Origin of the sequence: Leucothrix arctica, assembly GCF_003172895.1 — a bacterium.
In the GTDB taxonomy this organism is placed as follows: domain Bacteria; phylum Pseudomonadota; class Gammaproteobacteria; order Thiotrichales; family Thiotrichaceae; genus Leucothrix; species Leucothrix arctica.
Map to the genome: position 1 here is coordinate 230,686 of NZ_QGKL01000029.1, position 57,671 is coordinate 288,356.

A 57,671-nucleotide genomic window follows, 5' to 3' on the forward strand; every position below is an offset into this window, starting at 1 on the left:
CTCTTTACTTCGTGATATGGAACGTACCGAACGAAGTGGTCAGTGCAATCATGGCAGACCGACATGGACCCAACTCAGTGTTGATCAGTTAGACAAACTCTTTATGCGTGGGCAATAAAATGACACAACTAGATACTCGATTGCCTCCCGCTATTTTTATTATGGGCCCAACAGCCTCGGGCAAAACCGACCTTGCTGTTGAGTTAATGGATAAATACCCTTGTGAGTTAATCAGTGTCGACTCTGCTCTAATCTATAAAGGGATGGACATAGGTACAGCAAAGCCAGATGAAAAAACGCTTAAAAAAGCACCTCACCGCCTAATTAGCTTTTTAGATCCCTCTGAAAGCTACTCTGCGGCTGACTTTAGACGCGATGCCCTAAAGGAAATAAAAGAAGTCACTGACGCTGGCAAAATCCCGATTTTAGTGGGAGGTACTATGCTGTACTACCGCGCATTAGAATTCGGCCTTGCAGATATGCCTCCAGCCGACCCAGAGATAAGAGCAGCGTTAACCAAAGAAGCGGAAGAACATGGCTGGCAAATGCTACACGACCGACTTGCAAGCATTGACCCTGCTTCAGCTGTGCGTATACATCCCAATGACCCGCAACGATTACAACGCGCATTAGAGGTTTACCAACTCACTGGTATCTCTATGACGGAGCACCACAAAAAAGCGGCACAAGACGCTTTACCTTATCGTTTACTAAAAATAGCGTTAGTTCCATCTGACCGAGAATGGCTCCGTCAAAGGGCAGCTTTGCGCTTTGATTTGATGATAAAAGCTGGATTTATGGACGAGGTAGAGAAACTTTATCAACGCGATGATTTACATAATAAATTACCATCCATCCGCTGCGTAGGCTACCGACAAGCGTGGGAGTTTTTAGACGGTCAGACTGACTTCAATGAGATGAAAAACCGTGCTATTGTAGCGACTAGACAGCTAGCAAAAAGACAACTGACTTGGCTACGTTCCGAGGATAACTTATCTGTCTTTGACACGCTCAAGTATGACATTTCTCTCATTGAAGCCGAAATTGATGCTTTTTTAGCACGAAAGGTCTCTTAGTGTGATGAAATGTACTTTTAGTTCAACCGCATATACTGGTATTATTCACCGTGTATGCAAGGAAGGACTTATGCATACAGCTTCTTACGAGATTGGGAAGCTCACAGGTAATACCTGTTTGCGAGAAACACAATAAAATATAGCAATAACCACAACTGAAAAGAATTAAGGAGAACGACATGTCGTCTAAAGGACACATGCTACAAGAGCCTTTTCTGAACGCTCTGCGTAAAGAAAGAATCCCAGTAGCTATCTACTTGGTAAATGGAATTAAGCTTCAAGGTCATGTTGAGTCTTTCGACCAATTTGTTGTTTTATTAGGCAATGCAGTAAGCCAGTTGGTTTACAAGCACGCTATTTCAACAATTGTACCTTCACGCCCTATCAAGCTAAACATCGAAGAATCAGAGTAATCTGTTGGATTTAACCCCTAGACCCAACAGAATGGGGTGGTGCCTCACCCTATCGGTTGCTCTCTAAATAATAAACGGATAGCAATTGGAATTATTTGACATACCGAAGCACGGCGAATCTAGAATAGACAGTGCCGTGCTGGTTCAAATGAAGTTACACTCCCTTGGCGAGCAGAGAAATGAGCAAGAGTTTAAAGAACTTGTTCGGTCTGCTGGTGCTCGAGAAGTTGCCTTTATTCAAGGTAGCCGGAGCAGACCTGACTCCCGCTTTTTTGTAGGTAAAGGTAAAGCCGAAGAGCTTCACCTAATCGTGGAAAATACCAACCCAGATGTTGTTATCTTTGACCACGACCTCAGCCCTGCTCAAGAACGAAACTTAGAAAAAGAATTACAGTGTCGAGTGATGGACCGCACAGGCCTCATCTTAGACATCTTCGCTCAACGCGCACGCTCGCATGAAGGTAAACTTCAAGTAGAGCTAGCCCAACTCCGCCACATGTCTACCCGCCTTATCAGAGGTTGGACTCACCTTGAAAGACAAAAAGGTGGTATCGGTATGCGCGGACCTGGGGAGACACAGTTAGAAACCGATCGTCGCTTGATATCAATTCGTATCAAACAGATCGACAAACGCCTAAATAAAGTAAACAAGCAACGCGAACAAGGCCGTCAGTCACGGAAGAAAGCAGAGATACCAACAGTTTCTCTTGTTGGTTACACCAATGCTGGTAAATCAACGCTATTCAACCAAATGACACAATCAGAGGTTTATGCCGCTGACTTACTATTTGCGACGCTTGACCCGACACTTAGACGTATTGACTTAGAAAACCAACAAACGATTATCCTAGCCGATACGGTTGGTTTTATTCGTGACTTACCTCACGAGTTAGTGGCGGCCTTTAGAGCAACACTACAAGAAACAACAGAAGCAGACCTTATCCTTCACGTTATGGATAGTCATGACGAAGATCGTGACGAGTACAAAGTTCAGGTTAATGAGGTCATTCACTCACTAGGCGCTGAAGCTACACCTCAGATCGAAGTGATGAATAAAATAGACTTACTCAATCAAGAACCTCGCATCGAATATGGCCACGATGGCGTACCGACACGCGTCTGGTTATCTGCAATGACTAATTCAGGTATTGAAAAACTACTTGAAGTACTTAGCCAAACGTTTGCTGATCGCGTATTTATTGGTGACCTTATATTGCCGCCTGCCTTAGGCCGTCTTCGCGCCCTACTTTATGAAGAAGATGCGGTCACAGAAGAGTCTATTAGTGAGAAAGGTGAATACTTACTCAATGTTTCAATTAAAAAGCGCCGTTTAAATAGTATTTTAAGTAAAGAGTCGCTTGATCTGAAACAGTTAACTAAACAATAAACTGATTGTAATTAGGTATTTAAGCGTAACTATTAAAGTATCGCTTATTGTTTAGCCGTTTGGTTTATGTAAGAATGCCCTAAAGCACACATATGGGGAAAAAAATGTCTAAAAAATTATACCAATGGCTAGGTGCACTAGTGATAACAGCATCGCTAACGGCTTGTAGCGATGAAATCACATCAGTCTCAACAACTGAAGAAGCTGCAGCAACCACACAAACAACCACTGGCTTTTCCGTTTCAGACCTAGGTTTAGGAACAATCACAACCGCCACACCTTTTAACATACATGACGTAACACTCGCGTTTCCGAACTATAGTGTTGTTGAAGAGCTAAACTTTCAAGAGGGTAAGCAGTACCCTATTATTAGCGTCTCTAAAGGTGCTAAAACACTCTTCACGATCAACCCAACGCTAGACTTAAAGTCTATCTACTCGGTCGTCGTGGAAGATAACCTGATTAATAACAGCCTTAACCATCGCTTAGGCACTCTATTCAGCGACATTTATGCTGATGAGAACAAGGTATTTAAATGCCAAGCCGGTGTTGAAGAGATGTCAGGAAAAGTACTATGCCTAGCACCTAAAGCAAGTAAGTTACTGTACCAGTTTGCTGGAACGTGGAGCGGCCCGGATGCTCAACTACCACCAACAGAAGTCTTATCTCGTTGGGCACTTGAAACGATTATCTGGAAGCCATAGATAAACATCATAAAAAAGGGGCTTAGTCATCACTCTGACTAAGCCCCTTTTTTTGCTTTATTGTTTTGACGTTACACCTTACGATGTCGCACCACTTAAGTCACCGGCACGGTCATTAATACGACACAGTGTAGAGTACAAATCATCATGCTGCTTAGTCTGCTGCTCTAAAGTGAAGTTATCCAAACAACGCTGACGGGCCTTCTGCCCTAGCGCTAGTCGCTCCTCTTCACTCATGACAACTATTTTTTCCCAGCTATCTGCCATTGCTTGATCATCTGCAACAGGTACGACATAGCCAGTATCATCAATAATATACGCGTTATCACCAACATCTGTCGCGACACACGGAGTCCCTGAAACCATCGCTTCACCTAGCGTCAATGGAAAAGCCTCACCCAAAGATGTTAATGTGGCGATGTCATAAGCATTCACAATATCAGGGATATCTTCACGATTACCTAACATGTATACCTTACCTTCCAAGCCCAACGATTTAACTAAAGCAGTCAGTGTTTCATTACTGTCATCAACATTAGTACCCACCATCATGAAGCGTACATTGTCATGCTTTTTAGATAACAACGCTGCTGAACGCAAGAAGCCTTCATGATTTTTCTGACGATGGTAACGGGCGGTTTTCCCGATAACGATACAGTCATCAGGAATGTTTAATTCTTTTCGTATTGCTAAGCCTTTATCACGCGCTGGCATAAAGCGTGTCGTATCAACACCGTTTGGGATTACAATCGCTTTACTGTTGTTAAAGCCATAAGGTACATGCTGCTCTTTATTCAAGTGCGAAACGTACATCAAGCACTCTGGCATTCCTGACATCAAACCCCAAAGACGTAACTGCAAACGCTTACGCAGAGGCTCTTGATCATAATGCTCTAGTGGCTCATGCACCGTCCAAATAACATGTGGACGTTTTTTTAGGAAAGGACTACACAGTGTCCCGAACACCCCACCTTGATACATTGTTCCGTGAATAACGTCAGGATTAAATGCTTTCAGCATTCTGTAACCTTGCCACAAAGCAAAGGGATGCTTTCTCAAGGTTAACGAGTGAACAGTCACTCCAAGCTCACGAATACGATCTGCTAGATAAGTCTCCCTATCCATCGAAATAACCATCATTTCAAACTTGTCTTTATCCAATGCGGCAATTAAGCGCATTAACTGTACTTCCGCACCGCCAGTTTCTAGGCCAGTAGTTATGTGAGCAACCTTGATCATGCTTGATACCAAAATATTTTTATCATTGGTTTTCAGTATAGACATTCATGCAGAACAGAATCGATAAACCACTGACAGATGGTGAGTTTATCTAGGTTAACTGTAAGGTTTGCCACACTTGTCCAGAACAAATTAATGACGAAACGTTACATCCCTAATGGAAAAGTTAACGTATAGTAACCATTAAGAAATAAAAGTGAACATTTTAATGTCTATTTAAATAGCACTCTTCTGTTCTCTTCAAGTTACCGATAAACTAAGCGACACAGAACATAACAGGTTAATCTTCATGACATCTCATTACGATCTAATTGCCATTGGCGCTGGTAGTGGCGGCCTTTCAGTCGTTGAACGCGCATCAGAATACGGCGCTAAAACTGCAGTTATTGAATCAGGTGAGCTAGGCGGCACCTGTGTAAACGTAGGTTGCGTACCAAAAAAGATCATGTGGTACGGCGCAGGCCTTGCACATTCCTTGCAAGATGCTGAAGACTACGGTTATGAAGTAACCCGTGGCAAATTAGATTGGAAGAAGCTCATTGAAAAGCGTAATAACTACATCGGTAACATAAACGATTGGTATAAAGACAGCTTTTTAAGCGAGCGTAACATTGACCTTATTCAGGGTTTTGCACGCTTTGTTGATGAAAAAACAATTTCGGTTGATGGCAAAACTTACACTGCAGATAAGATTGTTATCTCAACAGGTGGCTACCCATTCATACCATCTGACATTCCAGGTGCAGAATACGGCATTACCTCAGATGAGTTCTTCAATGACTTAGATGAGAAGCAACCACAAAAAGTTGTCGTCGTAGGTGGTGGTTATATTGCCTTAGAGCTTGCCATGTTGATGAGCGGACTTGAGTCAGAAGTTCACTTGCTGCACCAAGGTCGTCCAATGCTGCGTAAGTTTGACGGAACGCTGAGACGCGCTTTACGCCAACAACTTGAAGATGATGCGATCAACATCAATGACAATGCTATCGTCGCGTCAGTTGAAAGGCTCAATAACGGCAAACTAACTATTGCGTACACAGATGGCACTAGCCTAAGCAATGTAGACAGTCTAATTTGGGCGATAGGCCGCCGTCCTAACACAGCAAATCTAGACCTTGAAAACACTTCTATCGCTGTTAATGATAACGGTACAATTATTGTCAATGATGTTGAGCAGACTAACGTTGAGCACATTTATGCACTAGGCGATATCATCGGTAAAGCTGAGCTTACACCTGTCGCTATCGCCGCTGGACGTCGCCTAGGCGATCGTTTATACGGCAAAAAGCCAAATAGAAAAATGTCTTACGACGACATAGCAACAGTCATGTTCACTCACCCACCGATTGCTACAATGGGCCTCAGTGAAGAAGATGCCGTTAAACTTCATGGTGGTGACCACGTAAAGGTCTACAAAACTGATTTTGTACCGATGTATCACTCACTGACGCGTCATAAAGTGAAAACACATATGAAGCTAATAGTGCTAGGTGAAGAAGAAAAGATCGTCGGCTGCCACATGATTGGTACCGGCGTTGATGAAATGATGCAGGGCTTTGCAGTTGCGATTCGTATGGGAGCAACTAAACAGGACTTCGACGATACTATCGCTATCCATCCTGTTAGTGCTGAAGAACTTGTAACAATGCGTTAAGGCTTTTTCTCTAGCGACGTATATTCTCTAAGTACACTGCTAATTTCGTCCCCTTTCTCCTTGTGAAGCATTTTCACAGGGAGAAAGTCTAGCTGCTTTGCCATCCAATACGTGGTTTCACGTGAACCATCTCCACGCTTAACAGATATTTTAACTGTGTCGAAAGTACCTGCATTAGTTGTCAGCTTTTCACTCCCTTCACGAACGAAACTGTAGTCTTTTAGCTCACCTCGATCCAGCACGGTATAATTTAACGTCGGTAGCTTTCGGTTTAAATCATTCGCTACGACCATCTCTAAAATACCGCGATCCAATACATTAGCGGGCACCGCTAAATTATAAGATTTACCTTTGTAAGCACCCACTGCACGGCCTTTGGCAAAGCTTGCCTTATCAAGGCGTTGATCTTTTCTCACGACTTCATCATAAAGGTATGAAGTAGGGATAACCCGATCACCCGAAAACAACCCTTCTGACTTTTCTGTTATTTTAGCGCCTGTTAGTAACTTAGCGAAGCCTGTTGCCCGAGTCGACTTGTGGTATTGGTATTTATTGCCCTTAAAAGTCAGCGTACTTTTCAAATACCCCAGTGATAAGCCGTTTCGCGATACATCAAATACTGACGACATTGCATTAGGCAACGCCATTGCGGTGGAGCTAGCCACTAGCAATGATAAGCCCGCACCCATGGTTAACAATCTCGACAACATAACAAACCTCTTTCTTAATAATTAGTAATATGGACTAAAAGCAACCAATCAAAGTTCCTAACCGTATGTAATATAAATCAGGCACTAACACTTAGATATGAAACTTTATACTTGAAATATCGCCCACAAGCCTGATAATCACTTGTGACATAAAGAATCAGTTCCATTTCGCATCCCTAAAATTAACCATAGAGGCTTCCTAGTGAGCATAGTAAAACTGACCGACGACAACTTTGAAGAAGAAGTTCTAAAATGCGGCCAACCCGTTTTAGTGGACTACTGGGCTGAATGGTGTGGCCCTTGTAAAGCAATTGCACCGCTTTTAGAAGAGCTTGCTACTGAATACGGCGACCGCATTAAAGTTGCAAAGCTGAACATTGATGACAACCAAAGTACACCACCAAAATACGGTATCCGTGGCATCCCAACACTGATGTTATTCAAAGGCGGTGAAGTGGAATCAACTAAAGTTGGCGCACTGACTAAGTCACAACTCACTGCATTTTTAGACCAAAATATCTAAAAAGTTAGAATAAAGGCCTCTATTTGGTGAAATACCGAGTTGAGGTCTGAATTATCGTTGCACCAGTTTCAAATTTCATGCTAGGCTTCACCCATCGAGAGAATATTCATTATTCCTGTTACTCAGTTCGCCTCTCCCGCGACCTATTTTCTGAGTCGATTATCTAATATAAATCACCCTTGGCATGACGATTATTTCGTTTGTTCCCACACCACAATTAATAAAACTTATCATTCATGAATCTTACAGAACTAAAACATAAATCCCCTTCCGAAATCATAGCTATTGCAAAAGAACTAGGCGTTGACGGTATGTCACGTGCTAGAAAGCAGGACGTTGTATTTGCAATCCTTAAAGCACTAGCCGCGAAAGGCGAAGATATTCATGGTGACGGAGTTTTAGAAATTCTGCAGGATGGCTTCGGCTTCCTACGTTCTCCAGACAGTAACTATGTTGCTGGTTCGGATGACATCTACGTTTCACCAAGCCAAATCAGACGTTTTGGTCTTCGTACGGGTGACACGATAGCAGGTAAGATTCGTAATCCTCGTGATAATGAGCGTTACTTTGCACTGCTAAAAGTTGACACGATCAACTTCGAAGCGCCAGAAAACGCACGTAACAAAATATTATTTGAAAACCTTACGCCACTACACCCGAACGAGCGCATGCGCATCGAACGTGGTAACGGTAGTACGGAAGATATTACAGCACGCGTTATTGATATCGTTGCACCGATTGGTAAAGGTCAACGTGGCTTGATCATCGCTCCGCCGAAAGCGGGTAAAACGATGATGATGCAGAATATTGCTCAAAGTATCGCGACTAACTACCCTGATTCTCACCTAATCGTATTATTGATCGATGAGCGTCCTGAGGAAGTAACAGAGATGTCTCGCATGGTTAAAGGTGAAGTTATTTCTTCTACCTTTGATGAGCCAGCTAGCCGTCACGTACAGGTTGCTGAAATGGTTATCGAGAAAGCTAAGCGCATGGTTGAGCACAAACAGGATGTTATCATCTTGCTTGATTCGATCACTCGTCTAGCACGTGCTTACAACACGGTTATCCCATCGTCAGGTAAAGTACTGACCGGTGGTGTTGATGCTAACGCACTACAACGCCCTAAGCGTTTCTTTGGTGCTGCACGTAACATCGAAGAAGGTGGAAGTCTGACAATCTTGGCAACAGCATTGATCGATACTGGTTCTAAGATGGATGAAGTTATCTACGAAGAATTTAAAGGTACAGGTAACTCAGAAATTCACCTAGACCGTAAAGTTGCTGAGAAGCGTGTCTTCCCTGCAATCAATATTAATCGTTCTGGTACACGTCGTGAAGAGTTACTAGTTAGCGAAGAAGAGCTTCAAGCACTTTGGGTATTGCGTAAGTTCTTACACCCAATGGAAGAAGTTGAAGCGATGGAATTCCTATTCGATAAGCTGCAATCAACGCAGACTAACGAAGAATTCTTTGCATCAATGAAGCGCTAAGTAGACTTAGCACTCCATCGAATAAAGCGATAAAGCTTAATCTATTTTAAGCTTTATCGTTGTTTGACTCATCTCAGGCTTAGCTGCTCCAGCGGTCTTATTTGGTAAAAGCTCAATCAGCTTAATATCCTTACCAAACACTTTCTCAGTATTATTAAACGCTTCAAAGTTAACCGTACTCAGTTTTATCTTTTGACTCTTATCGCCTTGTTTAACGGTTGCATCAACCACTGCTACGCCAGACCATGTACAACGTGCGTTGATTGGGCAACGTGAATCCTGACCAATCTTATCGAATGTTACACTCAAACCAGAATTTTGCGCCTGTACTGTTTTACCTAATGGCACAGTGATCGTGTCTGAAATAGGTGTCTTGCGGTAATCATAAGCTGATGATCCACAGCCACTTAAAGTCGCCGCTACAGCACCAGTTGCTATAATTTTAGTAAGTAGTTTTATCATACCTATCTGCCTTTTATGTTATCGTTTATTTTAAGTTATTAATGGCAGTATAAGCCAAAAACACAGGAAGTGCGCAATGCCTGCGAATACAGATTTACGCTGGTTAAAACCAGCCGAACTTAAAGGAGCTGCTCGACGCTTCTCTGAGTTTTGCAAAACCGATATAAAACAACAAGCAAGTGCTGACGAACAGTTTGATGTTGAAACATACAATAAGTCGGTAAAACTTATTGTAGACAAGCTTAAAGCGTCTCGTGAGACGATCAAAAAGGTCTCTGAATAATGCTGATTCAATCATTAAGTGCAAAGAATTTTCGTAAGTATGAGCAGCTTAATATTAATGACTTACCTGAGAAAGGCGTCATTACTGTTAGTGGCTTAAATGAATCAGGTAAGTCGAGTATTGGTGAGGCAATTTGTTTTGCACTCTTCGGCCGGACATTTAACTTAACTGGCGAAAGCGCGACAAAATTGATTCGTTGGGATACAGAAGCGACATCAGTGTCATTGGCAATCAGTGACTCAGGGCAAGATTACATCATTGAACGTAGTATCGATAGAAATGGGATTAGTGACGCTAAGCTTATTAAAGCTGATACTAAAGTTGCCATTGCAGAAGGTACTGAAGCGACTGACACTGCAATTATTGAACTACTTGGTTTTGGATTTAATACGTTTGCAGATTCATTTTACCTAACTGCAAGAGATCTGAGTAACCCAGACCCTGATAGCAGTAGTATTAAGGAAATGGCAGGTATTGGTGATTACGCACGCATTAGTGACGAACTAACGACGGCGACTATCAAAAACCAACAAAAAATTGATGAGCTCTCCCCTCTTATTAAAGACAAAGAACAAGAGCTAGCAGCCATTGATCTTGATGAGACTTGGTTACCCGAGCTTGTCGATACACGCGAAATTGTTGATATTGAAAGTAAGTATAAACAGAACTTCAATGGCAACTTAGCTGAACTTCCTAGCCTTTATAATGAAAAGCAAAAGAAGCACAAAAGTACTCGCCGTCTATGGAGCTTCCTAAGCATCTGTACGTGGTTACTATTCCCACTGCTATTGATTGCGGCACTGGCATGGGTTGGTTTTCAGTTCTTCCCTGAATACGTCAGCATGTTATCTGAGCATCCTAAGGTTAGCCCTTACATGCCAGAAGTTCAAAGCTGGGTTTCTCAGTGGGGCTTTAAGAGCACCATGGGCTTAGTCATCATCACGAGCCTTGTACTATGCTTCAAATGGTTTACTGAGCATAAAAAAGAAGCGCAACTGACTGAGGCTAAAGTATTTTCTGACACTATTAGTAAGTCACACGCTCACTCACAGCGCTCTTTAGAAAGCCTGACAACATCGCGTCTACGACAGACACTACAAGGTAAGATCCAAGCGCAGTCTGCTTTATTAGCGCCACCACAAGACGATACGCCTCATATTTCGCAACTTGCTGAAAAGTGCCAGACATTTACTGCTGATACGGGTGACATCGAAAATACGGTTGTACGTCTACGCGACACGCTAGATAAGCAAATACAAGAGTTAAGCACTTTGTGTGAGCCGCTAGATGAGCAAATAGGCAGCGAGAAGGTTCGTTCTGACCAAGCCGGCGCTATTCGCTCTAGGCTTCAAATACTCCAAGCTGAAGCAACAGATAACCAGTCTCAAATCAAAACACAGAAAACAGGTGTGCAGTTATTACAACGTGCATCTGATGCTCTGATTAGCGACTTCAATGCGTCTATTACTAGCCGTACAGACGAAACAATGCCGCTGTTTACTGAGAATCGTTACAAGCAAATTAAGATTGATAAGCGCTTATCAGTTCAGGTTTATTCAGACGAAAAAATGGACTGGATTGACTTTGATGAGTTATCGTCAGGAACACAGCGTCAGATCTTATTGGCCGTGCGTATTGCGATGTCTGAGCAGCTAGCGAAGAACACTGACAATAATCATCAGTTTATATTCTTAGATGAGCCGTTTACTTACTTTGATCAAGATCGAACGAAGGCTGCGTTAGAAGCACTGCCTCACCTAAATGAAACGACCTGCCAAGTTTGGATTGTCGCACAAGAGTTCCCTGAGGAATCTTATACCGACAAATCCATTCCATGCCCTGAAACAGGTCAACGCGTTCTGGATGTATAACTAGAGCGTTGTAACGGCTGGGGTTTTAAGAAACCTCAGCCACTCTTAACGTCGCTTTCAATCGTTCTGCATCAAGATGCCTACCAATGATCTGTAAACGAGTGCTACGCACTTCACCTTCAGCCCAGCGGCGATCATAGCTACGGTCAATTCTTGACCCGACACCTTGCACCACTTGGCGCATCATCTTATTCGGCAATTCAGCAAAGCCTTTCGTTCTATATACATCCTGCTCGCGAATCAACATCTGTAAGCGACTCACTAACAAATCACTATCCACACATCCCATTTCTATCATCACAGAATCAAAGCCATTACTTACCTGGTCTTCATCAATCTGAATTTTATCGATACCTACTTTCTTGTTAGAACTGCAGTCCCGATTAAACAATAAGTCTGGGTTTACCAAGCCGTGCTGCATTGTAATGATTTCAGGATCATGACTTAGCAAGGCTCTTAGCTTCTCTGGCAGCTTCTTACGAATTACTGAAAATACTAAATCGGTTTTACTAATCAATACCACATCAGCAATGTCGAGCTGAGCTTGATATAAAAACTGTAAGTCTGGATCAATCACCTTGCCAATTCGACCAGAAGTACTACTGTAACGCCCTTCTGACAATGCTGGACCATCTGCAACGGTTATTACCGAATCAATCGTAAAGTGATCAACTAAGTCATCCGAGTTTAAGCGACGGATAAACGAGATCGGCAATACCGTGCCTGGCGTCTCAATCATCACGTGATCAATATCGTCACTGCGCTGTGCCAGCTCTTTCATCATATGGGTAAAGTCATGCTGTACAGCACAACATAAGTTGCCATTACTCAACTTATAAATACGATTACCTAGAGGGAGTCTTTGAACGTCCTCCACAGCGTCGAAGTCCGTACCACGAAGAATTTCAGAATCAATACTACTTTCAAGCGGAACACTAACGACCACTGCTACGCGTCGTCCTGTCGCTTGCTTTAGTACACTAGACAACAAAGTTGTCTTTCCACTACCCAAGAACCCTGTCACGAGGGTTGTGGGGATTTTTTGCTTATTCATTATATTTATTAGCCCCTTTTTTGGAATCTTTGCTACCTTATTGTCCCCATAAGCGCAAAGTATTCATGCATTTATCGTACCATAGCTCTATCACCCTGCACAGGTAAGACAACAACAAGTTACTGCCAGTTCAAAGCCTCTCAAAATATAAATGCGCCTATGCTAAGCTCGCTGTCTAACTTTCAAGATGAGACACACCATGAGCACAGAGCAGTTTTTAGACAAGCTTCGCAATGAACCTAACTCAATCGACTTTGAAGATACGATGGCCGCTATCGAAGCGGGCTATGAATTCTCACCAACCGCATTCAAAAATGGTGATGTTGAGAATGAAGCGAACCAAAATAATGGCTCATGCAAGATTTTTTCATACGCTCAATTACAGGCGCTGAACGCTGATGAGACTTTGGCATGTTTTGGTCGTTATTATCGCGATGATGTATTAAAGCACCCTGACGGTGCTGATCACGGCAACATTCGTAACTTCATGCAATATGGATGGATTGGCGTAGAGTTTAGTGACTCAGCACTAACGCCTAAGAAAGCTTAAAAACAAGTCCATGCGGGGGATCAAAAGCGGTCTCCCGCCGGACTTTTAGTGTAGCTACACAATGATGGATCTGCGGATACCCAAATCATAAGCTAACTAGTCGCACAAGCAATAACAGCTCGCTCAAATGCTTAACTAATACATACCAAAATTCTGTCAATAACTCAAATAAATCAGATGATTGGCAGTTTTTGAAGCTACTTTTCACCAATTAACTAATACCTCACGACGTCTACCAATTATCCGCTTCAAAACCGACCATCATTCACTTGGTCATCATTTTCATCTCGTTAAGCCAGCATTAAAGTGCAGTGCTAATTTAAAGGCGGATACTTAGCGCTGTACTCGTACATTCTAATTAAAATAATTTCACACAACTTTGGAGTCATCCCCCGTGACTATATCCCTGAACAAAGCCCTCTGGGCTGTCTTTTTATTGCTAACGTTTACTGCTGCAAATGCTGCACGTGTAGATTCGCGAAAAAGTACTGCCGTATTTTATGGCCCCAACTTGCCTACTGACGTTCTATCGCAGTTCAGCCGCATTATTGTGGAAGCTGACAACGTAAAAAGACATGAGCTTGATGAGTTACGCGCAAACGGTGGTGATGTCTTTGCTTATTTAAGTGTTGGTGAAGTGTCCCCTACTCGTAAATGGTTCGACAAGATTCAACCTTCATGGGTATTAGGTGATAACCGAGTGTGGGACAGCAAAGTCATGGACCTTCATTCTCCTGGCTGGCAGAAATTTATGATGGAAAGCATTGTTGACCCGCTTTGGGAAGCTGGTTACCGAGGTCTTTTTCTCGACACTATGGATAGCTTCAAGCTATTTGCAAAGAACGAGCGCCAAGAGCGCGAACAAGTTCAGGCACTTGTGTCATTGCTTCAGGCAATTCATAAGCGCTACCCAGAAATGCGCTTTATCGCTAACCGTGGTTTTGAAGTATTGCCTTCTATTGGCTACTTACTCGAAGCGGTTGCTGCAGAGTCTTTATTTGAAAGCTGGGATAACGGCCTAAAAGTGTACCGTGAAACCAAAAGTGAAGACCAAGATTGGCTATTAGATCAACTTCACCAAGTCAAAGCTAAGCTACCTGTCGATATCATCATCATTGACTATGTTGAACCGCAAAAGCGCGATAAAGCTGAGAAAGTTGCTAGCCGAATCACTAAGGAAGGTTTTATTCCTTGGATCTCAATCCCTGCCCTCGACATGGTCGGCGTTGGTGACTTTCAACCACAGCTCAAAACTTACCTACTACTGACTGATAGCAAAACAGAAAGCCATCACCCGCTTGAGCTAAATAAGTACAGCAGACTTCAGCGTGACTTAGCCGCTGATGGTTTGAAACTTGAAGTTCACGACATTCAGTCTGGCATGCCAACTGGCCACTTAATTGGTCGCTACCTTGGCATCATAACTGCTCAGCCTTTTAATGAGCAATTCAGTATTTATCAGAACTGGTTACGTCGCCAACAGCATGAAGGAATCAACATCCAAGTGCTTAACGCTGACGCAGCAATACCTTCAGGGTCTTAAACATGAAACAAGTCGACTCTCAAACTAAACTATTTAACCTGCCTATTCTGCTACTTATTACTGTAGTGCTTATTGGTTTTTTCGTTTTACTATTTCCTTGGAAAAGTGCCTCTTTTCTTGGGGATCAAGACTCGGCTGCGCTAAAAGAACAGTTTTCTAGCCGACTTCAAGCTGAGTACCATCAGCTACTACGTAACCCTGATGCCGACAATCAAGATGTGCTGACACTTGCACAATCTATGACGAAAAAAGGTTTATGGGAGAAGTCACGTAGCCTGATAAGTGAACGACTTAATGTTTCAATACTCTCAAGCAGCCAAAAGAAACAGCTGGCTACAATTGAACTACGTAACTATTTAGACGCCTACTATACTGCTTCAGCGTCAGGTGATAACCCAGACGAGCAGCGAATAGATGTACGTCAGCACCTACAGTTGCTTGAAGACTACCAAAACCTAAAACCTAAAGAGCTAAAAGCACTTGCTGAGGCAAGCACAAACTTTGGTCTCCTACCTCAAGCCGTTAAAATCTATCAGCGCTTAGCTGAAATCGATACAGAAAACCGTGCGGAATGGCTAGCAGAAGCGGGACGCTGGGCTGGACATGCAGGTGATCCTATTAGCTCTGCGGCAGCCTTTAAAGAGGCCAGTGAAATCAGTCAAGGTACAGGCCGTTTTAATGTTTATACCTATGCTTGGTTGAAAGCTGCAAGTAAAGCTGGGCAAAAGCAGGAAATTAAAGACTTTTTAACCGAGACTCGTTATCAGTTACCACAAGCACCAGAGGCATTGGAAGCACTTGCAACTGCAAGTCTAGAAGCTGGTATTCCTGAAAGCGCGAGTGATTTATTTGCTCACTTAGCAAAACGAGATACACCAGACAAAGCTCAGCGCTGGTTAGAAAAAGCGGCACATTGGGCAGCGGAAACTGAGTCATATGACAACGCTAGTCACTACTTGAAGCAAGCGGTAGCACTCGCGTCTACACCATCAAGTAAGTGGGCGATCAACCAGCGACTTATCGAAGTCTATATAAAGGACAAGCGACAAGATCTAGCACTAGACATCATCAAGCCATTAATTGAGTCAAACCCAAGCAATACTGGTCTTGTTAGAAAAGGTGTTGAGATTGCAGTACTAGAAAAAGAACTAGGACTTGCACGTGCCTGGAACAAAGTTCACTTAGAGCGCGAGCCAAACTCCACTAAGGCGCTATTGAGCCAGACAGACATTGAAACGCTTGATGAGAACTTTGTTGAAGCGAGTAGCTTTATCAAACGCGTCATTAAACTAAACCCAAAGAACTTAGAGTTCCGTGAGCGCTGGGCCTACCTTGAAGAAGTGCAAGGTAACGACGCACTGGCTTTACAGCTTTGGCAGTGGATGAATCAACAGAAAAGTAGTGACAAATATCAGAAGCAAGTCATTCGCTTGGCGCAAGCAAACATGGACGGCGAGGGTTTAAAGATATTGATGGACCTTGCTCGTCAGCAACCGCTACCGACTCAAACCGTGAATGATATTTTCTTTTACTTAACAAAGAATGGCCAAAAAACTCAAGGCGTTAATTTTATTAGCGACTACTCAGCTCAACACGGCCCTATACGTGAGCTATTAGAAACTCTTGCTAATTGGCTTGGCTCTGAAAAGAAGTACGCTCAAGCAATCACTATATGGAAGCAGTTAGAGCAGAGCTTTGGCAATAGCACGAAATATAGCCTACACAGATTTGAACTTCATTGGGCGCTAGGCCAAAAGGAACAAGCACTCACGCTTTGGAAAAACCACCAGACCGACTGGTTAGCAATTGCAAAACCTTCACAAGTTGCAATCATGGCTGACCTTGCTTGGAGCTATGAGCAAAATACTGCTGCGCTTTCATATTATCAGCGACTAATTAAAGCATCAGACAAGAGCAAGATTAAAGAACGTGTGCTTTATCACACACGTATTTCTTTGCTGTATGGCAAGCTAAACCAATCACAAGCAGCGATTAAAGCCGTACGACTTGGCTTTATGGAAACATCTGATGTTGACTTGATGCTTAGTGGCTTGCAGCTTACCTTTGATGCAAAAGACTTCCGAGGTTTCACTCAGCTATTAACGCTATCTAAAGAACAGTCTTCACGCTTTGCAAAGAAGCCTCGCTACTGGTTATTACAAGCGGCATTCGCGAATCAACAAAAGCGCTATGCGGATGCGGGTGCTTTATACCAAAAAGTCTTAGCACTTAATCCTAACTCTAAAGATGCGCTAGATGGTATTCGTGGCATCAATGTTGTTATGGCGGATGCGAAGAAACAAGCCGTGCTAAAGAAAGTATTGGCGATGCAGCAAGCTTTTGATAAGAAAGACTACTTATTATTAGGCAAGCTTCTTAACACTGCTGACAGTAATCCTGCTGAGTTTCACACGATCCCTCAATACTGGTCTATCAAGAGCCAATTTAGTTATCAGCAGAAGCAATACCAACAGGCGCTTAACCACTACAAACAGTTACTGTCGTTACAACCTGACTCTATCTCAGCGAAGCAAGGCATCATCTTGAGCCTGACTCAGATGAAAAACTTTACTGCGCTTAAGCAAGTGTTGGCTCATTGGCAATCGCTTGCCGAGAGTAACTATGACCTTTGGCCTAACTATGCCATTGCTTATCAAGCGATGGGCGATTACCAAGCGAGTCTTAAATGGTTTGAGATGGCTAGCATCAAGCACCCTGAAAACTACACCATGTTGCTTAGTTATGCAGAGTCTCTAGATAAGCTAGGCCAACCAGCTAAAGCTAACCAAGTGCGTACTGCTGGCGTTAAGCAGCTTCAATTGAAACTGACCTCAGGCACGTTTACTCAAGATGAGCGCAGAGAAGCTCTATTCCAATACTTAAGTGCATTACAAAAGGTAGGTACTCAAGCTCAGTTTGATAGCGTATATGCTCAGCTAGACCGTGCTACAAGAAGCCAAGCAGATAAAGACCGCATGAATGAAATTGCGATCTCTTGGGCCTTAGACAAAAACAACCTAACTCAACTTAAGCGACTACTCGCACGCGCTGATACACAGCAAATGAAAAAGCCATTATGGATGCAACTTGCTATCGCTCTTAAGTTGAAAGATAAAAAGTCACTAGCTGCGATTTTAAAGAGCCGTGCTAATGAGCTGTCGACGAGTGACCGCGTTAGCGCACTGATCGCACTGGAGAGACAGAACGAAGCATTTAATGTTGCTAAGCACGCAATGACAGCAGGAAAAACTCAAAAAGAGCGTGATATCGCTAGGAAAATAGCACTGTCACTGGCTAATGGCCGTGTCTCTGAGTTCGTTGCAGCTTACAACGCTAAGCGTATTGGTGAGCTATCAGTTAATGAGCAAAGCTTAGAATACAAACAAGGTATGGGTAAGAATGACCTACCCTTTGCTTGGGACATTAAACTTAAGAAAGCTCAGTTAAGCGATAACTCTATTGCAGGTAGTGACATCGATGAAAAAGATGTTTCTGTTGGTTTTGAGTGGAAGGATACCACCGATCAGGTGAATGCCAGACTTGGTATCTACGACAACGGTGATGACACTCAAGCTTATGGTAATTTAAGGTATCAGAAGCAGTTGAACGATACGTTTAGTGCTAGTGCTGAGTATGGTTACAAAGAGACACCCAGTGAAAACTCATACCTCAGACAGTACGGACGTAGAGACCGCTTTAAAGTAGATGTTAATGCAAAGATTGGAGATAACAAAACAGCCCAACTTTCAGTGTGGCAGCATGAGTTTAACCGAACTGACAACGGTAAATACTTAGCCAGTGGAAAGGGTGCAAGAGCAGCAGTTGTACACCGTCAAAATACCTTAAATGGTCAATGGTACGGTGGCGTGCAGGGTACATTGCAAAGCAATGATAATGCATCGGATGTTAGCTCAAGCAACGCCCTTTCAGAATCTACACAGAGTGTTGAATTAATTGCAGGCTTTAACCATGGTACCCCAGGTCAAGGCATAGCAGGAAAATCAGAACTTTCTTACAGTGGTTCTGTTGCTTTAGGTCATGAATGGCCTACAGGACAGATTAAGGCACATGCTGAAGCTGCAGTAAGTAAGGACTTATTTGATAATGATGAATTAAGTCTAGCGGTGTTTTATGACAAAGGCACTGAGAGCGATTCAGAAGATAAAGGTTTGTTATTGAAGTACAGGAAGTTCCTCGACTTCCCAGTAACCCAAAAATAAAGATAAACAAAATGAAAAGAAAATCCATGCAAGGGCATGTCGCGATTGATAACTTTTCGCTTCCGCGCTCACAATCAGAAACACTAGCACCGCTTAGGCCAAAACCTGAGAATGCGGTATTTGAAGTAATTTTATTACCTCTTTTAGTCCCTTTTCTCGCTTGGTTAATGGGTCGGGAAGATCTGTTTTTCTTAGAAACACCTTTCCCATGGATGCTACTGGTCCCGACACTGACAGCTTCACGCTATGGCACACGCTATGGTTTGTTGAGTCTATTAGTAATGTCGTCACTGAGTTTGCTTTATGCAATGGTTTTCCAACCTGCAATACTAATGCCGCTTAGCCAAATATTAGTTGGTAGTCTGTTAGTTGTACTAGTCATTGGTGAGATGATTCAGTACTGGGGTAATCGTACCCACCTACAAGCTAAAGAGCTTGAGTCTTACCGCCAAAATGCTAACCAATCAGAGCAGGCTCTGCAGCTGCTACATATTTCTTACAGCCAGCTGGAAGAAGATTTGGTTGCAGTTAACCAGTCATTGGCAGGATCACTTCGCCTACTTGATACGTCTATCAGACAAGATGGTAGCACTGACAAGTCCCAAGTGTTGAAGCATGCAATTGGTAAAATGCAGGATATTCTTAAGCAATATTCTTGGTTAGAAGCCGCTGCGTTTTACCGGATCAGCGATGGTAAGATCCACCCAAACAGACTGGGTAGCATTGGTAATGTTCCAGCCAATACACATTTAGATCCTCTTCTATTAGAAGCGGTTCGATGCAAGCAAGCCGTTAGCATTAAGCACGACCAATTAATTCAAAAACGACGTGTAAATACAGACTTGCATGCTGCAATTCCACTATTAGATTCTAGCGGAAAGTTATGGGGTGTTATGGCAGTGTCACGTATGTCTAATGCATCGATGACACAGCAAAATCTCAATTTATTAGCATTGCTTTGTAACTATGTTTCAAACCTTCTTGATAACAGTAAGCGTCCAGTTACTAGTGCTAAGCAGTTATTCCAAGAAATGTTCACTGCACTTAACGTGGTATTGAACACAGTAAAGACGGCTACATTAATCACACTCAACGTCCCAAACACGGATGATAGCAGTGAATACAATGATTACTTTGTCGCAAAAGTACGTAGTGCAAATCGTATCTGGCGACTAGAGCGTCAAAGCACGACAACCTTCGTTATTCTATTGCCGCTTTTTAATACTGAAAGCTTCAAGGAATTCCAGGCAGGTTTATCGGCAAACTTTAAAAAGCGTTTCGGCAAGGATTTATCACAAGTTGGTATTACGCTGAAATATAACAATGTTCGTAAACCAGTAAAGCCTCAAGAATTGCAGCGCTACCTGGTCAACTTAGGTAAGTTCGATGATGCGCGCCTTATCCGTTAGTGCCCTATTATTTTTATTGGTTGAGTTAGTCGCATTTGCCTTATTGTGGCCTCAAGCTAACTCTCTGAGCATAGTCGCTTTGATCGTGCATCTAACTGTTTCGATGCTCTCGGCGATGTGGTTTGCTGAAAAGTGGCATTCTGGTGACGATAAATTGACACTGGTTGGCTTCATGGCCATTTCAATATTCTTGTTACCAATTATTGGCAGCATGATTCTACTGATTATTGACAGTAGACATGCACTACGCGAGTACGGTATTCAAGCAGGCGTTGGTACAGACAACATTAAGACTGATAGTCCAAAAGACTTATTAAACTATTTTTCTGCACCTGACCAATTTGACAAAGTAAGCCGCCGTAAGACACGCGACCTACTATCGTCATTGGATGACGAAGCTTATCTTGGGTTGCTAATTGCATCACGTCACTTACCTGACAAAGAAGCTTATGCACTATTAAGTGAAGCATTATTGAGCCCTTTTGAAAGCGCCCGATTAATGTCTTACTCGTTAAAAGGAAAGCTAGAAGAGAAGATGCAAGAGAATTTGCAGGACAAATTGAATGCTATTCCTACGGCATCAAACAGTCAGCAATCTGAATTGAATCTTGCGGTTACACACGACTATCTGCACTTACTTGAAGTGGGCGTTGAATCTAGCTCAAAAGAAGTACTGCTTAAAAAAGCGAGTGAGCACTGCATAAAGGCCATCAAATTGAATAAAACTAATGCCTCTGCTTACAAGGTATTAAGTGATATTTTGCTACTGCAAGGGCGCTCTCAGCAAGCCAAGGCTGCTCTACAGCGTGCTTTGAAACTGAGCGAGCCTTCAATTAATAATTTGGCGGCGATGTAGGAAATTCAGCTAACAGTTAATTTACTAGACTATACTGAGCGACACATTGTCCTAATAAAATAAAAATAACGACATAAATATAGTGACTGAATCAGAATTCCCACGCCTTAAAGCTTCTGAAAAAGCTGATATTTGCCTGCTACTTGAGGGAACATATCCTTATGTGCGCGGCGGCGTATCTAGTTGGGTGCATCAGCTCATTATTGGTCACCCTCACTACACCTTTGCATTGGTGTTTGTCGGTGCAAGTAGTGAGCATTACTCGAAGATGCACTTTACCTTTCCTGATAATGTTTGCCACTTCGAACGTCACTTTTTAAATGACTCTTTAGATTTAGGCTCACCCAAAGAACAAAGTTTAGACCCTGAAGCAGTCACCGTATTACGTGATTTATATTCCATGCTTTCGAAAGGCGGCCAAGCACCAGAACTTAGCCAACTGGCGGGACTGCATAAGCTGCTCTCAAAGGCTTCACAGTACAAAGCTGATGACTTTTTTTATAGCCCTGAAATTTGGGAGATGATTACAGAAGCTTATCGACGCCACTGCCCTGACTTGCCATTCAATGAGTTCTTTTGGAATATTCGTGCCATGCACGCACCCATACTCGCGCTATTGAATATTGCACAAACCGCCCCGCTCGCTGATTGTTATCACACCATATCAACGGGCTATGCTGGACTGCTTGGAACATTTTTACGCTTAATGAAAGATAAGCCGCTCTTGGTCACAGAACATGGAATCTATACTAAAGAGCGACAGATCGACCTCTACCAAGTTGACTGGATTAAAGAAAATAATCCTGACTTGGCTGCAGGTCTAGATGACAGAATCAGCTACATCCGACAACTCTGGATGCAATTCTTTGAAGGCCTTGGACGCTTAACCTATAGCGGGTGCATCGTCATCGTAACGCTATATGGTCAAAACCGCCAAAAACAAATCGACCTTGGCGCGGCACCTGAACGCTCCATCGTTATTCCAAATGGTGTGAAGATTGATAACTTCATCCCTTTGCGAGATGAGCGTAGCAAAGATATTCCGCCCATTTTATGTTTGCTTGGCCGCGTTGTTCCAATTAAAGATATCAAAACTTATATTCGCTCCATTGGTATATTAAAAGACAGCATACCGAATGTGGAAGGCTGGATCGTTGGACCAGAAGAAGAAGAACCTGAATACGCACAAGAGTGCCATGACCTTGTTGACCAATTAGGCTTACAAGAACATGTGAAGTTTTTAGGCTTCCAAAATATTCATAACATCTTACCTAAGATGAGCCTTATGACACTAAGCTCGATCAGTGAAGGTCAACCTTTAGTGATACTTGAAGGTTATGCCGCAGGTGTACCCGTACTTTCTACTGACGTAGGCTCTTGCCGAGAATTAGTCGAAGGCCGCACTGAAGAAGATAGGGCATTAGGCTCCGCTGGCTCGATCGTTCCTATAGCAAATCCGCGCGCTTTAGCAGAAGCCGCTATTGAACTACTTACAAACGAAGAGCGTTGGTACTCAGCACAAAAAGCCTCAATGGCTCGTGTTGAGCTTCTTTACAGCGAACAGACGTTCTTAGATAACTATAAACAACTCTATCATAAGGTATTAAACCATGGCCGGAATCGGATTTGAGCTAAAGAAAATGCTCAAGGATGACAGCTGGTTCGGCCTGCTGAAAACCTACGCATACGCTGGAGCCATTAGCTCTGGCCCTTGGGTGTTGTCTATTTTAGGCATCATGCTTGTTGGCATGGTTAGCCTCTCTAACAAAGGTGAGTCTGGCCTTTGGCTAAGTGAATTTTTAGTATCAGTCACATGGCTCATGTCATTTTCATTGGTACTGAGTAGCCTGCTGCAGTTAGTGTTTACACGCTTCATGGCTGACCAACTCTACTTAAAGAATGATCATCTGATTTTACCTAATTTCATTGGAGCATTGGGTTTATCCACCCTTGTCAGCGGGGTTATCGGCATTATTTGTTGGCTGCTATTCTTTAGAAGCCTGAGTATTCTTTACTGCATACTGATGCTGATGAATTTTGTGCTGCTATGTAACGTCTGGTTGGCCGTCATTTTTGTTGCAGGGATGCGTCGCTATAAAACGATATTGATGGTGTTTTTAATCAGCTACGTCAGTATCGTGATTCTATCGATGGTCCTTAAATCAGCAGGCACAGCCGGGTTACTCAGCGCTCTACTGATAGGCCATGGCATCTTGTTATTGTCCATGCTGTTAATGATTTTTCAAGAGTATACAGCCGATCAGATACTGTCCTTTGACTTTCTTAAACGCAAAAACATCTTCCCTGTTTTAATATTCATCGGCTTATTTTTTAATATGGGCGTATGGGTTGATAAGTGGATGTTTTGGTTTACGCCTTCAACATCAGATGACATTAATGGCGTTCTTCGAGCGTCGGTCATTTATGACCTACCTATCTTCCTAGCCTATTTATCGATCATTCCTGGGATGGCGAGTTTTCTGTTACGTGTCGAGACGGACTTTGTTTCCACCTACCAAGACTACTACTCGGCTGTAAATGATGGTGCAACACTGGGGCAAATCGAACAGAAACGCGTATCGATGACAGAGAGTATTCGCAAAGCATATCTTGAGATAATTAAAGTCCAAGGCGTCACAGTATTGCTGTTTTTTATAATGGCTGAAGACATTATTAGGTGGCTAGACCTGTCACCTTTATATGTGCACCTCTACTATATCGACCTTTTGGCGACGGCTATTCAAGTGTTGTTTCTGGCTACACTGAATATCTTTTTCTACTTCAATTTTCTGAAAGAAGCTTTTTGGTTAACGCTTGGATTATTCTCTCTAAATACAATTTTAACGGCCGCTAGCTTAATCTTAGGGCCTGCCTTTTATGGCTATGGTTTTGCACTCGCTATTTTCATTACAACCATGATTGGCATGTACGTACTGTCCAATAAAATTAACAAGCTTGAATACATTACGTTCATGCTACAACGCTAGTAAATAGCTGAGATCGATACTACGATTTCAGCTAATGCCTTCCCCTATCAGCCCATCGTAACCGTTCACCCCCACACGGATTCAACTTCATTGCCTCAGAGCATTTAATTGACCTTATTAAAATAAGGCATGTTTGCCGTAGATAGTTATCTATTCTTTAAAGGTATTAAAATGAAGCGTCATAACTTAACTAAGTGGCTTTGCACATCAGGCTTATTACTTGCCAGCGCACTAAGCTACACCAGCGCTAACGCAGATATTACGATTGATGGCAACATCACAGACTGGAGTTCAACAGACCGCCTTGAGCTATCTCCGAGAACACCTGTTGATGGTTATGAACTTTCTGGTCGTTATGAAAACAATTCATACAAAATCTTATTAAGAAATTTAAACGGCTCCATTTCAACCAGTACAACATTTTGGCTTAACACTGATCAAAATACAGATACTGGCTATAAGATCTGGGGCTATGCAGGTGGCGCAGAATATAACGTCAATATTGCAGCTGATGGCCTTCCTTATCTTTATACCGATGCAGACGGACAAACATTAGTATCTGGCCCACTTTCTCACAATATTTCCGTTGATGGCAACGGTACTAATATGGAGCTTGAGATACCTGAAGCACTGATTGGTACGCCAACAGGTAGCGGTATCAATATGCTTATTGATATTAATAACACAACGTTTTTGCCTGTGAGCTATTGGCCTCATGAAAATAATTACATTCTAGAGAAAGAGACCGTCTTTGCGAGCACCGGAATAACTATTGATGCTTATAAAACAGACTGGAACGCATCCGATCGTATTGACCTTGATGACAGCGTTGCTACAACAGCAGCAGAAGTCTATGGTCGATATGAAGGTGGCACATATAAGTTTTTGATTCATGATTTTTATACGCCGTCTGTTACTGCTGGCACCACACTGTGGTTCAACACTGACGATAACCTCGCGACTGGTAACCAAATCTTTGGTTATGCAGGAGGCGCAGAATACAACTTAAATTTCTACACAGATAATCAACCTTATCTATACACAGGCGCTGCGGGTCAGACTTTTGTAAACGGACCTATCAATTTCGCTACTAGAGCTGATGGTAACGGTGGCTCAATTTTAGAGATTGAAGTCCCTGAGGAAATGCTTGGCTCTCCATCAGCTGATGGTATTGATTTGTTAGTTGATATTAATAACTCAAGCTACCTACCTCGCTCTTACTACCCTACCACTAATAAATACACCGTAAAGCGTCAAACAAGCAACGCGCCTATTGCAATCGTGTACTCAGAAACATCTGAAGCACAGTTCTTTGACAGTAAAGCTTACGCGCAGTTATTTATGAGCGTACAAGCTCAAGCAATGATGGCAGGCCTACCGTTTGATCTTCTAACAGAAGATGACTTGTTAGATATTGATAAGATAACTAAGTATAAAACATTAGTATTCCCGTACGCAGCTAACGTTCCAGCCGCTAAACTACCGGGTATCGAGCTTAATCTGACGACGGCAGTGAATGATTTTAATGTCGGTATTATTACTGCGGGTAACTTCCTAACTAGCAATGAGTTGGGCACCAATTTGTCTGATGATGCTTACCTTCGAATGAAGTCATTAATGGGGATCACTCGAAGCGATGGCGGTGGACCATTTAATATTAGCTATAAAATATCAAATACCTCACACCCAATAACAAGTAATGAGTATTCGAGCAATGAAGTACTTATGGAGTATGCAGGTTCTTTTACTGACTACTTTATTTCTACCGATGCTTATCCAACAACAGTATTAGCACAACAAATTATTGATGGTACAACCACTAAAAATGCACTGATCGTCAGTGAAAACGGTGGTCGTCACGCTCACTTCGGTACTGTTGCACAAATGACTGACACCAACCTTTTATGGTCCGTGCTTCAGTGGAGTGTTTATGGTGAAAAAGCACCTGCAGCACTACAAATGAGTCGTGAAAACTCTGTCTTTGTCGCTCGTAATGACATGGATCAAAGTATGTTTAGTGACGAAGTTGCGGAGGTTGATGGACAGCTACTGACTTTCTTGCAGCTTTGGAAAGATAATTATGACTTTGTAGGCTCTTACTACATCAATGTAGGTGCTAACCCTAGCAACCAGGAAGAGACTAACTGGAGCTATTCTGGGCCGCTTTACCAGCAGTATATGGCAATGGGTAACGAAATCGGAACTCACTCATACACTCACCCACATGACACGAACATCTTAACGGATGAGCAGTTACGCTGGGAGTTTGCTGAGTCACGTACAATTATCGAAGACAACTTAGCCATTTCAAACTTAAGTGCTGCTGTTCCGGGTGCTCCAGAGGACTTACGCACGTCACTAGAGATTATCCAGCACGTTAATTACTTGTCTGGCGGTTACTCAGGGACTGGTGCGGGTTACCCAAATGCATTTGGCTTCCTAAATCCTGGTCAAACTAAGGTATACCTAAGTCCAAATATGTCTTTTGACTTTACGCTAGTTGAGTTCCAAAACAGAACAGCTGCAGAAGCTCAAGCTGTTTGGTATAGCGAATTTGATAATATTGTAAAACATACAAACCTTGGTTTAGTTCACTGGCCTTGGCATGACTACGGCCCAGTAAATTCAGATAACGCGGGCTACACTTTTGCAATGTTCAATAACCTAATCGCCAGAGCAGCTAACTACGGTAGTGAGTTCATTACAGGCTTAGACTTCACGCAGCGTATAAAGGCATTTAAGTCTGCTGGTCTAACCGTTGTTAAATCAGGCAGTAAAGTGACAGCTCAGGTTGATAGCATTGAGACAGGTAAATTTGCGCTGGAAGTTGCCGACGGAACAACCATTGCTTCTGTAGATAACTGGTACGCTTACGATGATAACCAAGTACTACTAGCAAATAGTGGTCGTGAGTACACTATCAACCTAGGGACACCTAACACGAATGTGACACGTATCACTGATCTACCTAAGCGTGGAGAACTTGTCTCGCTGGATGGGGATGGTACAGACCTTAGTTTTGAGTTCAAAGGCAAGGGAACAGTCAATATTCAGCTAAAGTGCTCACCGTCTGCATTTACTGTTACTGGTGGTACTAATCAGTTTACCTTCACTTCACCAAGTGTTGTCGGACTACACTTTTTAACAGATCAGCAATATGCGACAACAACAGTGAATGCTACCTGCCCTTAATTTTATAAGGTAGCCGTTCATCACTAAAAATGCCCTGCTTTTGCAGGGCATTTTTTATGCCATATAAAGTTCCGACTCACAAAAGCTATATCTCAGAACGCCCTTTCAACTTTAACGCTAGTGAAGCAACATCAGCTTTTCTAATTATCACTAATAAGATTTAGGGTCAGACAAGGTCAAACACCTTAATTGCATTACTTGTCGTAACCTCTGCAATATATTCAACCGGCTCCTTACGAAGCTCTGCAAAGCACTCCGCTATATCCACTATCCATGCGGATTCATTCCTTAGACCATAGTGTGTTGCATCCGGTTGATCAGGCGCATCAGTTTCCAATAGCAACCCGTCCAATGGCAGTGTTTGAACCAACGCGCGTAACTTAGTCGCTCGGGCATATGTCACAGGCCCACCAAAACCAAGATAAAAGCCAAGATCCAGTAACTGTTTAGCTTGTTGTAAACTTCCAGAAAAGCTATGCACCACACCTGATAAAGATGGTCGTATACGCAACTCTTTCAGTACGTAATCTAATGATTTTCTAGAGTGAATAATGACTGGTAATTGAAACTGTACCGCTAGGTCTAGTTGAGCAGTAAAAAAGTCCAGCTGTCTCGATTTATCATGTTCCTGAATAAAAAAATCCAATCCACATTCACCAACCGCGATTGATTGAACCGAAGACAGCTGCTGTTCTAAATCAAGCAAATGCTGTTTCGTATGCTGATCCATAAACATCGGGTGAAGGCCATAAGCGGCATACAAATTAACCGACTGTTCCCGCTGACACAGTCGTGCCAATGCAGTCCAAGATGCTGCCTCAACGGCAGGAATTATAATATCACTCACGCCTACGGTCGCGGCTGACTGTGTAACGACTTCTCGATCACTGTCGAAAGCAACGAGGTCTAGGTGGCAATGGCTATCAATTAATCTCATGGTATGGTGAACTACTTAATTAGATTACAGCCTAACTTATAATACAAAATAATGAAATTAGAGGTATCTTCATGCAAGCACCCTTCTCTCTCAATAAAATTACGCTTGGCATGCTTTTAGCCAGCGCAATACTTTCACCCTTATCCGCTGCCGAGTTGACAGCATCATCAAAAATTGATGCTGTTACTGTCTTTCCTGGTAGCGCTAAAGTTAGTCGAGTCGCCACTATTCAAGTACCTGCAGGTGAAAGCACACTTGAAATTAAAGATCTTCCGATCAATTTAGTGAATACATCATTACGCGTAAATGGCGAATCAGATACCAACATTAGCTTAGGTAGTGTCTCGCTAAAGCGTGAAGTAAATAAAGACGTCGTTCTTAAGAACGAGCTAGATATCAGAAATAAAATCGAGGTCTTATCGGAACAGCGTAAAGGCCTTGAAGACACAATTAACCGCGCTAAAGCACAACTGCAATATATCAATGCCATGGGATCTGGTAACGCTAGCAAAAACGGCAGCAGTTACCTCCAGCTGCCTATGGAAAAATGGCAAGAAGCTTGGCAGACACTAGGTGCTGCTACAGAAAAAGCTCAGTCAGACATAAGACAGACTGAACTCCAACTCAAGCAGCTTGATGTTGAAATAACAAAGCTTCAAACCGAGCTTCGTGGCGTTGCCAGTAACCAGAAAAGCACTCGCGTTGCCACTTTAACTATTAACGCAGAGCAAGCGGGCGAGCTATCTGTACAAGTGAGTTACATCATTAATGGCGCTGGTTGGTCTCCTGTTTACGATGCTGACTTAAATACTGAGACAGGGAATTTATCTATAAAGACTCAAGCTGAGATATTTCAGCGAACGGGTGAAGACTGGATAAATACCAACGTCACACTATCGACCTTGCGCCCTTCTCAATCCTCACAACTCATTGAGCTACAATCTTGGAGCATCGACTTCATGGATGACCGCCTCATGAAGTCCAGAGGTATGGCCATGAACTCCATGGCAATGTCAGCCGATGTAATGGAGGAATCTGCACCCATCGCTATGATGAAACCAGCGCCAAGAGTTGCTAGAAAGCGTGTCCAAACAGAACAAAGCACACTAGTTTTCGCAGACTTTTCTGCTGACTATAAAGTACCTAGTTTAGTCTCACTCGATTCTGGTAACCAAAAGCGTCGATTTTTACTGAGTACCAGCGATTTTGACAGCAGTATTGTACTTGCTAGTACACCACGCCTTGACCCAAGAGTATTACTAACAACAAGTTTTACCTATAACTCACCTACCCCCCTACTGGCAGGAACCGCATCACTTTACAGAGATGGTAATTTTGTTGGTAGCAGTCGCCTGTCTCAGAAACAAGCAGGAGAGAAAGTACAACTATCATTCGGCGAAGATGACAAAGTGAAGCTTACTTTCCAGCCGAACCCTGACTCTAAAAGTAATGATGGTGTTTTCTTTGGAAAACGAAAAGTGGTGGATCGTGGCTATCAAATCACTCTAAATAACCAACACGATAAAGCTTACCCATTACATATCTTCGATAATGTGCCAGTTGCCTCACACGATGACATTAAAGTTACGCTAACAGGTGATGCCCCTACCGATAAAGACATTGACGATAAGAAGGGAGTGCTTCGCTGGGAAAGGAGTTTGAAGGGAAATTCTGAAACGCGTATTAAGTATGGTTATACCGTTACTTACCCTGAAGATAAGTCAGTGCTTGGACTTTAACTTAGAGCAAAACTGTTAACAGAAAAAGCCAGTGCGATTGAATCAACACTGGCTTTTTTAGACACTGAGCACTTAGACTTCAAACCACTACCTAAAAGCTACCCTTACTCAAGAAGTCAGATAATTTCTGATTGCCACTCTCTGTAAAGTGACCATCGGATGGGAAGTAATACCCATTCAAATCATCAGCAAACAAATCACCCAAAGATACAATCTTATTTGGGGCAATCTTCTGTAAGTCATCTCTTAGTTGTAAATGACGCTGTTGCTTAATTTCGGGCGCAGAATACAGAACAAAAATTTTGTAGTTGAAAGCATAACTCTGACTAAGCGCTTCTAAACGCTGAAACTCACCTTCAGTAATCGCTAAGGATTTTGCCATCTGATTACCCGATGCATCAGGGTCACCTTGTTCTCTAAACGCAGGTAAGGCTTTGTAATACAAAACACGCATGAGGTTTGAGTGCTTCAGGCTCGCATCAACGATTTTTTTATGTATTGGCAAGGACTGTTTTTTTGCGTGCTCAATTTCAGGCGATAACTCAAGAGGCTGGTAATCTTTACCCTGATCACGCTGCTCTGCTGCCCAAATATTGTCAGTAAAATCATTACCTGTAAAAAAGAAAAAGTACACATTATTTGGCGCCCACCCTTTCTGCTTCAAGAACGACTCGAGACGATCCAATGTGTACAAAGTGCTAGCACCGGGGACCGCCAGGTTGGCACAGTCTAAGCCCTTCTCTTCACAATACAGATTAGGAAAAGTCTTATCATCAGTAACACCTTGGGCAAAGGTAAACGAGTCACCAATAAACAAGGTGTCTGGATTGCCTTTCGACGCTGGTGCGCGGTAACCATCAGATGTGATATCCGTTTTCGCGTCAAAATCTGGCGTGATTATTCGATAACTAGTGTCAGGCTTCATGTAGCTTTGCACTAGAGACTGCCCATCAAGCGTTAGCAAATGAGGCCCAGGTGAGATAGGCACAACATATCGACTAACTACCTCTGCACCAATAACGACAATTGACATACTAACTGCCATTAATGCCAGATTAGCTACTACTGCTTTGAGTTTCATTTCACCCATCCTTGTTCGATTCAGTATAGACAACCATCCTGACTGCCTATGGTGATTACACTTTTAAAATAAAGTGTAAATAAAGGGTGCTATCGCACTACCTTGCGCAAAGACTAATAAAGCACCCAATAGCACCATCAACAACATGATAGGCGCTAACCAGAACTTCTTTCTCTCACGCATAAATGACCAAAGGTCTGAAATTAAATCCATCATTAGAATGGTTTCTCCAAATGTTCTTTACTACGGACTCTACTGATTACACGGTAGCTCTTTGCATCTTTCAATAACTCGTTACTCAATGGATCCTTGCCTAGAAGGCGAAGTACTAGACCCATTGGTACGATCAAGAAAAAGAACATCAACCCCATAATAAGTCGAGTATTAATCCAGCCCAATACGCCACTAAGCTTTAGCCAGATGCGATTAACAGGGGTTAATAGCGTTGATTTTAGTAGTGCTACGACAGCAAATACAAAAGCAGCGATGAACGGCCAATATGGCGTTGTAAAACTAAATAACCATGGAAATACTATTCCAAACATAAGGATTAGCATGCCGGCCATAATTAGACCAAATTCACGTAGCGCCTTAGGCGTTTCAGCTGCGACAGTATCCATTTTATTTGACATTGTTTGCATAGGATTAATCCAACTCAAATTCTTGCTGCCAATCTGCTGACTCTTTCCAGTTAGGCTGCTGTGTTTTATCAATTAGGACGTTTTCTAATACCAAAAAGTCCATTTCCGTTCTCATAAAGCAACGGTATGCATCTTCAGGCGTATTAACGATTGGCTCACCACGGACATTAAACGACGTATTGACCAACAAAGGACACTCCGTTTTTTCCTCAAAAGCATTTAATAACTTATAAAAACGAGGATTAGTTTCAGGGTGTACTGTTTGTAAACGCGCAGAATAATCAACGTGAGTCACCGCTGGAATTTCTGAACGAGGTACTTTTAACTTATCAATACCAAATAAGTCGTTATCAGCATCCGACATAAGTTTGCGTTTTTCTTCCAAAACGGGTGCAACGATCAACATGTAAGGACTCGGCCCTTCATGCTGGAACCACTCAGAGACTTTGTCATGCTTAATAATCGGTGCAAATGGACGAAATGATTCTCGGTATTTAATCTTTAAATTCATGACCGATTGCATTTTTTGGCTTCGTGCATCACCAATAATAGAGCGACCACCTAAAGCACGTGGGCCAAACTCCATACGTCCAGCAAACCAACCTATCACCTTTTCCTGCTCAAGCTGCTTTGCAACCTCAGGGTATAAGTCACCTTCATCCATCTCTTGATAACTTGCACCAACAGAGTCTAAGTAACTTTTAATTTCATCAGCAGAGAAAGACGGCCCAAGGTAAGCGCCTTTCATTGAGTCACCCGATAAAGGTGTGCGTGGTTTTTCTTGATACTCATAATAGGCAGACAAAGCCGCACCTACCGCACCACCTGCATCGCCTGAAGCAGGTTGAATCCAAATATTATCAAAGGGACCTTCACGCAATAACCGCCCATTCGATACACAGTTAAGCGCTACACCACCGGCTAAACAGAGATTCTTTTGCCCTGTTTCCTTATGTACTGTCCTTGCTAAGCGCAACACCACTTCTTCGGTGACAACTTGAATAGAGCGGGCAATATCCATTTCACGCTGAGTTAACTCTGCTTCTGGCTCTCGAGCAGGCGCACCAAACAAGTCTGCAAAACGACGGTTTGTCATCGTCAAACCTGTCGCATAATTAAAATACTTCATGTTTAAACGAAATGTACCATCCTCTTTTAGATCCATCAGGTTATCTAAAATAAGGTCTACATACTTAGGCTCACCGTAGGGTGCTAGACCCATAAGCTTGTACTCACCAGAGTTAACTCTAAAACCAGTGTAATAAGTGAATGCTGAGTATAAAAGCCCTAAGGAATGTGGAAAATCAATCTCCCACTGCGGTGTCAGGATATTCCCTTCACCTAACCAAACCGAGGTTGTTGCCCATTCGCCAACACCATCCAAGCACATAACAGCAGCGTTTTCATAAGGGCTTGGAAAAAAAGCAGAGGCAGCATGTGACTGGTGGTGCTCCGTAAACAACAATTGAGGCAAATCGTCTTCTTTCACACCCGACATCATCTCTAATGAACGCTTTAACTGCTTTTTAAGGAATAATTTTTCTTTAATCCAAACAGGTATCGCCATAAGAAACGAACGAAAGCCGCTAGGTGCGTACGATAAGTAAGTCTCTAACAGTCGCTCAAATTTTAATAAGGGCTTGTCATAGAAAACGATGCACTGAAGATCACTCATTTCAATACCTGCTTCTTTAAGGCAATAGGCTATCGCATTTTCAGGAAAGTCAGGATCGTGTTTTTTTCGACTGAAGCGCTCTTCTTGAGCGGCAGCAACTAGCTCTCCATCCTTGATCAGTGCTGCGGCACTGTCATGAAAAAAAGCAGAAATTCCTAAGATATATTGCGGCATACAGGGCTACTCTCTATCACTCGCGATTTTTAATTTATGGTATAAGTAAACGGTGTGTTTTACTCTGGTGCAACTACCAAATATCTATCGTCAGTATTGTTCCAGAGTCACTAACATGGCAGTTACTATCGATTAACGAGAGCGAACTATAGACAAAAGGATAATTCCTTCTGACTGCTTGTTTTTTTATACTATCAAACAAGCAAAGATTATAATTACATGAGGAGGCAGCGAGTAAAGTCGCTCACATTAATTTGAAAAAGATACTTCAAAACAAGCAAAAGTTTATTGCGATCATCATGGCACCCTTTTTAGCAATTGGTGGCTATGGGTTAGCAGATTTGTACATGACCAATAAAGAAGATATTAAGTACTACGAGCTAGTACCAAAAGGCAGTTGTAAACCCGTACAAAAGGCCTGCGAAATAGAAGGAAGAGGTTTAACCTTACAAGTAACGTTTGGATCAACACCTGAAAGTGGCCAGCTATTGCCAATTACAGTGACATCAAAAGATAGACTTGATGATGTTGCACTTTCAGTTTTAAGTAACGGCACAGAAAGTGACGCTGTCGGCGCTTCTCATAACGAACTGCGTACTGTGTGGAATACCGCACCACGACTAAAGACGATTGGTGACTCTCAGTCATTAGTACTAAGACTTGCCATTTCTGAGCAAGGCAAAATGCATCTTGCAGAAGTTCCACTGGATGTCAGTCAGTAAATAGCAGACATAAAAAAAGCCCCATACTAGATGGGGCTTTTCACAATAACGTCAGAGCAATTTAAGCAGAAGCTTGAATACTAACGTATTTGCGATTTAGTGGACCTTTTACTTCAAAAACAACAACGCCGTCTGCTTTTGCGAATAAAGTATGGTCTTTACCACAGCCTACATCAGTACCAGGATGGAAACGAGTTCCACGCTGACGAACGATGATGCTACCAGCAGTCACAAGTTGACCACCAAAACGCTTTACACCTAGACGCTTCGATACCGAATCACGTCCGTTACGAGTACTACCCGCCGCTTTCTTATGAGCCATTAGAAAATCCTCTAATAGTAAAGTATTAAAAAAATACTTTAAGCAGAGATCCCAGTGATCTCAACTTTTGTTAAATATTGACGATGACCAGTTCTTTTCTGGTGATGCTTGCGTCGCTTGAATTTGATTATTTCAATCTTCTTGCCACGACCTTGCTTCGTTACTGTTGCAGTGACTTTGCCACCTTCAACATAAGGAGCTCCGATCTGAACAGCGTCATCATTGCTAACCATAAGGACTGTGTCAAAATCGACGCTTGCGCCTTCTTCAACGTCCAACTTCTCAATATCAAGCACATCACCCTGTGATACGCGATATTGTTTTCCACCAGTAGTAAAGATGGCGTACATAATCTTGCTCCTATAACTAAGCAAATAGAGTCTATCGAGAAACCGCGGGAGTATACTTTCTTCATAGCCCCACGTCAAATTAGATATTAGTTTTTATTACATTGAATGCATGCTTGACAGTCTAATGGCATCTACCTAGCATTCCCACTTTAATCTGCGACAGTTGAGCAAAATCAGGCTTATGGAATTTAAGGAAATTCAGGCATTAATCGCCGACGATATGGGCGCGGTTAATCACCTAATCCAACAACGCCTACAGTCCGATGTTGTACTAATCAATCAGCTTAGTCACTATATTATAGGTAATGGAGGCAAACGCCTTCGACCGATGCTTGCCCTATTGAGTGCTCGAGCTTGTGGATATAAAGGTCAACTTTGTGTTGATATCGCCGCAATAGTTGAATTTATTCATACAGCCACCCTACTACATGATGATGTTGTCGATGAGTCAGACATGCGTCGTGGCAAAGAGACTGCAAACAACATCTGGGGAAACCAAGCCGCTGTTCTAGTAGGCGACTTTCTCTATTCTCGCTCGTTTGAGATGATGGTTGATGTAGGCGAAATGCGCATTATGCAAATTTTAGCGGGAGCTACTAACGTCATTGCAGAGGGTGAAGTACTGCAATTACTAAATTGTAATGATGCAGACACCACCGAAGAACGCTATCTCGAAGTAATTTATTCTAAAACTGCTAAATTATTTGAAGCCGCTTCTCAGCTAGGCGCAATTCTGGCGAAACAACCTGAAGGTGTTGAAAAGGCCATGTCTGATTACGGCATGCACCTAGGGACTGCGTTTCAGTTGATAGACGACATTATGGATTACAGTGCTTCAGCTGCTGAGATGGGTAAAAATGTGGGTGATGACCTTGCCGAAGGAAAGCCAACACTTCCTCTAATCATTGCATTACAACGCTCTGAAGGCGATGACGCTAAAATGATACGTGATGCCATAGAGAATGGTGGTCTCGATAACATAGACCCTGTCATGGCCATCATAGAGAAAACCAAAGCGTTAGATTATGCGTACGGTGTCGCGAAAAAAGAAACTGACTTGGCGGTTGCTGCTCTTACTCATTTACCAGATAGCCCAGAAAAAACAGCACTGACTGAACTAGCGTGGTTCTCTATTCAACGTAAGCACTAACGAAAACATTTAGTTTAATCAAAGCTTTATTAAGGCTGGTTTTTATCCTATATACTAAGTGCTAATATTGAGCGTTAGACAATAGCTCAAAATAACAAGGATCTGTTTAGGAGATTTATCTATGTTTGGAAAGTTTGGCGGAATCGTCATTATCGCACTATCAGTCGTTATCGTTGCTGGATTAATTCTTCGCTCTGTACCTGAACACCCTGCTGCACTTAGCTTGGGCATCACTGACAACAACGGCGCAACTCAAGAACCGACAACTGAAGATGTTGCTGCAACTACGGAAGCTGCCGCTGAAACAGTCAAAGAAGGTGCCGAAGAAACAACAAAAGTAGCAAGTGAGACACTAGAAGCAGCAAAAGACGTTGTGGCTGACAAAGCTGAAGAGATGAAATCAAAAACAGTTGAAGCAATAAAAGAAACTGTGACTGATACAGTAGAGAGCGCCGATGAAGTTGTTGGTGTTATCAAAGAGACTGTAGAAACTAAGTCAGAGTAATACCCGTTCAGATCAATAAGAACGTTTAATAAAAACACACGGAGAGTGAATAATGTCGTTCAGTGAATTTATGCAGTGGTTACGTAATTTTTTAAGTCGTGATACGCAAGCAACACCGCCAACGACATCACCTCCGGCTACCCCCTCGACACCAACACCCCCTCCAGTCATACCGCCGGTAACAGAAACACCAGCACCCGTTCCAACACCTACTCCTCCAAGATCCCCTGTACCCACTAAATTAAAAGCTATTCGTACAACTAACGATAAAGTGACTTTGGGTAAAGATATCGAGTTTCAGCTCATTACAGAGCCTACCGGCCAGTATGAAAACTGTAAACTTGATCTAAGTGATACGACTGGAAGCCAGTTAATTAGTGACATCAACCCTACATCAGGGGAGTTCACTGTTCGCTTCAACAAAGCCTCAAAATCAGCAAACGATATACAGAACGTTGTAGTTACACACCCTGAGGGCGATCTATCTAAAGCAATCACAGTGTCACAAATGAAACTGTTTTGGCATAACCACCCTGGTAGAGAAAATGTCTGCGATGACACACTTTTTGCTAACCAGTGTGCGATCCGCATGAGTACAGCACTGGAACTTTCAGGCGTTATTATTCCAGTAGACCGTCGCATCCTGAGACGCTGCACAACCGAATACCGCGCCTTTTCAGACCACAACCATGGACTCGTAAAAGGACACGTACTTGCAGCTCAAGAGCTTGCTAACTGGATTAAGTCAGAGCCTTCTACATTCGGCTCTCGCGAAGTTGTTCATAGTAAAGAAGAAATTCTAGGCCGCAGTGGCGTCATCTTCTTTAGGGACGGCTGGGGAACGACAGACCATATCGATGTATGGGATGGCGAGTCACTTGTTGGTGGCTTCCCTTCTTACTTTGAGACTGAGTTCAAAGAGCTTTGGTTTTGGGATCTATATTAATGCCAGTCGCCAAAGAAGCAGTGACTTTTTTGTTCGGCATCGCCTTAATAAGCACTAGTAGTTATACCTTTGCCGATAGCATGCCGCTCAACAATCATTCGCAAAATATTGATGGCTACTCTCTGACACTAAGTAATGATAATAGCGAGTGCGAGTTAATCACTGGTACTGATGACAAAAAGACATCATTAGCATTACCTCTTACTCCACCTTGCTACTGGATTACTAAACCAGAAAGCGAAGAAGCACAGCATTATGCATACGCTTCTGAAGAAATTAGCCATGTGTTTTTGGTCGCAGGTACGGCATTGGAGTGGAGTGATGAAAAGAAAGAATATAACAAACTCCCCATTGATGCTTATTGCAGTCAGTACCTACAAGGTATAACGATACAAAGTGGCGAAGTGATCATCAGTGGTGAAAAAATGGATGCTCCAAATTGTATTGGGCAAGATATAGATGAGAAAGTCTTTAATGGCGTAGCATTAGGGAAAGCTACCGAAGAAACAGCCGAGATTGACAAACTAAAGCCAGAAAACAAAGAAGGCCTTTTTGACTCAATCAAAAAGACCTTCAAGCAATTGTTTAGCTCAGAAGAAGAAACACCTCAAAGCAATTAGCAGGGCGTGTAATCAAGGATAAACTTCCAACCACGCTCCCCGCGGTAATCCTTTGACATCAAGCGGTCGAATGAATCTATGCCAATCGATGACTCTATTTTTGCTTTACTCACCAACTCTAGCATCGAATCCACTTCTAGCTTTATCATCTCCCCACATTCGCTCCATGTGGTATTAAATGGCTCACGTCTGTTAATCACCTGAAAAGACTTCCCCTTCCAATTATTCACAACTCGCTTAGTGTTATTGCCAAATCGATAGTTTCGTTCAATACGCGCATGAGCATTCAGCGGCAAATTCACAAAACCACGAAAGCGCACCTGCCTTAATCTCACTCGCTTATTTTTAGGCACATGAATATGCATTGCCAACCTACATCGACGAACTAGCTGACCAGGTTTAACGCTAAAAGCAGCAAAGTAATCATCAAAAACCGAGTTAATAGCACCCTTGTTTGGTGTCATACTGACCGACACAGATCCCTTAGGACAACCATTACCCACATACTTGATATCGGTTAGTTTCACATGAGGCTGCATAGCACTCACCCCGACTGATGTAAGTAAGCAGCCTATGGCTGCTGTTGTTATAAATAGATACTTCAAGGATCCCCTCTCCTTAATCACAAATGGCTGCACTCAAAGTGAGTGTTTAATATTTAGTCATATTTTTTTCTAAAAAGGTTCAGATCTGACTTTTTAAGTTTTATTTTTAAAGCTTTCGCTTCTTGAGGCGTAATATTCTGATCCTTACTGTACTGAAGATAAAGCTTTCGAATTTCTGCTAACTCTTTCTTCAAAGAAGTTTGCTCAGAGTGATTTATTTGACCCGCTTTTCTAGCACCGTCAACGGCACTACCTAACTTCGCAATTTCCTTCTGATAATCAATGCCTGCTGATTTAGCAACTGCTGATCCTGACACTATTATCATCGCAGCCACTAACAAGTTTTTTACCAATTTATTCACATTCATATTAGCCATCCTATGCCTTTTGCAACTTTCATTTGAACCATGGAAGTGGTTCTAACGTCGAGCTGATGATTGTTTAATGATGCCTTCACACCACTAGGTTAAGATTTGACAGTTTTTTTGCCAAACCAATAGCTACTGAAGCTTCTACTTCGTGTACCGCTGAAGATCCTTCTTCTTGGTACAGTGAGTCGTCTTTACCAGTGCTACTATAATGTAATGCGAAATTAGGATTTAAAAAGGCTCATAAAATATCGAATAAATAACTTATTCGATTCATGAAGAACCCTAATCGCAAACCACGTAGTCTAAATAATAATCAAACTGCGCTGAGCTTTTGAAATCAAGTGAGTCAACTGCAATAAAAGCTGTTTCGCCATCATGGGGGACTGAGGCATACAGCGATGTTTTACTACGGAATATCACATCCTGACCACATTCAGACAAAGAACCACCATAAGCACCTAAGCGATCAGGTAGTTCTACCTCTAAATTTTCTAACTTTCCAGACCAACTATCTTGAAACGTTTCACTCTTACCACCTGAGAAAAAGTACTGTCGGGTAAACTCTGCAAGTGAGCCTTCTGTAAGGTCTACGGCCAAGCGATAGTCCGCATCCATCAAAATAGCTCTATACCCTTCTGGAATATCCAACGATATTGCGATATCACATTTGGAACGATTGACTAAACCAGAGCCATCACCGGCATCCACAATATAATCATCAAGTAATACTGAAATACTTTTTTTATCCGGTGAAACAATCATGTCACCAGAACCTGCTGGGCAACCAGAGCCTGAAAAAGTCGCACCATTAATTGAGACATCCGAAAAAGGGAGGTCATCATAAGTAAGATCGGTAAACAACAAATCTTCAATTTCAATATCAACTGAAACCGTGGCGCTACCATTACAGGCAGCTAAAAAAGCACTCGTTAACAACAGGGGAATGTATTTCATTTTTGAACCTCAATCTTTAGTATAATTTTTATTACGTAACGTCATTGTTACTAATCTCGCTTAACCACTTTGCTACAAATACAGCAAAAGTAGCGGCGGCTTCTTATACTTTCATTGACACCAACACGCATCAAAGGTTCTAAACCTGAGCAGTCAAACCCTACACTCACTAGTAATTTCCTAGTCACTTTCAATAGAAACAGCACGTAACGGAAACACTATTAACTCTGGGTTTTCACAATCTAACTGTTGCTCTAATGTTAATTTCTCATTTGATAAACGTCGGTTACGGTCTTCCAGGCGTCTTGCACTAGGGTGTTTTTCTAATAACTCTTCACCCCTGAGTAACACCTTATCTCTCAATGACTGAGCGGTCACAGCATCGCCTTGAGATAGCGCAATACAGGCCTGCATACTCTCAACCCGATTCACTAATGAAATCATACGTGTATCGGATGACTCTTCTCTCAAGCGCACCCGCTGATATTCTCGAAGTGCTGCCGCTAAGTTATTTGATTTTAAGGCGATATAACCACGTTGCTCACGATAAAAAGCTCTCAAGAAACTTATTTCTTTCAACGCTTCTTTTGTAGATCTATCAAGCCTTTCTTTCCTTTCAATCTCTTTGCCTAATGCTGACTCACTCAAACCTTCTAAGTACTTCTCTTCATCCTCTTTACTCCTTTTAGGTGGCATAGGAATAGCAGACACTCGAGTAATCAGCTCAAAAGCTTTATCTAGAAAGACTTCGGCTCCGGCAAAGTTTTTTGCCAATAAATTAGCTTGGGAAAAATACAACAAGTCTTGCGTGTAATCGATAACATAACTACGCCCTTTTGAATCAAAAGGAATCGCTTCAAAATCTTGTTCAAGCTGGCGAATCTTCTCAAGACCACGAGGCCGAGAACTGGTATATGTTTCAATCTCTGCAACCAGTCGCTTCGCACGCAACAGATGAACATCGACTAAAGCTCGATTAATTGAGTCATCCACTGACTCACCTATTACACCTTCAATCCCACTTTCCTGCATGTAAGACTTAATTTGACCCAGTTGCTCAATCGCACCACCTAAATAACCGAGCGCATCAATATTAAATTCGCGACTAAGGTAGAGTGGATGGCCTTCTAACTGAGCAAGGCGCACATAACCATCTGACAGAACGAAAGCAGCGGGTATATTGTTCGGCGCCGCCTCAACTGTTTTAGTAATATTTTTAATCGCCAAACCCGTTAGCTCAGCCTGAATATCAATAGAAGGTTGAGTACGACTCAGTACTTCCGCCAGATCTGTGCTTACTTGCTTTGCTGCAGCGGCTGCATCGGCATTAAACTCAAAGGCTTTATGCTCACTCCAGTAATAAGACCCGGCGCCAGCAAATAGGGCAAAAGCCAATAAAGAAGCCCAGAAATTTCTATTTCTACTGAGGTTTTTTGTAACGGTGTATAGTTGCCAATTTTTTCCCCCACTGACCGCTTCAACAGGTCGTTCATGTAACCAGTTCTGTAAATCAGCAGCTAACAGTTGCGCGCTTTGATATCGATCACTTGGCGCTTCTGAGGTCGCTTTCTTAATAATCATCCGCAACTCACGCGAATCTATTAACGCTAGCAGCTGTTCAATATTAGTTTGTTTGTAACGCTTCTTAACCAGTAACTCTGTTGCAATTCTCGGTAATGCACCTCCGATCAGTAACTGTCCGAGAATAATACCTAGACTATAAACATCATCAGTAACATGGGGAGGTAAGTGTTCTTGTCGTTGAGGACTCGCGTATTCAGGTGTCAGTGCTTGCGACTGAACCTCGTCTTTTTGGCGGTCTTGCGTTCTGATCAATGACTGAGAGATACCGAAATCAAGCAACTTCAAAATACCATTTTCAGTTACTAATATGTTGGCAGGCTTTAAGTCACAGTGAATAACACCCTGTTGATGTGCTTGGTTCGTCACCTCACACAGCGTGCAAAACAGCTCAATAATGCCTCGTTTATCCAAACCTTTAGCGATGTTATAAAGGTCTATTGCCTTTCCTTCAACAAGCTCCATTACTAGGTAGGGAAAACCCTCTTCCAACGTCCCACCATCAAGTAATGTCACAATATTAGGGTGCTCAAGATTCGCTAGTGTTTGACGCTCTCGACGAAACAGATCGGCTTCAACATTACCTAGCTCAACCACTTTGACGGCGACTCGTTGCTGATATTCACCGTCTACACGGTCTGCGGAATAGACACGCCCCATCCCACCTTTTGCAATCTCTTCGACAACTTGGTAACTACCCAAACGACGCCCAGACAAATCCGGACAGGCAGCAATACCAGTCAGATCGGGTGACTCTGAAAGAAAATCTTCTGAAGAGACGTGAGCCTCTAATAGAGTTTGAACTTCCGTGTATATCTCATCTCGCCCTTCACACTTTGCTTGAAGCCAAGTGTCACGCTGATTGAGGGGTAGATCCAGCGCGTCGAAGAATAAATCTTCAATTTCAGCGAAATAACCAGGTTTTACTGGTTCATTTCCTTGTACAGCCATGCCTTAGCCATAGTCCATTTGCGCTTTACGGTTGATAGGGATATCTCAAGAACATCGGAAATTTCTTCATTACTCATACCAGAAAAGAATCGCAATTCAACGACTTTTACTTGTACAGGATCCAATGTTTCTAAGCGTATTAGTAACTCATCCAATAACAGAACATCCATGTCTGTTTCAGCTTGGAAGTCATCAATACCTTCTATTAAAGTGACTGGTACTTGTCCGCCACCTCGCTTTGCTGCGTTTTTAGTTCTCGCATGAGAGACCAATATTTGTCTTACACAGTTTCCACATACTGCTAAAAAGTGCTGCTTATCATTAAAAATCATACCCTCTTCAGAGCTCATCTTTAAGTAAGCTTCGTTCACCAATGCTGTTGGGCATAACGTATGATTCGAACGCTCTCGCGACATCTGTATTGCTGCTAACCGCTTAATCTCGGGATACAGCGTTTCCAGCAGCTTTGAGTGATGTTCAGATTGAGCAAATAAATCCATATCGGTCTGTTTCCTTGAAAGCCTTCAAATTGGGTATTAGAGACTCTTCAAAAATTTTTAACACAAAAGATGACACAAGCCTCAAACATAGCAACTCCATTAAGAAAGCTCCAATTAAAAGCGTCTGACGCTCAAAAAACGTTCTAAATAAAATTAAATATTGGACAACTTGATTAAACTACAAACAAATAATTCTATTCTCCAGCTTTTTTAATAGTGTAACCATGTGTAATCTCAGCCGCTTTCTCTAACATTTTAGAGGCCGAACAATATTTTTCTGCAGAAAGGCTCACCGCTCGCGAGACACGCGCCTCTGATAGATCACTCCCTTCTACGGTAAATTGAAGATGTATTTTGGTGAATACTTTAGGCACTGTGTCTGATCGTTCTGCACTGACTTCAACCTGACAGTCAGTTATGTTTTGACGTGCTTTTTGCAAGATCAAAACAACGTCAAATGACGCACAGCCTCCAAGGCCAAGCAATAACATCTCCATTGGACGAATACCAAGGTCGCGCCCACCTACTTCAGGTGAACCATCCATGACAACGGAGTGACCACTGCCTGACTCGCCAACAAAACTCATATGGTCTAACCATTTAACACGTGCTCTCATACTACATTCTCCAATTTCTTCTCTACCACATCCATTAACATACCCGCGATATTGGCCGAGTAAATTGTATCCAACTCACGTATACAGGTCGGACTAGTGACATTAATTTCTGTCATATAGTCACCTATAACGTCTAAACCAACGAAGCTTAGCCCCATCTCTTTAAGTGTTGGACCAACAGCAGCACAAATTTCTCTATCTCTTTCTGTGAGCGCTACACCCTTAGAGGTCGCACCTGCCGCCAAGTTCCCTCGGCTCTCACCTTCTGCAGGTATTCTAGCCAGAGCATAGTCAAAGGGTACGCCGTCGACCAACAAAATTCTTTTATCACCCTGTTTAAATTCAGGTAAAAAGCGTTGGGCCATTGCCGTCACAGTCCCTTGATGAGTAATGGTTTCGAGTATCACGCTACGGTTTTGATCACCTTCACGTATCTGGAAAATCATTGAACCACCCATCCCATCCAGCGGCTTCACAACAATATGCTTATGTTTCTCATGGAACGCTTTAATTAGCCCCATATCACGACTAACCAATGTTTCAGGTGCAAAGTCAGGAAACCAAGTAGTGAATAGCTTTTCATTGCAACTGCGAATACTAGAAGGCTTATTTAAGACCAAGCATCCCTGCTTCTCTGCTAGCTCTAGTAAGTAAGTACTATAAATGTACTCCATATCAAAAGGAGGATCTTTACGCATTATTACGCAATCTAGGTCACCCATCTTTTGAGTGTGTGCTTCGATGTAATCAAACCAATGATCATTATTGTCGTGTAGCGTTACTGTTTGGCTACGGCAAAAAACATCACCACCCTCAACGTACATATCTGACTGCTGTATATAATGAACATCCCAACCGCGACGTTGAGCTTCTAGCATCATGGCAAATGAGCTATCTTTGTAAGGCTTGATTGATTCGATGGGATCCATCACAAACCCAATACTGATCGACTGACTAGACATAGACGACGTCCGGTTTCATTAGAGAATGGGGGATTGTAGTCGCTATGCAGGCAAAAAAAAAGCGAACCAAAGGTCCGCTGAAAGTTGCGAGGGAGATGATGTATTCATTCGACTGATGTAATCCAATGAATAAAACTGTACTATTCGGTGATTTGGGATATTAGTGATTCGACCTATTATCCTTCCGAATGTACCCATTGAGTGGGAGCAGTTAATTATTCGGTTCAAAAATATGTTAAATTAATTTCTTTTCTGTCGTGAAAGAGTCGAACTGATCGGCTACTAGACTAACGAACAGAAACCTAATAATTGATGAGTGGGCTACTCAACACTTCTTCCCAATAGATGATACGAATTGAAATGAACTTTATGTCAATCCATAACTACTACACGACTGAAAGCAGTGCTGAAAGAGAATAAAAATAATCCGAAGACGGATGATCGTACCGAAGACACTGAGCTACTAAAGCTTATAGACGCGGGTGATCGAAATGCCTTTTCAACGCTGTACTTGAAGTACCAACCGCGCTTTTTGAAATATTGCACACGCGTTCTAAAAAACGACGTAGCATTAGCAGCGGACATTGTTGACGAAGCAATGATAGAGATTTGGAAGTCTGCAGGTAATTTTGCAGGTAAGTCTCTTCCGTCAACATGGATGTACTCCATAATGCGTTTCCGATTAATCGGCTATCTGCGTAAGAACAAGGAAATCCTCCTTGAAGACGACACAGCAGCAATTAATATGGAAGACACTGCTTTAAGGCCCGATGAAGAGCTAGAACTCAGCCAAACGAACAGTTCGTTGGTTAAGCAACTTGGACAGCTAAGTGATAAACACCGTGAAGTATTAGAACTGGTGTATTTCAAAGAGCTTTCCGTAAAAGAAGTTGCACTGACTTTAGACATATCAGAAGGAACAGTTAAAACACGCATGTTTTATGCGAGAAAGCATTTGAAAGAGATACTCACTCAGAAAGGGAATCTCTAGGTCAACTTATATGAAGACGACAACAAAGCAAGAAGTCATCAATTTGCTAGCTTGGTATAACCTTGGCAAGTTATCTGATGACGAAAAGAATATGGTCGAAAGTGCCCTGAAAGAAGATCCTTCTTTAAGAGAGCAACTTGCAATCGAAAAATCAATGACTGCACTTATCAAGGAAGATAAAACGCTTCTAGATCAGTCATTATTTGAAGATAGTCAAAGTCGCCTTGACGGTGTACTGGCTAAGATTGACCTATTAGAAGGTACTCAAGCAGCAACTAAGCCAGTTGTTGCTAAAAAAGCAGCGGTTGCAACCGAGGCAAAACAGAGCTTCTTCGCACAATTAAAAGCTAAGTTTGATGACTTATTAGCAAGTAGCTCACACAGCTTCACATATGCTGTCTTTGCTGCACTAACTGTCGTTCAACTAGGCCTACTAGTGTTCTTCATCGTTCCATCTGTTAATATGGAAGCTGAAGGTGAATACTATACTGCTAGTGCTGACACTCAGGTCGTAAATGACCCTGTGCAAAACGTAGCAGTAGAAGGTGGAACCGTTCTAATAATTGGTATGCAAGGTCATATTAGACTTGATGGCATTACTAGCTTATCAAGTGATGTTAAAATTGACCTTTTACCTAGTGCTAGTGGATACTACCGAGTTCGCGTTAATAAGAAATTATCGAACATAGAACTTCAGGAACTAAAGAATGAGCTGTCGAAAAAACATGGAGTCATCCAATTCATTGGTGAAGAATCTACTTTCTAACCGTGTTTTTACTACTGTCTTTGCATTTGGTATTAGCTGCTTAGTTTCTACACCACTATTTGCTCATAATAGTGGTGAGATTCATACACATTCAACGCTAATGAACCTTCCTGCTAATACAGCAGCAGGACCACAACGCACTCACTTCACACAACGCAATAATAATATTAATTATTACGGCTTCCTGCCAATTTATCAAATTGCTCCTCCGTTAACTATTATCACTCCACCTAAAGCCATTAAACCTAAACGTAATGATTTCGTAAAAGATGAGATCCTTTTAGTTTATGACTTTGGCCTGAAGAGAAAAGAAATAGAAGCAATTACGGAAAAGTACAAGCTTAAACGTAAATCAGGTATGGCGATTGGCGCACTAAGAAAAGGCGTTATTATTGCTGATACATTAGGTCAAAACCCACTAGATCTAATGGAAGACATTAACAAGGTTGAAAAAGACTTCGTTGCTAATACTAATAACTATTACTCCTTAGCAGCTAACAATACCTCAGTTTCCCCACCTAAATTAAATTACCCGCTTGCTCAAACAGGCGTTGGTAGAGCTCAACAGGTGTCGCGCGGAAGAGGCATTACTATAGGCATGGTTGATACGCCTGTAGATATTCGTCACCCTGCACTACGTGGCGTAAACATAGAACAGCACCTTATTGCCGACCCAAAAACAACTGAAAGTCGTGTACACGGGACATCTATTGCAGGTATTTTAGTCAGTAAAGACCCTCAGATTGGTGTAGCACCTGAAGCAAAGTTACTATCTGTTAGTGCTTTTTCATCCAGACCCGGACACCCGAAAGCACTTAGAGGAAAATCAACAGATATTGTTGCTGCAATCGCTTACTGCATCCAAAAGAAAGTCGATATTTTAAACCTCAGCTTTACTGGTGGACGCGACAAATTTGTTGAATCAATCATTCTAAATGCTATCCAGCGCGGCATCACTGTTGTTGCAGCCGGTGGAAATAAAGGAAAAGTGGGCAGCACTGTTTACCCTGCAGTCATAGAAGGTGTAATCGGTGTAACCGCCGTAGATCGTAATCAGCGATTATTTGCACAGGCTGATCGAGGCCGCTTTATTGATATCGCGGCACCTGGTGTTGGGATACTCACACTAGCACCACAAGGCAAATTCCAAATTTCAACAGGTACTTCAATGGCTGCAGCGCATCTTTCAGGTGTTCTCGCATTACTGAAGTCGTACCAACACCAGTACCCTTCAGAGCAACTAAACCTGACAACTATCGATCTGGGTCGGGAAGGCTGGGACCAAGAGTTTGGCAATGGCTTAGTAAACGCTAGTGCTGCACTTCGCCTTATTGGCGCCCCTCTGCCTTACTAAACACAGCCATAACAACAAAGAGAGCGGCAGCAATGTACTTCTGCACAAGCCTTATATGATGGGAATTAAGCTACGTTACTGGCTGATTGGAATTGTAATCATTTCAGCAGCAGTGACTTCCGGCGCAAAATATCAACTTAATCCTTACAACACCGCATCAGACACCTTTCGTGGTCGTGTATTAGGGTTTGAAATATTTAGAATCCCTAGTGGCTCAATGCAGCCAACACTGGTTCCCGGTGATAATATTTTTGTTTCCACTCGTATCTACAACGAGCAAGAGCCTCAAATTAATGACGTTATTATTTTCTTGTACCCAAAAAACAAGGAAGTAAATTACGTTAAACGCTTGATAGGACTTGGAGGTGACACTGTTCGCATAGAAAACTTCAATGTTTATGTGAATGATAAAATCATCAACCAGACCTACCTTGATAATAATTTTGTGCAAAGGCCTTTTTCCCGCTATATGCAAGAAATCACTATTCCAGAGGATAAGCTTTTCGTACTTGGGGACAACCGTGACAACAGTAATGATGGCCGCTTTTTTGGGCTGGTTGATAGAGCTGACGTGATTGGAAAGGCAAAAATGATCATCCTGGGAGAGCCTAAGCGCATAGGTCAAAAGCTATAATGAAAGGGCTTTTTGTAACCGGTACTGATACGGATGTTGGTAAAACATGGGTCGGTAGATTAATCGTTCAAGCGTTGATTGAAAAAGGTGCAAAGCTGCAACCACGCAAGCCAATAGAATCTGGCTGGCCTACAAACATAGATAAAGTCACATCAACAGACGCTTGGCATTTAGCTAATGCTGCAAATAAACTAGATCAACTCGATACTATTTGCCCCAACCGCTTCCCTGCTCCGCTCTCTCCTGTTCGAGCTGCTCGCATGGTTAATCAGTCTTTGTCTTTAGATAAAGTAGCAAAGCAATGCCTCGACAATTTACAACACGATGACTTTCTTTACGTAGAAGGCGCTGGTGGTTTTTATTCTCCTCTAGTCGAAGATGGCCTAAATGCGGACTTAGCCAGCAAACTGAAACTGCCCATCGTTTTAGTGGCTAATAATCGCCTTGGCTGCATGAATCATATCCTTATGACTCACGAGGCTATGCAGAATCGCGATTTAAATCTTTTAGCGGTAATACTCAACCAAGTTGAAGCCATTGACCACGATACGGCCATGAACAACCAAGAAGATTTACAAGAATACCTGACTCAGCCTGTTTTTAGCTTGCGTCACGGTCAAACCACCTTGCCAGCCCCCCTGGTAAATTTGCTATACTAGTGAGTTACTTAGACACTCGCTGGATACACTCCCATGTTATACCCAAAAAATTATGATGTAATCGTTGTCGGTGGCGGCCATGCCGGAACGGAAGCTGCTCTTGCAGCTGCACGCATGGGACAAAGCACACTATTACTTACCCACAACATCGAAACCATCGGCCAAATGAGCTGTAACCCTGCCATTGGTGGTATTGGTAAAGGTCACTTGGTTAAAGAAATTGATGCTTTAGGCGGTGCTATGGGTCATGCCGCTGACCGTGGTGGTATTCAGTTTAGAACACTTAATGCACGTAAAGGTCCCGCAGTACGTGCGACACGTGCTCAAGCAGATCGCGTCCTTTATAAAGCAGCGATTATGGACATTGTCCTTAATCAAGAAAACCTAGATGTATTCATGCAATCGGCAGACGACTTAATGGTTGAAAATGACACTGTCGTCGGTGTTATCTCACAGATGGGCGTCAAGTTCAGAGCAAAAGCGGTCGTACTAACCGTGGGTACATTCCTTGGCGGAAAGATCCATATCGGCATGGAAAATCATTCAGGTGGACGTGCAGGAGACCCTCCGTCTATTGCATTAGCTGATCGCCTAAGAGAATTACCGTTTCGTGTTGAGCGCCTGAAAACAGGTACGCCACCCCGTATTGATGCGCGCTCGATTGATTATACGAATCTTCAAGAGCAGCCGGGTGACACACCAACACCAGTATTTTCATATATTGGTAGCCGAGCTGAACACCCAAAACAAATTTCTTGCCACATTACACATACCAACCAAAAGACACACGACATCATCCTTGGCTCCCTAGATCGCTCGCCAATGTATTCAGGCGTCATTGAAGGAATTGGTCCTCGTTATTGTCCATCTATTGAGGATAAAGTTGTTCGCTTTGCTGATAAATCGAGCCACCAAATCTTCATTGAGCCAGAAGGCTTAAATACATACGAGATCTATCCTAACGGTATATCAACAAGCTTACCGTTCGACGTGCAGTTAGAGTTTGTGCGCTCGATGGTTGGCTTTGAAAATGCACACATTACTCGCCCTGGTTATGCGATTGAGTATGACTTCTTTGACCCTAGAGACCTAAAGCCAAGCTTAGAAACTAAGTTTATTAATGGATTGTTCTTTGCTGGTCAAATTAACGGAACCACTGGTTACGAAGAAGCCGGCGCACAAGGCTTACTGGCGGGTTTAAATGCCGGGCTACTCGTGCAAGGCAAAGAAGCTTGGACACCAAAACGTAACGAAGCATATATCGGCGTACTGGTAGATGACCTTATTACTTGTGGAACTCAAGAACCTTATCGCATGTTCACTAGTCGTGCTGAACACCGTCTATTGTTACGTGAAGATAATGCTGACTTACGTTTGACTGAGATCGGCTATAACTTGGGCTTGGTTGATGAAAATCGCTGGCGCTTGTTTAGCGAGAAAAGAGAGCAGGTAGAGAAAGAGTTGCAACGCGTACGTGGTACTTGCATTCACCCTTCTCAAATAACTGATGAGCAGAGCGAGCAGATATTCAAAGGTAAACTAAGTCGCGAGTACCATATGGATGAGCTAATACGCCGCCCTGATGTGACTTACAACAGTCTTCGTAGCATCGAAAGTGCCGGCCCAATGGTTGAAAACGAAGCTATAGCCGAGCAAGTAGAAGTGCAAATTAAGTATGCGGGTTATATCGAACGCCAGCAGCTTGAAGTGGATAAACAACTAAAACAGGAAGGCACTGCGATACCAGACAACTTGAATTACACCTTAGTATCTGGCCTATCTAATGAAGTGCGTCAGAAATTTACCGACCAACGCCCTGTTACCGTTGGCCATGCATCACGTATTCCTGGCGTTACACCTGCAGCGATTTCAATATTGATCGTTCACTTAAAGAAGAAACAACTCCAACTAAAGGCAAGTGCATGAGCGACAAACTTTGGAAATTAGGTATCGAGAAACTAGACCTCGATATTACTGATGCACACATTGAAAAACTTAAGCACTACGTCACGCTTTTAGATCGCTGGAATAAGACTTACAACCTGACCGCTGTTCGTAACCCGAATGACATGATTCCAGCACATATTTTTGACAGTTTAGTCGTCGCTCCACATATTGATGGGGAAAACTGTTTAGATGTTGGCAGTGGCGCGGGGCTTCCTGGTATTCCATTATCGATTCTTCAGCCTGATCGTCAATTCACCATGCTGGATACTAACGGTAAAAAGACGCGTTTTATTCAACAGGCAATTATTGAGCTTGGCTTACCAAACGCTTCCGTTGTGCAAAGTCGTGTCGCCGAATGGCAGTCAGAGACTAAGTTTGACGCTATTATCAGCCGTGCATTTGCCTCTATTGCTGACTTTGTTGATGGTTGCAGCATGCACCTTAAGGACAAAGGCGCTATTTATGCTATGAAGGGTCAGTACCCATCAGAAGAACTAATTTACACACCCAAAGGTTATGAATTAGTAGAAAAAATAGTATTAGAAGTCCCGTATCTAGAAGGTGAACGCCATTTGTTAAAAATTATTAACACTGGCTAAATCACGGCTCTGGGTATATTTCTGAGGCGAGAAATAACGTACAATAATTGCATAACTAGTTACAAAGTTTATCCCTTAATTACTAGTTATAATATCTCCTTCTTTACACTAGTTAATCATGCAAATGATTTTTGGGCGCTAACAGTTTTCTGTTCAGCGCCATTCTTTTATTTAGTGCGAAGAAACACTCCTCAGCAAAAATACCGTATAATCCTCACCTTTACTGAAACTGCTGAATTCACTGAAAATGTCTGAATATAATGTCACTACCTTTCAAGGGCAAATCTTCGCTCTTCAGGATTACTGGGCTAAGCATGGCTGTGCCATTCTTCAACCTTACGATATGCCAATGGGCGCAGGAACATTCCACCCTGCAACCTTCTTAAGAGCGATTGGCCCTGAGCCATGGCGTGCAGCCTATGTACAGCCTTCACGTCGCCCTACTGATGGCCGTTATGGTGAGAATCCAAACAGACTTCAGCACTATTATCAGTTCCAAACACTGCTAAAGCCTTCGCCAGATAACATTCAAGAGCTATACCTTGGCTCATTGAAGGCAATCGGCATCGACCCGCTTAAGCATGACGTCCGTTTTGTAGAAGACAACTGGGAGTCACCAACGCTAGGTGCGTGGGGCTTGGGTTGGGAGATTTGGCTTAATGGTATGGAGGTGTCACAGTTCACCTACTTCCAGCAAGTCGGTGGTCTAGACTGCACACCTGTTTCAGGTGAACTAACTTATGGACTTGAACGACTTGCAATGTATGTGCAAAACGTTGAAAACGTTTACGACCTAGTCTGGACAGAAAGCCCTGAAGGTACCATCACTTACGGTGATGTTTACCACCAAAACGAAGTTGAGCAGTCTACTTACAACTTCGAAAAGGCTAACGTCGAAGAGCTATTCCATCAGTTTGATGAGGCTGAAAAAGTCAGTAATGCAATGATCGAAGACGGTCTGCCACTCCCTGCTTATGAGCAGATGCTAACCGCCTCACACGTATTCAACTTGCTAGATGCCCGTCACGCCATTTCTGTGACAGAGCGTCAGCGATATATTTTACGTGTTCGTGCATTGTCTCGTGGTATTGCTCAGGCTTACTACGACTCTCGTGAGAAGCTTGGCTTCCCGATGCTTAAAACTGACAACGTCAAATAAGGAGATCTAGCAATGACTACTACAGCAGACTTGCTGATCGAAATTGGTACTGAAGAGCTACCACCGAAGACGCTAAACAAATTATCAGCAGCATTAACGAGTCACTTTGCGGCGAGCTTAAAAGAAGCAAACCTTGAGCATGGTGAAGTCACCTCATACTCATCACCTCGTCGTTTAGCGATCATGGTGAAAGACGTTGCAGCATTTCAGGCAGACCAACTGGTTGAAAAACGCGGCCCTGCTCTAAAAGCAGCACTTGATAAAGAAGGCAACCCAAGTAAAGCCGCACAAGGTTTTGCGCGTTCTTGCGGTATTGAGTTTGACCAGCTTCAGCAAATTGAAACAAGCAAAGGTACTTACCTTAACTTCAAGCAAGAAGTAAAAGGTCTAGCCGCTACTGCACTACTACCTGACATGCTAAACAAAGCGCTAGCGGCACTGCCGATTGCTAAGCGTATGCGTTGGGGTGCTAGTGACATTGAATTTGTGCGTCCAGTTCATTGGATCGTATTCCTACTAGGCGATGACATTGTTGATGCTGAAGTACTTGGTATCCAGTCTGGCCGTGACAGTCGTGGGCATCGTTTCCACCACCCAGAAAATATCACTCTAAACAAAGCAACGGACTACCTTGCAGCGCTGGAGAAAGCTTATGTTATGGCTGACCAACCAAGTCGTCGCGAGAGTGTTCGCCAGCAAGCGACTGATTCTGCAATTGCGCTAGGTGGAACGGCTGTTATCGACGCTGACTTGCTTGATGAAGTGACTAACCTTGTCGAATGGCCTGTTGCGGTTCACGGTAACTTCCCTGAGAAGTTCTTAGACATTCCTCAAGAATGTTTGATCAGCAGTATGCAAGATCACCAGAAGTATTTCCCTGTGGTTGATGCCGATGGCAAATTAATGCCTCACTTCATCACTATCTCAAACATTGAAAGCTCGGATGTTGAAGTAGTGCGTGACGGTAATGAGCGTGTTATCTCGCCTCGTTTCAGTGATGCGGCATTCTTCTGGGAGCAAGACTGCAAAATCCCATTGATCGAACGTAGTGAAGCGACTAAGAAAATTGTATTCCAACAAAAGCTTGGTACGTTGTTTGAAAAGACAGAACGTGTTGCGCTGCTTGCGGGAAACATTGCTGAACAACTTGGCGAAAACGTTGAGCACGCTGTACGCGCTGCAAAACTAAGTAAGTGTGACCTAAGCAGTGACATGGTTTATGAGTTTACTGACTTACAAGGCATCATGGGCCGTTACTATGCACTGAGCGATGGCGAGCCAGAAGCTGTTGCTTATGCACTTGAGGAACAGTACAAGCCTGGTTTTGCTGGCGATACTATTCCTCAGTACATGACGGGTAAGATTCTTTCCCTGTCAGATAAGCTAGATACGATTTTAGGTATCTTCGCTATTGGTCAAAAGCCAACCGGTACAAAAGATCCATTTGCACTTCGTCGTGCAGCATTGGGGGCTTTGCGTATCATTATCGAAGGCGACCTTAAACTAGACTTACGTGATCTTCTTAGCTTTGCGGCTGCTGGCTTGCAAGATAAGGTCGACGCTAAAGCGGCTATCGACACAACTTACCAGTACATCATGGAGCGGCTACGTGCGTACTACCAAGATCAAGGTGTTGGCCCAGATGTAGTTGAAGCGGTTTCAGCAATGAACATCAGCTCACCTATTGAGTTTGAGCACCGCGTTAAAGCGGTTAATGTATTTAAAGAGCTGCCAGAAGCTGTGCCACTCGCTGCTGCAAATAAGCGTATTGCTAATATTCTTAAGAAACTAGATGAGCCTGTGACTGAATCAGTTAAAGTTGATTTGTTTATTGAAGCTCAAGAACCAGCGCTTTACGACGTCATTAAACAGCAACAGTCGAAGCTAGAACCACTACTCGCAAGCAATAACTACCAAGAAGCACTGTTATCGCTAGCTGCGATTCGCCCAGAAGTAGATGCATTCTTTGATGGTGTGATGATTATGAGTGACGATATAGCCTTGAAAAACAACCGCTTAGCATTACTTACTGAGCTACGTGCCCTGTTTTTACAGGTTGCTGACTTATCTAGTCTGCAAGGCGCTTAAAGCCTGACCAAGTGTTATAAGTAGGTATTCACTACTGCTTATAACTTGTTCGTGACAAGTAGTCGGTTGCGGATAGCCTTGAACCTAAGTGAGCCTCTAAGATACACACATCTTAAGGAACTAAGGCAAGGCACAAAGTAAGGATGCTTTGGCATTGCAATTAAGATGCTCAGGGATTGAGCGTCGCACCAAAAAAAGCGTCTTTCGCCGGGGGAAGCAAAAGACGCATACTGAGATTGACGGTGGTCTTATTTTTGTTATTAATAAACCGTTCGTATCTCGGGGGCTTGCTGGTAAAGCTGTATTAAGTAAGGACTATTTAACATCCTTACTTAGGAATAAAATGTGCCCTTCTCTGGGGAGAGTCAGGGCACAGGGGTTGAGACTGACGATGATCTTATTTTTATTATTAAGTAATCCGTCTCATCTCGGGGCTTTTCGTTATTATTATCAATCTACATGTCTTACTAGTTATGAATATATAGTTGCAATCGGAGTGCCAACTTTTCGATACCGCACCTAAGTCACTGATTAACAATCAAATACAATAAAAAATACTAATCTAAAACACTTTTAATATGACGTCGTAAGCTGACACTATGACTTTCTTCTTGTCAGCAAGTGACAGTAAGACCGTGACTATGTCACTATGCTTTCAGAGAAACGCACATTAACTGATCAATAAAAGCACAATTACATCAAACTCCTGCGTCTGCTGGCAAAAAACCCACTCTCATTGCAATACTTCATAGGCACATACTCATGATTAAGTACGAACGTGACCCAAAGCTTATCCAAAAAGCATCGATTAAAAGTATTCGTGAGACGCTCCAACTTGATGACGTAAAAAGTCATGAACAGCAGTTACTCGTTCGAATGGTTTATGCCTATGGCGATACCAATATTGTTCCTGATACTCATATAAGCGATACCGCGATTGAAAGCGGACTACTTGCACTTAAGAAAAATGCCAACATTATTTGTGACTCCAAAATGGTCATGGAGGGGTTGAAGCAACAATACCTAAGCAAAGAACCTATCTGTCTAATTGATCGCCCCAAAGTTATTTCTCAAGCCAAGGCAAACAAGATTACCCGCGCCATGGTATCGGTCGACAACTGGAAGCGTTACGCAGAAGGAAGTATCGTTTTAATTGGTAACGAAGAGACTGCTTTATTACGACTAATGGAGCTATTAGAACAAGATAAAATTGGCAAGCCTGCACTCATTATCGGCATCCCTCGCGGCTATCTAAATACAGTTAAAGCCAAGCAATACCTCTGGGATAACCACAAACAGTTGGGTACGCCTTGTATGACAGTCTCCGGGACAAAAGGAGGTAGTACACTGACAGCCGCAGCAATGAATGGCTTAATTTACCTGCAAGAAGGTGTTTTGCTCTAAAAACCCACAAAATAGCTCACTTCCCGCATAACAAATACCTGACACCTCTGTATAAATTACGTTATATTAGATTGGCTGTTTGTTACTCGTAAGACACGCCAAAAGGCTGGCGCTAATCTATAAAATTACGATCAAAAAGCAGTCAGAAATCTCGCGTAACAAACAATTAAAAAACAGACTACTAGGGAAAGGGTCCATACATGATTTTTTTTAGATTCATGTCTGCTGTCGCACTACCAGCTATGCTGGTGCTATCTGGATGTGGCGGTGAATCATCGACAATAAATTCAACTGCTGGAGCAATAACGCCTGACAACTCAAATAATACAGAGTCAGGAACAACTCCTTCAGCGACACCAGTTGGTGCTGCAAGCCCTAAAGGCTTTGCAGCACCAACATACACTACAAAAAAGCGTAATCTTCAACGACGCGCTGTACCTCCTCGACCTGCAGGTGGTCCCGTTATATCTAAAGCAATGGCGGACAACCTAAATGCGGGTAGCATGAAAGAAGCTGAGCGTTTCTTAAAAATGGGTGCTGATGTCAATTACACTGGCACAAACAGGGAACCTGTTTTATACACCGCTATACGTCGTGGTAATTACGAGTTCGCTGATAGCTTAATTTTGCATGGGGCTAATGCAAATTTAGCAAACGGCAACGGCACAAGTCCGCTACAGCTTGCTATCATGAAAGGCCATCAACCAACAGTTGACCTATTACTTAAGAATGGTGCAGATGCTGACTATTCTAGTAATCAAGGCAGCTTGCTAGGTATGGCTGTTGAGAGAGGCAACACACCTCTTGCTAGACAATTACTGGAGTATGGCGCAAGCGCAGATTCACGTGGCGTACGTGGCACTGTCCTTTATAGCGCAGTGGTAAGTGGTAATAAAGGCCTGACCTCTTCCCTATTACAATATAAAGCTAACGCTAATACAGTGACACCTGACGGTCGTATTCTTCATACCGCAGTTGCAGGAAGTCACACATCAATTGTACAAGAGCTTCTTCGTTATGGCGCAGATGCAAATATTGGAG

Annotated in this window: 53 protein-coding genes (2 of these 53 only partly in view); 35 read left to right on the forward strand and 18 right to left on the reverse strand. The window is 42.7% G+C overall.

All coding sequences use genetic code 11. From position 1 onward, the window contains the following. The 5 genes from mutL to DKT75_RS10185 all read left to right on the forward strand — a co-directional run. Nucleotides 1-118 carry the 3' portion of a DNA mismatch repair endonuclease MutL gene (gene mutL / locus DKT75_RS10165; RefSeq protein ID WP_109823312.1) on the forward strand. Its footprint begins 1,778 nt before the window's first position, so the window shows 118 of its 1,896 coding nt (coding positions 1,779-1,896); its start codon lies off the left edge, out of view; it ends in the stop codon at nucleotides 116-118. A gap of 1 nt (nucleotide 119) precedes the next feature. Next, nucleotides 120-1,076, forward strand: a complete 957-nt coding sequence (miaA, locus tag DKT75_RS10170) for a tRNA (adenosine(37)-N6)-dimethylallyltransferase MiaA (protein ID WP_109823313.1) — start codon at nucleotides 120-122, stop codon at nucleotides 1,074-1,076. Nucleotides 1,077-1,255: 179 nt separating this feature from the next. Continuing rightward, on the forward strand, nucleotides 1,256-1,489 hold the full coding sequence (gene hfq, locus DKT75_RS10175) for an RNA chaperone Hfq (protein WP_026744930.1): 234 nt from the start codon (nucleotides 1,256-1,258) through the stop codon (nucleotides 1,487-1,489). Between the two features lie 85 nt (nucleotides 1,490-1,574). Beyond that, complete coding sequence (hflX, locus tag DKT75_RS10180; protein WP_109823314.1) at nucleotides 1,575-2,876, forward strand: ribosome rescue GTPase HflX; 1,302 nt, start codon at nucleotides 1,575-1,577, stop codon at nucleotides 2,874-2,876. Nucleotides 2,877-2,980: 104 nt separating this feature from the next. Then, nucleotides 2,981-3,580, forward strand: a complete 600-nt coding sequence (locus DKT75_RS10185) for a DUF1131 family protein (RefSeq protein ID WP_158278835.1) — start codon at nucleotides 2,981-2,983, stop codon at nucleotides 3,578-3,580. Between the two features lie 78 nt (nucleotides 3,581-3,658). Here the strand turns inward: DKT75_RS10185 and DKT75_RS10190 are convergent, their stop codons facing one another. After that, complete coding sequence (locus tag DKT75_RS10190; RefSeq protein WP_109823316.1) at nucleotides 3,659-4,864, reverse strand: glycosyltransferase; 1,206 nt, start codon at nucleotides 4,862-4,864, stop codon at nucleotides 3,659-3,661. A gap of 244 nt (nucleotides 4,865-5,108) precedes the next feature. Between DKT75_RS10190 and gorA the strand changes: the two genes are divergently transcribed. Next, on the forward strand, nucleotides 5,109-6,473 hold the full coding sequence (gorA, locus tag DKT75_RS10195; protein ID WP_109823317.1) for a glutathione-disulfide reductase: 1,365 nt from the start codon (nucleotides 5,109-5,111) through the stop codon (nucleotides 6,471-6,473). On the opposite strand, the gene DKT75_RS10200 is transcribed toward gorA, so the two are convergent. After that, on the reverse strand, nucleotides 6,470-7,183 hold the full coding sequence (locus DKT75_RS10200; RefSeq protein WP_109823318.1) for a DUF3108 domain-containing protein: 714 nt from the start codon (nucleotides 7,181-7,183) through the stop codon (nucleotides 6,470-6,472). The genes gorA and DKT75_RS10200 overlap by 4 nt on opposite strands. 202 nt (nucleotides 7,184-7,385) lie before the next feature. Between DKT75_RS10200 and trxA the strand changes: the two genes are divergently transcribed. Both trxA and rho read left to right on the forward strand, forming a co-directional pair. After that, nucleotides 7,386-7,706, forward strand: a complete 321-nt coding sequence (gene trxA / locus DKT75_RS10205; protein WP_109823319.1) for a thioredoxin TrxA — start codon at nucleotides 7,386-7,388, stop codon at nucleotides 7,704-7,706. A 236-nt stretch (nucleotides 7,707-7,942) separates the two neighbouring features. Next, on the forward strand, nucleotides 7,943-9,199 hold the full coding sequence (gene rho, locus DKT75_RS10210; RefSeq protein WP_109823320.1) for a transcription termination factor Rho: 1,257 nt from the start codon (nucleotides 7,943-7,945) through the stop codon (nucleotides 9,197-9,199). A 36-nt stretch (nucleotides 9,200-9,235) separates the two neighbouring features. Here rho and DKT75_RS10215 read toward each other — a convergent pair whose 3' ends face one another. After that, complete coding sequence (locus DKT75_RS10215; protein ID WP_109823321.1) at nucleotides 9,236-9,661, reverse strand: hypothetical protein; 426 nt, start codon at nucleotides 9,659-9,661, stop codon at nucleotides 9,236-9,238. A gap of 76 nt (nucleotides 9,662-9,737) precedes the next feature. On the opposite strand from DKT75_RS10215, the gene DKT75_RS10220 reads away from it, so the two are divergent. Next, nucleotides 9,738-9,944, forward strand: coding sequence for a hypothetical protein (locus tag DKT75_RS10220; RefSeq protein WP_109823322.1), 207 nt, complete (start codon nucleotides 9,738-9,740; stop codon nucleotides 9,942-9,944). Continuing rightward, nucleotides 9,944-11,815 (forward strand): ATP-binding protein, encoded by a 1,872-nt coding sequence (locus DKT75_RS10225; RefSeq protein ID WP_109823323.1) that lies wholly within the window; start codon nucleotides 9,944-9,946, stop codon nucleotides 11,813-11,815. Before DKT75_RS10220 ends, DKT75_RS10225 begins: the two co-directional genes overlap by 1 nt. A gap of 25 nt (nucleotides 11,816-11,840) precedes the next feature. Here the strand turns inward: DKT75_RS10225 and DKT75_RS10230 are convergent, their stop codons facing one another. Further along, nucleotides 11,841-12,869 carry a CobW family GTP-binding protein gene (locus DKT75_RS10230; RefSeq protein WP_109823324.1) on the reverse strand — a complete coding sequence of 343 codons (1,029 nt, stop codon included), beginning with the start codon at nucleotides 12,867-12,869 and terminating at the stop codon, nucleotides 11,841-11,843. Nucleotides 12,870-13,068: 199 nt separating this feature from the next. Here DKT75_RS10230 and DKT75_RS10235 point away from each other — a divergent pair, with 199 nt between their 5' ends. The 8 genes from DKT75_RS10235 to DKT75_RS10270 all read left to right on the forward strand — a co-directional run bounded on the left by DKT75_RS10235 (nucleotide 13,069) and on the right by DKT75_RS10270 (nucleotide 27,626). Next, nucleotides 13,069-13,419, forward strand: coding sequence for a HopJ type III effector protein (locus DKT75_RS10235; protein ID WP_109823325.1), 351 nt, complete (start codon nucleotides 13,069-13,071; stop codon nucleotides 13,417-13,419). Between the two features lie 394 nt (nucleotides 13,420-13,813). Then, nucleotides 13,814-14,962 (forward strand): endo alpha-1,4 polygalactosaminidase, encoded by a 1,149-nt coding sequence (locus DKT75_RS10240; RefSeq protein ID WP_158278836.1) that lies wholly within the window; start codon nucleotides 13,814-13,816, stop codon nucleotides 14,960-14,962. A 2-nt stretch (nucleotides 14,963-14,964) separates the two neighbouring features. After that, nucleotides 14,965-19,182, forward strand: coding sequence for a tetratricopeptide repeat protein (locus DKT75_RS10245; RefSeq protein WP_109823327.1), 4,218 nt, complete (start codon nucleotides 14,965-14,967; stop codon nucleotides 19,180-19,182). Nucleotides 19,183-19,193: 11 nt separating this feature from the next. Continuing rightward, nucleotides 19,194-20,591, forward strand: a complete 1,398-nt coding sequence (locus DKT75_RS10250; RefSeq protein WP_109823328.1) for a PelD GGDEF domain-containing protein — start codon at nucleotides 19,194-19,196, stop codon at nucleotides 20,589-20,591. After that, on the forward strand, nucleotides 20,569-21,447 hold the full coding sequence (locus tag DKT75_RS10255) for a tetratricopeptide repeat protein (RefSeq protein WP_109823329.1): 879 nt from the start codon (nucleotides 20,569-20,571) through the stop codon (nucleotides 21,445-21,447). The genes DKT75_RS10250 and DKT75_RS10255 overlap by 23 nt, the downstream gene beginning before the upstream one ends. An 82-nt stretch (nucleotides 21,448-21,529) precedes the next feature. After that, complete coding sequence (gene pelF / locus DKT75_RS10260) at nucleotides 21,530-23,077, forward strand: GT4 family glycosyltransferase PelF (RefSeq protein WP_109823330.1); 1,548 nt, start codon at nucleotides 21,530-21,532, stop codon at nucleotides 23,075-23,077. Beyond that, a complete protein-coding gene (pelG, locus tag DKT75_RS10265) occupies nucleotides 23,058-24,434 on the forward strand; it encodes an exopolysaccharide Pel transporter PelG (RefSeq protein ID WP_109823331.1) in 1,377 nt (458 codons plus the stop codon). Before pelF ends, pelG begins: the two co-directional genes overlap by 20 nt. Nucleotides 24,435-24,605: 171 nt before the next feature. Beyond that, the gene (locus tag DKT75_RS10270; protein WP_109823332.1) at nucleotides 24,606-27,626 is read left to right on the forward strand and encodes a polysaccharide deacetylase family protein; all 3,021 of its coding nucleotides are present in this window, start codon (nucleotides 24,606-24,608) and stop codon (nucleotides 27,624-27,626) included. Nucleotides 27,627-27,792: 166 nt separating this feature from the next. Here the strand turns inward: DKT75_RS10270 and DKT75_RS10275 are convergent, their stop codons facing one another. Beyond that, a complete protein-coding gene (locus tag DKT75_RS10275; protein WP_109823333.1) occupies nucleotides 27,793-28,563 on the reverse strand; it encodes a TatD family hydrolase in 771 nt (256 codons plus the stop codon). A gap of 71 nt (nucleotides 28,564-28,634) precedes the next feature. On the opposite strand from DKT75_RS10275, the gene DKT75_RS10280 reads away from it, so the two are divergent. After that, a complete protein-coding gene (locus tag DKT75_RS10280; RefSeq protein ID WP_109823334.1) occupies nucleotides 28,635-30,302 on the forward strand; it encodes a mucoidy inhibitor MuiA family protein in 1,668 nt (555 codons plus the stop codon). A gap of 91 nt (nucleotides 30,303-30,393) precedes the next feature. Here the strand turns inward: DKT75_RS10280 and DKT75_RS10285 are convergent, their stop codons facing one another. The 4 genes from DKT75_RS10285 to DKT75_RS10295 all read right to left on the reverse strand — a co-directional run bounded on the left by DKT75_RS10285 (nucleotide 30,394) and on the right by DKT75_RS10295 (nucleotide 33,873). Continuing rightward, the gene (locus DKT75_RS10285) at nucleotides 30,394-31,383 is read right to left on the reverse strand and encodes an SGNH/GDSL hydrolase family protein (RefSeq protein ID WP_109823335.1); all 990 of its coding nucleotides are present in this window, start codon (nucleotides 31,381-31,383) and stop codon (nucleotides 30,394-30,396) included. Nucleotides 31,384-31,446: 63 nt separating this feature from the next. Next, nucleotides 31,447-31,599, reverse strand: a complete 153-nt coding sequence (locus DKT75_RS21885; protein WP_170310669.1) for a DUF5989 family protein — start codon at nucleotides 31,597-31,599, stop codon at nucleotides 31,447-31,449. Continuing rightward, on the reverse strand, nucleotides 31,599-32,024 hold the full coding sequence (locus DKT75_RS10290) for an SxtJ family membrane protein (RefSeq protein WP_109823336.1): 426 nt from the start codon (nucleotides 32,022-32,024) through the stop codon (nucleotides 31,599-31,601). The genes DKT75_RS21885 and DKT75_RS10290 overlap by 1 nt, the downstream gene beginning before the upstream one ends. A gap of 4 nt (nucleotides 32,025-32,028) precedes the next feature. After that, complete coding sequence (locus DKT75_RS10295) at nucleotides 32,029-33,873, reverse strand: carbamoyltransferase family protein (protein WP_109823337.1); 1,845 nt, start codon at nucleotides 33,871-33,873, stop codon at nucleotides 32,029-32,031. Nucleotides 33,874-34,127: 254 nt separating this feature from the next. Between DKT75_RS10295 and DKT75_RS10300 the strand changes: the two genes are divergently transcribed. Then, on the forward strand, nucleotides 34,128-34,595 hold the full coding sequence (locus DKT75_RS10300; protein ID WP_109823338.1) for a hypothetical protein: 468 nt from the start codon (nucleotides 34,128-34,130) through the stop codon (nucleotides 34,593-34,595). A gap of 61 nt (nucleotides 34,596-34,656) precedes the next feature. Here the strand turns inward: DKT75_RS10300 and rpmA are convergent, their stop codons facing one another. Together rpmA and rplU are read right to left on the reverse strand one after the other, a co-directional pair. Continuing rightward, nucleotides 34,657-34,917, reverse strand: coding sequence for a 50S ribosomal protein L27 (rpmA, locus tag DKT75_RS10305; RefSeq protein WP_109823339.1), 261 nt, complete (start codon nucleotides 34,915-34,917; stop codon nucleotides 34,657-34,659). Nucleotides 34,918-34,955: 38 nt separating this feature from the next. Further along, the gene (gene rplU / locus DKT75_RS10310) at nucleotides 34,956-35,267 is read right to left on the reverse strand and encodes a 50S ribosomal protein L21 (protein WP_109823340.1); all 312 of its coding nucleotides are present in this window, start codon (nucleotides 35,265-35,267) and stop codon (nucleotides 34,956-34,958) included. A 181-nt stretch (nucleotides 35,268-35,448) separates the two neighbouring features. Between rplU and ispB the strand changes: the two genes are divergently transcribed. The 4 genes from ispB (at nucleotide 35,449) to DKT75_RS10330 (ending at nucleotide 38,488) form a co-directional block, all read left to right on the forward strand. Then, nucleotides 35,449-36,417: an octaprenyl diphosphate synthase gene (ispB, locus tag DKT75_RS10315; protein ID WP_109823341.1), complete on the forward strand. Its 969-nt coding sequence runs from the start codon at nucleotides 35,449-35,451 to the stop codon at nucleotides 36,415-36,417. Between the two features lie 121 nt (nucleotides 36,418-36,538). Further along, nucleotides 36,539-36,922 carry a hypothetical protein gene (locus DKT75_RS10320; RefSeq protein ID WP_109823342.1) on the forward strand — a complete coding sequence of 128 codons (384 nt, stop codon included), beginning with the start codon at nucleotides 36,539-36,541 and terminating at the stop codon, nucleotides 36,920-36,922. 52 nt (nucleotides 36,923-36,974) lie between these two features. After that, nucleotides 36,975-37,868: a T6SS effector amidase Tae4 family protein gene (locus DKT75_RS22010; protein WP_211665345.1), complete on the forward strand. Its 894-nt coding sequence runs from the start codon at nucleotides 36,975-36,977 to the stop codon at nucleotides 37,866-37,868. Then, nucleotides 37,868-38,488: a hypothetical protein gene (locus DKT75_RS10330; protein WP_109823343.1), complete on the forward strand. Its 621-nt coding sequence runs from the start codon at nucleotides 37,868-37,870 to the stop codon at nucleotides 38,486-38,488. The genes DKT75_RS22010 and DKT75_RS10330 overlap by 1 nt, the downstream gene beginning before the upstream one ends. Here the strand turns inward: DKT75_RS10330 and DKT75_RS10335 are convergent. The 7 genes from DKT75_RS10335 to gshB form a co-directional block, all read right to left on the reverse strand. Continuing rightward, nucleotides 38,485-39,093: a DUF4360 domain-containing protein gene (locus tag DKT75_RS10335; protein WP_109823344.1), complete on the reverse strand. Its 609-nt coding sequence runs from the start codon at nucleotides 39,091-39,093 to the stop codon at nucleotides 38,485-38,487. The two genes, DKT75_RS10330 and DKT75_RS10335, sit on opposite strands and share 4 nt — an antisense overlap. A gap of 53 nt (nucleotides 39,094-39,146) precedes the next feature. Further along, nucleotides 39,147-39,461 carry a hypothetical protein gene (locus DKT75_RS10340; protein WP_109823345.1) on the reverse strand — a complete coding sequence of 105 codons (315 nt, stop codon included), beginning with the start codon at nucleotides 39,459-39,461 and terminating at the stop codon, nucleotides 39,147-39,149. 285 nt (nucleotides 39,462-39,746) lie between these two features. Beyond that, nucleotides 39,747-40,418 (reverse strand): DUF4360 domain-containing protein, encoded by a 672-nt coding sequence (locus DKT75_RS10345; RefSeq protein ID WP_109823346.1) that lies wholly within the window; start codon nucleotides 40,416-40,418, stop codon nucleotides 39,747-39,749. A gap of 180 nt (nucleotides 40,419-40,598) precedes the next feature. Next, a complete protein-coding gene (locus DKT75_RS10350; RefSeq protein WP_109823347.1) occupies nucleotides 40,599-42,950 on the reverse strand; it encodes a serine/threonine-protein kinase in 2,352 nt (783 codons plus the stop codon). Then, nucleotides 42,923-43,450 (reverse strand): ECF-type sigma factor, encoded by a 528-nt coding sequence (locus DKT75_RS10355; protein WP_109823348.1) that lies wholly within the window; start codon nucleotides 43,448-43,450, stop codon nucleotides 42,923-42,925. The genes DKT75_RS10350 and DKT75_RS10355 overlap by 28 nt, the downstream gene beginning before the upstream one ends. A gap of 194 nt (nucleotides 43,451-43,644) precedes the next feature. Further along, on the reverse strand, nucleotides 43,645-44,067 hold the full coding sequence (locus DKT75_RS10360) for an OsmC family protein (RefSeq protein WP_109823349.1): 423 nt from the start codon (nucleotides 44,065-44,067) through the stop codon (nucleotides 43,645-43,647). Beyond that, nucleotides 44,064-45,029 carry a glutathione synthase gene (gshB, locus tag DKT75_RS10365; protein ID WP_109823350.1) on the reverse strand — a complete coding sequence of 322 codons (966 nt, stop codon included), beginning with the start codon at nucleotides 45,027-45,029 and terminating at the stop codon, nucleotides 44,064-44,066. Before gshB ends, DKT75_RS10360 begins: the two co-directional genes overlap by 4 nt. A 403-nt stretch (nucleotides 45,030-45,432) precedes the next feature. On the opposite strand from gshB, the gene DKT75_RS10370 reads away from it, so the two are divergent. The 11 genes from DKT75_RS10370 to DKT75_RS10420 all read left to right on the forward strand — a co-directional run. After that, entirely contained in the window at nucleotides 45,433-46,020 is a 588-nt protein-coding gene (locus tag DKT75_RS10370) for a sigma-70 family RNA polymerase sigma factor (RefSeq protein WP_245923171.1), read from the forward strand. 10 nt (nucleotides 46,021-46,030) lie between these two features. Beyond that, the gene (locus tag DKT75_RS10375; protein WP_109823352.1) at nucleotides 46,031-46,786 is read left to right on the forward strand and encodes a hypothetical protein; all 756 of its coding nucleotides are present in this window, start codon (nucleotides 46,031-46,033) and stop codon (nucleotides 46,784-46,786) included. Then, nucleotides 46,728-48,140, forward strand: coding sequence for a S8 family serine peptidase (locus tag DKT75_RS10380; RefSeq protein WP_109823353.1), 1,413 nt, complete (start codon nucleotides 46,728-46,730; stop codon nucleotides 48,138-48,140). Before DKT75_RS10375 ends, DKT75_RS10380 begins: the two co-directional genes overlap by 59 nt. Before the next feature lie 55 nt (nucleotides 48,141-48,195). Further along, nucleotides 48,196-48,774, forward strand: coding sequence for a signal peptidase I (gene lepB, locus DKT75_RS10385; RefSeq protein WP_109823354.1), 579 nt, complete (start codon nucleotides 48,196-48,198; stop codon nucleotides 48,772-48,774). Then, nucleotides 48,774-49,433 (forward strand): dethiobiotin synthase, encoded by a 660-nt coding sequence (gene bioD / locus DKT75_RS10390; RefSeq protein WP_109823355.1) that lies wholly within the window; start codon nucleotides 48,774-48,776, stop codon nucleotides 49,431-49,433. Before lepB ends, bioD begins: the two co-directional genes overlap by 1 nt. A gap of 33 nt (nucleotides 49,434-49,466) precedes the next feature. Further along, nucleotides 49,467-51,359: a tRNA uridine-5-carboxymethylaminomethyl(34) synthesis enzyme MnmG gene (gene mnmG, locus DKT75_RS10395; RefSeq protein WP_109823356.1), complete on the forward strand. Its 1,893-nt coding sequence runs from the start codon at nucleotides 49,467-49,469 to the stop codon at nucleotides 51,357-51,359. Beyond that, the gene (gene rsmG / locus DKT75_RS10400) at nucleotides 51,356-51,979 is read left to right on the forward strand and encodes a 16S rRNA (guanine(527)-N(7))-methyltransferase RsmG (RefSeq protein WP_109823357.1); all 624 of its coding nucleotides are present in this window, start codon (nucleotides 51,356-51,358) and stop codon (nucleotides 51,977-51,979) included. Before mnmG ends, rsmG begins: the two co-directional genes overlap by 4 nt. A gap of 247 nt (nucleotides 51,980-52,226) precedes the next feature. After that, on the forward strand, nucleotides 52,227-53,138 hold the full coding sequence (gene glyQ, locus DKT75_RS10405; RefSeq protein WP_109823358.1) for a glycine--tRNA ligase subunit alpha: 912 nt from the start codon (nucleotides 52,227-52,229) through the stop codon (nucleotides 53,136-53,138). Nucleotides 53,139-53,150: 12 nt separating this feature from the next. Further along, nucleotides 53,151-55,226 carry a glycine--tRNA ligase subunit beta gene (glyS, locus tag DKT75_RS10410; RefSeq protein ID WP_109823359.1) on the forward strand — a complete coding sequence of 692 codons (2,076 nt, stop codon included), beginning with the start codon at nucleotides 53,151-53,153 and terminating at the stop codon, nucleotides 55,224-55,226. A 762-nt stretch (nucleotides 55,227-55,988) separates the two neighbouring features. Then, on the forward strand, nucleotides 55,989-56,630 hold the full coding sequence (locus DKT75_RS10415) for a precorrin-8X methylmutase (RefSeq protein ID WP_109823360.1): 642 nt from the start codon (nucleotides 55,989-55,991) through the stop codon (nucleotides 56,628-56,630). A 200-nt stretch (nucleotides 56,631-56,830) separates the two neighbouring features. After that, nucleotides 56,831-57,671 carry the 5' portion of an ankyrin repeat domain-containing protein gene (locus DKT75_RS10420; protein ID WP_109823361.1) on the forward strand. Its footprint extends 464 nt past the window's final position, so only the first 841 of its 1,305 coding nucleotides appear in the window; its start codon is at nucleotides 56,831-56,833; its stop codon lies beyond the right edge, outside the window.

What these genes read in the sequence shown, in the direction of transcription:
- DKT75_RS10230 (WP_109823324.1), bottom strand. Translation starts at nt 12,869, where the DNA reads ATGAATAAGCAAAAAATCCCCACAACCCTCGTGACAGGGTTCTTGGGT.
- DKT75_RS10320 (WP_109823342.1), top strand. Translation starts at nt 36,539, where the DNA reads ATGTTTGGAAAGTTTGGCGGAATCGTCATTATCGCACTATCAGTCGTT.
- rsmG (WP_109823357.1), top strand. Translation starts at nt 51,356, where the DNA reads ATGAGCGACAAACTTTGGAAATTAGGTATCGAGAAACTAGACCTCGAT.
- DKT75_RS10360 (WP_109823349.1), bottom strand. Translation starts at nt 44,067, where the DNA reads ATGAGAGCACGTGTTAAATGGTTAGACCATATGAGTTTTGTTGGCGAG.
- DKT75_RS10245 (WP_109823327.1), top strand. Translation starts at nt 14,965, where the DNA reads ATGAAACAAGTCGACTCTCAAACTAAACTATTTAACCTGCCTATTCTG.
- hfq (WP_026744930.1), top strand. Translation starts at nt 1,256, where the DNA reads ATGTCGTCTAAAGGACACATGCTACAAGAGCCTTTTCTGAACGCTCTG.
- DKT75_RS10340 (WP_109823345.1), bottom strand. Translation starts at nt 39,461, where the DNA reads ATGAATGTGAATAAATTGGTAAAAAACTTGTTAGTGGCTGCGATGATA.
- DKT75_RS10345 (WP_109823346.1), bottom strand. Translation starts at nt 40,418, where the DNA reads ATGAAATACATTCCCCTGTTGTTAACGAGTGCTTTTTTAGCTGCCTGT.
- rho (WP_109823320.1), top strand. Translation starts at nt 7,943, where the DNA reads ATGAATCTTACAGAACTAAAACATAAATCCCCTTCCGAAATCATAGCT.
- DKT75_RS10415 (WP_109823360.1), top strand. Translation starts at nt 55,989, where the DNA reads ATGATTAAGTACGAACGTGACCCAAAGCTTATCCAAAAAGCATCGATT.
- pelG (WP_109823331.1), top strand. Translation starts at nt 23,058, where the DNA reads ATGGCCGGAATCGGATTTGAGCTAAAGAAAATGCTCAAGGATGACAGC.
- DKT75_RS10355 (WP_109823348.1), bottom strand. Translation starts at nt 43,450, where the DNA reads ATGGATTTATTTGCTCAATCTGAACATCACTCAAAGCTGCTGGAAACG.
- DKT75_RS10225 (WP_109823323.1), top strand. Translation starts at nt 9,944, where the DNA reads ATGCTGATTCAATCATTAAGTGCAAAGAATTTTCGTAAGTATGAGCAG.
- miaA (WP_109823313.1), top strand. Translation starts at nt 120, where the DNA reads ATGACACAACTAGATACTCGATTGCCTCCCGCTATTTTTATTATGGGC.
- DKT75_RS10295 (WP_109823337.1), bottom strand. Translation starts at nt 33,873, where the DNA reads ATGCCGCAATATATCTTAGGAATTTCTGCTTTTTTTCATGACAGTGCC.
- DKT75_RS10215 (WP_109823321.1), bottom strand. Translation starts at nt 9,661, where the DNA reads ATGATAAAACTACTTACTAAAATTATAGCAACTGGTGCTGTAGCGGCG.
- gshB (WP_109823350.1), bottom strand. Translation starts at nt 45,029, where the DNA reads ATGTCTAGTCAGTCGATCAGTATTGGGTTTGTGATGGATCCCATCGAA.
- DKT75_RS10235 (WP_109823325.1), top strand. Translation starts at nt 13,069, where the DNA reads ATGAGCACAGAGCAGTTTTTAGACAAGCTTCGCAATGAACCTAACTCA.
- DKT75_RS10330 (WP_109823343.1), top strand. Translation starts at nt 37,868, where the DNA reads ATGCCAGTCGCCAAAGAAGCAGTGACTTTTTTGTTCGGCATCGCCTTA.
- DKT75_RS10190 (WP_109823316.1), bottom strand. Translation starts at nt 4,864, where the DNA reads ATGTCTATACTGAAAACCAATGATAAAAATATTTTGGTATCAAGCATG.
- DKT75_RS10185 (WP_158278835.1), top strand. Translation starts at nt 2,981, where the DNA reads ATGTCTAAAAAATTATACCAATGGCTAGGTGCACTAGTGATAACAGCA.
- DKT75_RS10280 (WP_109823334.1), top strand. Translation starts at nt 28,635, where the DNA reads ATGCAAGCACCCTTCTCTCTCAATAAAATTACGCTTGGCATGCTTTTA.
- glyQ (WP_109823358.1), top strand. Translation starts at nt 52,227, where the DNA reads ATGTCTGAATATAATGTCACTACCTTTCAAGGGCAAATCTTCGCTCTT.
- gorA (WP_109823317.1), top strand. Translation starts at nt 5,109, where the DNA reads ATGACATCTCATTACGATCTAATTGCCATTGGCGCTGGTAGTGGCGGC.
- DKT75_RS10380 (WP_109823353.1), top strand. Translation starts at nt 46,728, where the DNA reads ATGAGCTGTCGAAAAAACATGGAGTCATCCAATTCATTGGTGAAGAAT.
- DKT75_RS10275 (WP_109823333.1), bottom strand. Translation starts at nt 28,563, where the DNA reads ATGAGATTAATTGATAGCCATTGCCACCTAGACCTCGTTGCTTTCGAC.
- DKT75_RS21885 (WP_170310669.1), bottom strand. Translation starts at nt 31,599, where the DNA reads ATGATGGATTTAATTTCAGACCTTTGGTCATTTATGCGTGAGAGAAAG.
- DKT75_RS10290 (WP_109823336.1), bottom strand. Translation starts at nt 32,024, where the DNA reads ATGCAAACAATGTCAAATAAAATGGATACTGTCGCAGCTGAAACGCCT.
- glyS (WP_109823359.1), top strand. Translation starts at nt 53,151, where the DNA reads ATGACTACTACAGCAGACTTGCTGATCGAAATTGGTACTGAAGAGCTA.
- DKT75_RS10250 (WP_109823328.1), top strand. Translation starts at nt 19,194, where the DNA reads ATGAAAAGAAAATCCATGCAAGGGCATGTCGCGATTGATAACTTTTCG.
- mnmG (WP_109823356.1), top strand. Translation starts at nt 49,467, where the DNA reads ATGTTATACCCAAAAAATTATGATGTAATCGTTGTCGGTGGCGGCCAT.
- DKT75_RS10285 (WP_109823335.1), bottom strand. Translation starts at nt 31,383, where the DNA reads ATGAAACTCAAAGCAGTAGTAGCTAATCTGGCATTAATGGCAGTTAGT.
- DKT75_RS10220 (WP_109823322.1), top strand. Translation starts at nt 9,738, where the DNA reads ATGCCTGCGAATACAGATTTACGCTGGTTAAAACCAGCCGAACTTAAA.
- DKT75_RS10375 (WP_109823352.1), top strand. Translation starts at nt 46,031, where the DNA reads ATGAAGACGACAACAAAGCAAGAAGTCATCAATTTGCTAGCTTGGTAT.
- DKT75_RS10270 (WP_109823332.1), top strand. Translation starts at nt 24,606, where the DNA reads ATGAAGCGTCATAACTTAACTAAGTGGCTTTGCACATCAGGCTTATTA.
- lepB (WP_109823354.1), top strand. Translation starts at nt 48,196, where the DNA reads ATGATGGGAATTAAGCTACGTTACTGGCTGATTGGAATTGTAATCATT.
- ispB (WP_109823341.1), top strand. Translation starts at nt 35,449, where the DNA reads ATGGAATTTAAGGAAATTCAGGCATTAATCGCCGACGATATGGGCGCG.
- DKT75_RS10255 (WP_109823329.1), top strand. Translation starts at nt 20,569, where the DNA reads ATGATGCGCGCCTTATCCGTTAGTGCCCTATTATTTTTATTGGTTGAG.
- DKT75_RS10350 (WP_109823347.1), bottom strand. Translation starts at nt 42,950, where the DNA reads ATGGCTGTACAAGGAAATGAACCAGTAAAACCTGGTTATTTCGCTGAA.
- rpmA (WP_109823339.1), bottom strand. Translation starts at nt 34,917, where the DNA reads ATGGCTCATAAGAAAGCGGCGGGTAGTACTCGTAACGGACGTGATTCG.
- DKT75_RS10200 (WP_109823318.1), bottom strand. Translation starts at nt 7,183, where the DNA reads ATGTTGTCGAGATTGTTAACCATGGGTGCGGGCTTATCATTGCTAGTG.
- rplU (WP_109823340.1), bottom strand. Translation starts at nt 35,267, where the DNA reads ATGTACGCCATCTTTACTACTGGTGGAAAACAATATCGCGTATCACAG.
- DKT75_RS22010 (WP_211665345.1), top strand. Translation starts at nt 36,975, where the DNA reads ATGTCGTTCAGTGAATTTATGCAGTGGTTACGTAATTTTTTAAGTCGT.
- bioD (WP_109823355.1), top strand. Translation starts at nt 48,774, where the DNA reads ATGAAAGGGCTTTTTGTAACCGGTACTGATACGGATGTTGGTAAAACA.